The 55,584-nt window shown below is 74.9% G+C and carries 54 protein-coding genes (2 of these 54 running past the window's edge); 25 read left to right on the top strand and 29 right to left on the bottom strand.

What is annotated here, in order from left to right; genetic code table 11:
- The 3 genes in view from ABEA04_RS15955 to ABEA04_RS15945 are tightly spaced (at most 28 nt apart) and all read left to right on the top strand, a layout consistent with a single transcriptional unit that may run on beyond the window.
- Positions 1-304: the 3' portion of a type II toxin-antitoxin system PemK/MazF family toxin gene (locus ABEA04_RS15955; protein ID WP_345460702.1), read on the top strand. 86 nt of this gene lie to the left of the window's left edge; only the last 304 of its 390 coding nucleotides appear in the window; its start codon lies off the left edge, out of view; its stop codon occupies positions 302-304.
- A 28-nt stretch (positions 305-332) separates the two neighbouring features.
- Positions 333-1,076 (top strand): SDR family oxidoreductase, encoded by a 744-nt coding sequence (locus tag ABEA04_RS15950; RefSeq protein WP_345460699.1) that lies wholly within the window; start codon positions 333-335, stop codon positions 1,074-1,076.
- Positions 1,052-1,834 (top strand): alpha/beta hydrolase, encoded by a 783-nt coding sequence (locus ABEA04_RS15945; protein WP_345460696.1) that lies wholly within the window; start codon positions 1,052-1,054, stop codon positions 1,832-1,834. The genes ABEA04_RS15950 and ABEA04_RS15945 overlap by 25 nt, the downstream gene beginning before the upstream one ends.
- Positions 1,835-1,861: 27 nt before the next feature.
- Here the strand turns inward: ABEA04_RS15945 and ABEA04_RS15940 are convergent, their stop codons facing one another.
- Positions 1,862-2,596, bottom strand: coding sequence for an LLM class flavin-dependent oxidoreductase (locus ABEA04_RS15940; RefSeq protein ID WP_345460693.1), 735 nt, complete (start codon positions 2,594-2,596; stop codon positions 1,862-1,864).
- A gap of 92 nt (positions 2,597-2,688) precedes the next feature.
- On the opposite strand from ABEA04_RS15940, the gene ABEA04_RS15935 reads away from it, so the two are divergent.
- Together ABEA04_RS15935 and ABEA04_RS15930 are read left to right on the top strand one after the other, a co-directional pair.
- The gene (locus ABEA04_RS15935) at positions 2,689-3,597 is read left to right on the top strand and encodes an arginase family protein (RefSeq protein WP_345460690.1); all 909 of its coding nucleotides are present in this window, start codon (positions 2,689-2,691) and stop codon (positions 3,595-3,597) included.
- A gap of 324 nt (positions 3,598-3,921) precedes the next feature.
- A complete protein-coding gene (locus ABEA04_RS15930) occupies positions 3,922-5,079 on the top strand; it encodes an AMIN-like domain-containing (lipo)protein (RefSeq protein WP_345460687.1) in 1,158 nt (385 codons plus the stop codon).
- Between the two features lie 6 nt (positions 5,080-5,085).
- On the opposite strand, the gene ABEA04_RS15925 is transcribed toward ABEA04_RS15930, so the two are convergent.
- The 7 genes from ABEA04_RS15925 to ABEA04_RS15895 all read right to left on the bottom strand — a co-directional run bounded on the left by ABEA04_RS15925 (position 5,086) and on the right by ABEA04_RS15895 (position 14,161).
- Positions 5,086-6,297, bottom strand: a complete 1,212-nt coding sequence (locus tag ABEA04_RS15925; protein ID WP_345460684.1) for a cytochrome P450 — start codon at positions 6,295-6,297, stop codon at positions 5,086-5,088.
- A 49-nt stretch (positions 6,298-6,346) separates the two neighbouring features.
- Positions 6,347-7,042, bottom strand: coding sequence for a hypothetical protein (locus tag ABEA04_RS15920; RefSeq protein WP_345460682.1), 696 nt, complete (start codon positions 7,040-7,042; stop codon positions 6,347-6,349).
- A gap of 237 nt (positions 7,043-7,279) precedes the next feature.
- Positions 7,280-7,792, bottom strand: a complete 513-nt coding sequence (locus tag ABEA04_RS15915) for a hypothetical protein (RefSeq protein ID WP_345460680.1) — start codon at positions 7,790-7,792, stop codon at positions 7,280-7,282.
- Positions 7,793-7,890: 98 nt separating this feature from the next.
- The gene (locus ABEA04_RS15910) at positions 7,891-9,375 is read right to left on the bottom strand and encodes a hypothetical protein (protein ID WP_345460677.1); all 1,485 of its coding nucleotides are present in this window, start codon (positions 9,373-9,375) and stop codon (positions 7,891-7,893) included.
- Between the two features lie 47 nt (positions 9,376-9,422).
- Positions 9,423-10,094 (bottom strand): hypothetical protein, encoded by a 672-nt coding sequence (locus ABEA04_RS15905; RefSeq protein ID WP_345460674.1) that lies wholly within the window; start codon positions 10,092-10,094, stop codon positions 9,423-9,425.
- A gap of 685 nt (positions 10,095-10,779) precedes the next feature.
- A complete protein-coding gene (locus ABEA04_RS15900; protein WP_345460671.1) occupies positions 10,780-13,989 on the bottom strand; it encodes an ATP-binding protein in 3,210 nt (1,069 codons plus the stop codon).
- A gap of 10 nt (positions 13,990-13,999) precedes the next feature.
- Complete coding sequence (locus ABEA04_RS15895; RefSeq protein WP_345460668.1) at positions 14,000-14,161, bottom strand: hypothetical protein; 162 nt, start codon at positions 14,159-14,161, stop codon at positions 14,000-14,002.
- A 194-nt stretch (positions 14,162-14,355) separates the two neighbouring features.
- On the opposite strand from ABEA04_RS15895, the gene ABEA04_RS15890 reads away from it, so the two are divergent.
- Positions 14,356-15,654: a TolB-like translocation protein gene (locus ABEA04_RS15890; protein WP_345460665.1), complete on the top strand. Its 1,299-nt coding sequence runs from the start codon at positions 14,356-14,358 to the stop codon at positions 15,652-15,654.
- Position 15,655: 1 nt separating this feature from the next.
- Here the strand turns inward: ABEA04_RS15890 and ABEA04_RS15885 are convergent, their stop codons facing one another.
- Complete coding sequence (locus ABEA04_RS15885; protein WP_345460662.1) at positions 15,656-16,024, bottom strand: metallopeptidase family protein; 369 nt, start codon at positions 16,022-16,024, stop codon at positions 15,656-15,658.
- Positions 16,025-16,059: 35 nt separating this feature from the next.
- On the opposite strand from ABEA04_RS15885, the gene ABEA04_RS15880 reads away from it, so the two are divergent.
- Positions 16,060-16,797 (top strand): response regulator transcription factor, encoded by a 738-nt coding sequence (locus tag ABEA04_RS15880; RefSeq protein ID WP_345460659.1) that lies wholly within the window; start codon positions 16,060-16,062, stop codon positions 16,795-16,797.
- Between the two features lie 171 nt (positions 16,798-16,968).
- On the opposite strand, the gene ABEA04_RS15875 is transcribed toward ABEA04_RS15880, so the two are convergent.
- From ABEA04_RS15875 to ABEA04_RS15855, 5 genes are all read right to left on the bottom strand, one after another.
- Positions 16,969-17,340 carry a hypothetical protein gene (locus ABEA04_RS15875; RefSeq protein WP_345460656.1) on the bottom strand — a complete coding sequence of 124 codons (372 nt, stop codon included), beginning with the start codon at positions 17,338-17,340 and terminating at the stop codon, positions 16,969-16,971.
- Between the two features lie 244 nt (positions 17,341-17,584).
- A complete protein-coding gene (locus tag ABEA04_RS15870) occupies positions 17,585-20,596 on the bottom strand; it encodes a bifunctional [glutamine synthetase] adenylyltransferase/[glutamine synthetase]-adenylyl-L-tyrosine phosphorylase (protein ID WP_345460653.1) in 3,012 nt (1,003 codons plus the stop codon).
- Positions 20,593-21,312: a type 1 glutamine amidotransferase gene (locus tag ABEA04_RS15865; RefSeq protein ID WP_345460650.1), complete on the bottom strand. Its 720-nt coding sequence runs from the start codon at positions 21,310-21,312 to the stop codon at positions 20,593-20,595. The genes ABEA04_RS15870 and ABEA04_RS15865 overlap by 4 nt, the downstream gene beginning before the upstream one ends.
- 10 nt (positions 21,313-21,322) lie before the next feature.
- On the bottom strand, positions 21,323-22,660 hold the full coding sequence (locus tag ABEA04_RS15860) for a glutamine synthetase family protein (protein ID WP_345460647.1): 1,338 nt from the start codon (positions 22,658-22,660) through the stop codon (positions 21,323-21,325).
- A 101-nt stretch (positions 22,661-22,761) separates the two neighbouring features.
- Entirely contained in the window at positions 22,762-23,217 is a 456-nt protein-coding gene (locus ABEA04_RS15855) for a hypothetical protein (protein WP_345460644.1), read from the bottom strand.
- 113 nt (positions 23,218-23,330) lie between these two features.
- On the opposite strand from ABEA04_RS15855, the gene ABEA04_RS15850 reads away from it, so the two are divergent.
- Positions 23,331-24,017, top strand: a complete 687-nt coding sequence (locus tag ABEA04_RS15850) for a response regulator transcription factor (RefSeq protein WP_345460641.1) — start codon at positions 23,331-23,333, stop codon at positions 24,015-24,017.
- A 28-nt stretch (positions 24,018-24,045) separates the two neighbouring features.
- A complete protein-coding gene (locus ABEA04_RS15845; protein ID WP_345460638.1) occupies positions 24,046-25,356 on the top strand; it encodes a sensor histidine kinase in 1,311 nt (436 codons plus the stop codon).
- A 676-nt stretch (positions 25,357-26,032) separates the two neighbouring features.
- On the opposite strand, the gene ABEA04_RS15840 is transcribed toward ABEA04_RS15845, so the two are convergent.
- The 3 genes from ABEA04_RS15840 to ABEA04_RS15830 form a co-directional block, all read right to left on the bottom strand.
- Complete coding sequence (locus ABEA04_RS15840) at positions 26,033-26,416, bottom strand: hypothetical protein (protein WP_345460635.1); 384 nt, start codon at positions 26,414-26,416, stop codon at positions 26,033-26,035.
- Between the two features lie 55 nt (positions 26,417-26,471).
- A complete protein-coding gene (locus ABEA04_RS15835) occupies positions 26,472-26,861 on the bottom strand; it encodes a hypothetical protein (RefSeq protein WP_345460632.1) in 390 nt (129 codons plus the stop codon).
- A 185-nt stretch (positions 26,862-27,046) separates the two neighbouring features.
- The gene (locus tag ABEA04_RS15830; RefSeq protein WP_345460629.1) at positions 27,047-27,685 is read right to left on the bottom strand and encodes a hypothetical protein; all 639 of its coding nucleotides are present in this window, start codon (positions 27,683-27,685) and stop codon (positions 27,047-27,049) included.
- Positions 27,686-28,211: 526 nt separating this feature from the next.
- Between ABEA04_RS15830 and ABEA04_RS15825 the strand changes: the two genes are divergently transcribed.
- The gene (locus tag ABEA04_RS15825) at positions 28,212-29,006 is read left to right on the top strand and encodes an aldo/keto reductase (protein ID WP_345460626.1); all 795 of its coding nucleotides are present in this window, start codon (positions 28,212-28,214) and stop codon (positions 29,004-29,006) included.
- A gap of 6 nt (positions 29,007-29,012) precedes the next feature.
- On the opposite strand, the gene ABEA04_RS15820 is transcribed toward ABEA04_RS15825, so the two are convergent.
- The 3 genes from ABEA04_RS15820 to ABEA04_RS15810 form a co-directional block, all read right to left on the bottom strand.
- Positions 29,013-31,049, bottom strand: coding sequence for an NAD(+) synthase (locus ABEA04_RS15820; RefSeq protein ID WP_345460624.1), 2,037 nt, complete (start codon positions 31,047-31,049; stop codon positions 29,013-29,015).
- Between the two features lie 252 nt (positions 31,050-31,301).
- On the bottom strand, positions 31,302-33,527 hold the full coding sequence (locus tag ABEA04_RS15815) for a hypothetical protein (protein ID WP_345460622.1): 2,226 nt from the start codon (positions 33,525-33,527) through the stop codon (positions 31,302-31,304).
- Positions 33,524-34,027: a SigE family RNA polymerase sigma factor gene (locus ABEA04_RS15810; protein WP_345460620.1), complete on the bottom strand. Its 504-nt coding sequence runs from the start codon at positions 34,025-34,027 to the stop codon at positions 33,524-33,526. Before ABEA04_RS15810 ends, ABEA04_RS15815 begins: the two co-directional genes overlap by 4 nt.
- 126 nt (positions 34,028-34,153) lie before the next feature.
- Here ABEA04_RS15810 and ABEA04_RS15805 point away from each other — a divergent pair, with 126 nt between their 5' ends.
- The 3 genes from ABEA04_RS15805 to ABEA04_RS15795 all read left to right on the top strand — a co-directional run bounded on the left by ABEA04_RS15805 (position 34,154) and on the right by ABEA04_RS15795 (position 36,036).
- Positions 34,154-34,630: a VOC family protein gene (locus ABEA04_RS15805; protein WP_345460617.1), complete on the top strand. Its 477-nt coding sequence runs from the start codon at positions 34,154-34,156 to the stop codon at positions 34,628-34,630.
- Between the two features lie 71 nt (positions 34,631-34,701).
- Positions 34,702-35,115, top strand: a complete 414-nt coding sequence (locus ABEA04_RS15800) for a VOC family protein (RefSeq protein ID WP_345460614.1) — start codon at positions 34,702-34,704, stop codon at positions 35,113-35,115.
- A 12-nt stretch (positions 35,116-35,127) separates the two neighbouring features.
- The gene (locus ABEA04_RS15795) at positions 35,128-36,036 is read left to right on the top strand and encodes a phosphotransferase family protein (protein ID WP_345460612.1); all 909 of its coding nucleotides are present in this window, start codon (positions 35,128-35,130) and stop codon (positions 36,034-36,036) included.
- Here ABEA04_RS15795 and ABEA04_RS15790 read toward each other — a convergent pair.
- The gene (locus tag ABEA04_RS15790) at positions 36,012-36,728 is read right to left on the bottom strand and encodes a methyltransferase domain-containing protein (protein ID WP_345460609.1); all 717 of its coding nucleotides are present in this window, start codon (positions 36,726-36,728) and stop codon (positions 36,012-36,014) included. The genes ABEA04_RS15795 and ABEA04_RS15790 overlap by 25 nt on opposite strands.
- Before the next feature lie 89 nt (positions 36,729-36,817).
- On the opposite strand from ABEA04_RS15790, the gene panB reads away from it, so the two are divergent.
- Positions 36,818-37,696 (top strand): 3-methyl-2-oxobutanoate hydroxymethyltransferase, encoded by an 879-nt coding sequence (panB, locus tag ABEA04_RS15785; RefSeq protein ID WP_345460606.1) that lies wholly within the window; start codon positions 36,818-36,820, stop codon positions 37,694-37,696.
- 306 nt (positions 37,697-38,002) lie between these two features.
- Here the strand turns inward: panB and ABEA04_RS15780 are convergent, their stop codons facing one another.
- Positions 38,003-38,449: a GreA/GreB family elongation factor gene (locus ABEA04_RS15780; protein WP_345460603.1), complete on the bottom strand. Its 447-nt coding sequence runs from the start codon at positions 38,447-38,449 to the stop codon at positions 38,003-38,005.
- 147 nt (positions 38,450-38,596) lie between these two features.
- Here ABEA04_RS15780 and ABEA04_RS15775 point away from each other — a divergent pair, with 147 nt between their 5' ends.
- From ABEA04_RS15775 to ABEA04_RS15750, 6 genes are all read left to right on the top strand, one after another.
- A complete protein-coding gene (locus ABEA04_RS15775) occupies positions 38,597-40,138 on the top strand; it encodes a S10 family peptidase (protein ID WP_345460600.1) in 1,542 nt (513 codons plus the stop codon).
- A gap of 98 nt (positions 40,139-40,236) precedes the next feature.
- Positions 40,237-41,181, top strand: a complete 945-nt coding sequence (locus ABEA04_RS15770; protein WP_345460597.1) for an ABC transporter ATP-binding protein — start codon at positions 40,237-40,239, stop codon at positions 41,179-41,181.
- Entirely contained in the window at positions 41,178-41,984 is an 807-nt protein-coding gene (locus ABEA04_RS15765) for an ABC transporter permease (RefSeq protein WP_345460594.1), read from the top strand. Before ABEA04_RS15770 ends, ABEA04_RS15765 begins: the two co-directional genes overlap by 4 nt.
- A 21-nt stretch (positions 41,985-42,005) precedes the next feature.
- Entirely contained in the window at positions 42,006-43,187 is a 1,182-nt protein-coding gene (locus ABEA04_RS15760; protein ID WP_345460591.1) for a sensor histidine kinase, read from the top strand.
- Entirely contained in the window at positions 43,184-43,798 is a 615-nt protein-coding gene (locus ABEA04_RS15755) for a response regulator (protein ID WP_345460588.1), read from the top strand. Before ABEA04_RS15760 ends, ABEA04_RS15755 begins: the two co-directional genes overlap by 4 nt.
- 54 nt (positions 43,799-43,852) lie before the next feature.
- A complete protein-coding gene (locus ABEA04_RS15750; protein ID WP_345460585.1) occupies positions 43,853-45,064 on the top strand; it encodes a PQQ-dependent sugar dehydrogenase in 1,212 nt (403 codons plus the stop codon).
- A 395-nt stretch (positions 45,065-45,459) separates the two neighbouring features.
- Here ABEA04_RS15750 and ABEA04_RS15745 read toward each other — a convergent pair whose 3' ends face one another.
- Both ABEA04_RS15745 and ABEA04_RS15740 read right to left on the bottom strand, forming a co-directional pair.
- Positions 45,460-45,753, bottom strand: coding sequence for a hypothetical protein (locus ABEA04_RS15745; RefSeq protein ID WP_345460582.1), 294 nt, complete (start codon positions 45,751-45,753; stop codon positions 45,460-45,462).
- A gap of 9 nt (positions 45,754-45,762) precedes the next feature.
- Positions 45,763-45,954: a hypothetical protein gene (locus ABEA04_RS15740; protein WP_345460579.1), complete on the bottom strand. Its 192-nt coding sequence runs from the start codon at positions 45,952-45,954 to the stop codon at positions 45,763-45,765.
- 77 nt (positions 45,955-46,031) lie between these two features.
- On the opposite strand from ABEA04_RS15740, the gene ABEA04_RS15735 reads away from it, so the two are divergent.
- From ABEA04_RS15735 to ABEA04_RS15725, 3 genes are read left to right on the top strand one after another with little or no spacing between them, the layout of a single operon-like run.
- Positions 46,032-47,684, top strand: a complete 1,653-nt coding sequence (locus ABEA04_RS15735) for a circularly permuted type 2 ATP-grasp protein (RefSeq protein WP_345460576.1) — start codon at positions 46,032-46,034, stop codon at positions 47,682-47,684.
- Positions 47,678-48,625 (top strand): alpha-E domain-containing protein, encoded by a 948-nt coding sequence (locus ABEA04_RS15730; protein WP_345460573.1) that lies wholly within the window; start codon positions 47,678-47,680, stop codon positions 48,623-48,625. The genes ABEA04_RS15735 and ABEA04_RS15730 overlap by 7 nt, the downstream gene beginning before the upstream one ends.
- Complete coding sequence (locus ABEA04_RS15725) at positions 48,622-49,467, top strand: transglutaminase family protein (protein WP_345460570.1); 846 nt, start codon at positions 48,622-48,624, stop codon at positions 49,465-49,467. Before ABEA04_RS15730 ends, ABEA04_RS15725 begins: the two co-directional genes overlap by 4 nt.
- A 334-nt stretch (positions 49,468-49,801) precedes the next feature.
- Here the strand turns inward: ABEA04_RS15725 and ABEA04_RS15720 are convergent, their stop codons facing one another.
- The 3 genes from ABEA04_RS15720 to ABEA04_RS15710 are packed head-to-tail and all read right to left on the bottom strand — an operon-like array spanning position 49,802 to position 53,770.
- Complete coding sequence (locus tag ABEA04_RS15720; RefSeq protein ID WP_345460567.1) at positions 49,802-52,066, bottom strand: [protein-PII] uridylyltransferase; 2,265 nt, start codon at positions 52,064-52,066, stop codon at positions 49,802-49,804.
- 31 nt (positions 52,067-52,097) lie between these two features.
- Positions 52,098-52,436 (bottom strand): P-II family nitrogen regulator, encoded by a 339-nt coding sequence (locus ABEA04_RS15715; protein WP_345460564.1) that lies wholly within the window; start codon positions 52,434-52,436, stop codon positions 52,098-52,100.
- On the bottom strand, positions 52,433-53,770 hold the full coding sequence (locus ABEA04_RS15710) for an ammonium transporter (protein ID WP_345460561.1): 1,338 nt from the start codon (positions 53,768-53,770) through the stop codon (positions 52,433-52,435). The genes ABEA04_RS15715 and ABEA04_RS15710 overlap by 4 nt, the downstream gene beginning before the upstream one ends.
- Positions 53,771-53,991: 221 nt before the next feature.
- Between ABEA04_RS15710 and ABEA04_RS15705 the strand changes: the two genes are divergently transcribed.
- Both ABEA04_RS15705 and ABEA04_RS15700 read left to right on the top strand, forming a co-directional pair.
- Complete coding sequence (locus ABEA04_RS15705; RefSeq protein ID WP_345460558.1) at positions 53,992-54,372, top strand: nuclear transport factor 2 family protein; 381 nt, start codon at positions 53,992-53,994, stop codon at positions 54,370-54,372.
- Positions 54,373-54,404: 32 nt separating this feature from the next.
- Positions 54,405-54,857: an NUDIX domain-containing protein gene (locus ABEA04_RS15700; protein ID WP_345460555.1), complete on the top strand. Its 453-nt coding sequence runs from the start codon at positions 54,405-54,407 to the stop codon at positions 54,855-54,857.
- A gap of 6 nt (positions 54,858-54,863) precedes the next feature.
- On the opposite strand, the gene ABEA04_RS15695 is transcribed toward ABEA04_RS15700, so the two are convergent.
- Both ABEA04_RS15695 and ABEA04_RS15690 read right to left on the bottom strand, forming a co-directional pair.
- Entirely contained in the window at positions 54,864-55,454 is a 591-nt protein-coding gene (locus tag ABEA04_RS15695; protein ID WP_345460552.1) for a hypothetical protein, read from the bottom strand.
- A gap of 10 nt (positions 55,455-55,464) precedes the next feature.
- Positions 55,465-55,584, bottom strand: partial view of a glycosyltransferase gene (locus ABEA04_RS15690; protein WP_345460549.1) — the 3' end only. Its footprint extends 942 nt past the window's final position; 120 of the gene's 1,062 nt are visible here — the last part of the coding sequence; its start codon lies beyond the right edge, outside the window; the stop codon is at positions 55,465-55,467.

Genomic DNA, 55,584 nt, shown 5'->3' with positions numbered 1-55,584 from the left:
CGACCCGAGCCAGGGCAAGGACCGGCCGGTGCTCGTGCTGGCCCGGCAGGACGACGCGCTGCTCACGCTGATGCTGTCGAGCAAGGACCACGTCGGCGCGGGGCACGTCGACGAGCCGCGGCCGGGTCAGGAGTGGTTCGACCTCGGCCCTGGGGCGTGGGACCCCGAGGGCCGGCCGAGCGAGGTGCGCCTCGACCGGGTGATCACGATGGACCCGTCGGCCGTGCGCCGCGAGGGCGCCGCCCTCGACCGGCCGCGCTTCGACGCGGTGGTGGCCGCGGCCCGGCAGGTGCTCGGCTGGTGACGGACCGTTACGGAGAGGGTCGGTGGTCATGAAGATCGCGGTGGCCGGGGGCACGGGTGTGGTCGGGAGGCACGTCGTCCGGGAGGCCGAGCAGCGGGGGCACGAGGTCGTCGTCCTGTCGCGGTCGGCCGGGGCCGACGTGCTCGGTGGCGAGGGGCTGCGCGAGCGCCTCGAGGGGTGCGAGGCGGTGGTCGACGTGCTGAACGTCGCGACGCAGAAGCGGGCCGAGGCCGAGGCCTTCTTCCGCACCACGACCACGCACCTGACCGAGGCCGAGCGGGAGGTCGGGTGCGCGCACCACGTGGTGCTCTCGATCGTCGGCATCGACCGCGTGCCGACGGGCTACTACCGCGGCAAGCTGCTGCAGGAGACGACGGCGACGGCCGGGCCGGTGCCGTCGACGATCCTGCGGGCGGCGCAGTTCCACGAGTTCGCCGAGCAGGCGCTGGGGTTCGTGCGGCTCGGTCCGGTCTCGGTCGTGCCGGCGATGCGCACCCAGCCGATCGCCGCCCGCGAGGTGGCGGCGGCGCTGGTCGAGCTCGCCGAGCAGGGGCCGAGCGGACGCGCGCCCGACCTGGCCGGTCCCGAGGTGCACCGCCTGGCCGACCTCGCCCGGCAGGTGAACGACCACAAGCACCTCGGACGACGCGTGGTCGAGGCCCGGCTGCCGGGCGCGGCCGGCCGCGCGATGCGGTCCGGCGCACTCACGACCGGCGGGCCCGGCCGGGGCCGCCAGACCTTCGCCGCGTGGCTCGCGGCGGAGCCCGCGTGAACCGCGACGCGCTGTTCGGCCGTCCCGCGCCGCGCCACCAGCCGACGCCGCCGGGCGACCCCGCCATGGCCCGGGCGCCCCGCCCGGCCGGGCTCGTGACCGAGGCGGCCGGCGTCCTGCAGGTGGCCCGGCTGCTGCGCGCCGCGCCCTGGCTCGCCCGCGCACCACGGGCGCCGGACGACGCCCCCACCGTCATCGACCTGCCCGGCTGGCTGGCGCCCGAGGCCAGCAACGTGGCGATGCGGGCCTGGCTGCGCCGGCTCGGGTACGACGTCCGCCCGTGGGGCCTGGGCACCAACCGCGGGCGCCCCGAGCGCGACGCGCAGCGGCTCGTCGAGCGCCTCGACGCCGACCCGGACGGCGGCCCCGTGGCCCTGCTCGGCTGGAGCCTCGGCGGGGTCGTGGCCCGCGAGGTCGCCCGCGCGCTGCCCGACCGCGTCACCCAGGTCATCACCTACGGCACGCCCGTCGTCGGCGGCCCGAGCCACACCGTCGTCGCGCGGCTGTGGGGCGCGCAGGAGGGCGACCGCATCGAGCAGCTCGGCCGCGAGCTCGACCGCGAGGACCCCATCCGTGCGCCGATCACCGCGATCTACACCCGTCGCGACGCCATCGTCGACTGGCGCGCCTGCCTCGACACCCGCTCGCCGCGCGTGCGCCACGTCGAGGTGCGCTCGACCCACACCGCCCTCGGCCTCGACCCCGACGTGTGGGTCACCGTCGCCGACGCGCTCGCCGGGCGGCTCGACGAGGTCTGAGCGCAGGTGTGGTCGGCCGGGCGCGGCTCACGGCGCGACGGGCCCGTCCAGGATCCGCCGTCGCGCCTCCTCCGCCGTCAGGCGGGGAGGCAGGTACTCGTGCCACCAGTCCGCGCCCGCGTCGGCGAGCGCGGCGACGTAGCGCCGTTCGCCCGCCAGGTCGCTGCGCCGCTGGCGCCCGCCGACGGCGATCACGAACGACTCGCGAGCGGCGTCCTCCCGCAGCGCCGCGACGTCGTCCGGGGTGAGGTCCTCCCAGTCCGGCGGCGGCACCCGGTAGAGGCACGCACCGTCCCAGCGCAGCGCCCGGGCTCGTGGCCGTCGCTTCGTGACGGCGCCGCCGACCCAGATCGGCACGCTCGGGGCCGCCTCCCGGATCGTGGCCAGGGCCGCCTCGGTGAGGTCGCTCCGCGAGACGGCCTCGGTCAGCGCCGGGTCGCCGAGGGGGTCACCCGAGCCGACCCCGAGGACGACCCGGCCGCCGGAGAGCGCGGCGACCGTGCGCGCCTGGAGCGCGAGCGTCGGTGGGTGGCGCGCCGGCAGCGGGGTCACCAGCGTGCCGAGGACGACGCGCGTCGTGGCCTGGGCGACCAGCGCGAGCGTCGCCCAGACGTCGTAGGTGGGCAGCCCGCCCGGGAAGGCGAGGTAGTCCTCGCAGAAGACACCGTCCCAGCCGTGCGCCTCGGCCAGCGCGGCCAGCTCGGCGATCTGGTCGGGTCGGCCCCACGCGCCGGCCGGCGTGATGTCCAGTCCGTACCTCATGCGAGCACCCTGCTCGCCGCCGCCGACACTCCGCCGCAGGAGCACGCTCAGCGGGCGTCCGCGATGTCGGTGGGCTCGGGTTGACTGTTCGCATGGCGAACACTCGACGGGTCTCCGTGCTCGGCGTCCCCGACAGCGCCGGCGCCTACTGCGTCGGCGTCGAGCGCGCACCGGCCGCGCTGCGGGCGGCCGGGCTGGTCGCGCGGCTCGAGGCGGCGGGCGTCGAGGTGCACGACGCCGGCGACCTCACCGAGCGGCGGTGGCGGCCCGACCGCGTGCGCCCGCGGGTGCAGAACCTCGACGACGAGGTCGCGGCGGTGCGCGAGACCGCGGACGCCGTCGCGGACCGCCTCGGGCCGGACGCACGGGTGCTCGTGCTGGGCGGCAGCTGCGTCGTCGCGCTCGGGCTGTGCGGCGCGTTCGTGCGGCGGGGCGAGCGGCCGCGGCTGGTCTACCTCGACCGCCACCTCGACCTGAACACGCCCGAGAGCACCGAGGAGGGGTCGCTGAGCTGGATGGGCATGGCCCACGCGCTCGGCGTCGACGGCGCCGCGCCCGAGCTGGTCGGCGCGTTCGGCGACTCTCCCCTGCTGCGGCCCGAGGACGTCGTCCACCTCGGTGTCGAGCTCGAGCAGACCACCGCGTTCGAGCGGGAGCAGGTCGAGGCGCTCGGCGTCGCGGTCGTGCCGCAGCAGCGGCTGGTCGACGCCCCCGCGGACGCCGCCACCGAGGCGCTCGGCCACCTCGGCGCGGGGCCGTTCACGGTGCACGTCGACGTCGACGTCCTCGACTTCATGGACGCGCCGCTCGCCGAGAACGTCAACGGCCGCAACCGCGGCCCCACGGTCGAGCAGCTGGGCCTCGCGCTGGCCGCGCTGCTGCGGCGTCCCGACTGCCGGGGCCTCTCGATCGGCCAGCTCGACCCGGCGCACGCCGAGTCCGACCCCGACGCGCTGAGCCGGTTCGTCGACGTCGTGGTCGCCGCTCTGACGACGTCGTGAGGTGCCCTTCGACGAGCTCAGGGTCCGCGGGCGGGCCCGGGCGTCGAGGGCCGGCGGTCTCGACGACGCTCGTTCGTCGCTGCTCGACCACCGGAGTCGCAACCCCAACGATGGTCGAGGTGCGAGGCCGGTCACGGGCGAGCCTCCTCGCACCTCGACCATCGTCGGGGCGTCCCGTGCTGGCGCGGTCGTGGAGCCCTTCGACGGGCTCAGGGTCCGTGGGGCCGCCGGGGCGCCGAGGGCCGACGTGTCAACCGACGGCGGCGGTCAGGCGTCCTCCCCTGTGTGACCCCCCTGCTGACCTCGACGACGAGAGGCCGACCGATGCGCCGCACCACCTCCACGATCCTCGCCGCCCTCACCTCCCTCGCCCTGCTCGCGGGCTGCGGCTCCGACGGCGGCACCACCGAGGCGGACGACGCCGACCCCGGCTCGGGTCGCACGCGCGACGTCGCGCCCGCGGCGTCCGACGAGCCCGCCGGTGACCCGGCCACCCCGGCCGCCTCGGCCACCTCGTCGGCCGCCCCCGACCAGTCCGGTGACACGCCCACCGAGGCGCCCGCCGTCGGCACGAGCCGCCAGGAGGGGAAGGCCTCGCAGGGCGCGAACCTGGTGCTCACCGACGTGCGCGCCGCCGAGAACGCGGGCTACGACCGCATCGTCATGGAGTTCAGCGGCACCGGCACGCCCGGCTGGGGCGTCGAGTACGTCGACGAGCCGGTGCAGGAGGGCAGCGGCAAGGCCATCGACCTCGACGGCGAGTCCTACCTGCAGGTCGTCGCCGACAGCACCACCTGGCCCGCACCCGACTACTACGACGGCCCGACCCGCATCGACCCCGAGGGCGACGGCAACGTCGACGAGGTCTACGTCGGCGGCACCTTCGAGGGCTACACCGCGCTCTACGCCGGCGTCGAGGGCGACCGCGCGCCCTTCCGGGTCTTCACCCTCACCTCACCGACGCGGCTCGTCGTGGACGTCGCCCGCAGCGACGACGACGGCGCCCCCGCCGAGCCCGCCACTCCCGCCGCCGACCTGCCGCCGTTCCCGGCCGGCACGCGGCGCCAGTCGGCCGATCCCGCGCCGCGCACGCAGCTGCTGCCGGTCGACGTCCGGGTCGCCGAGAACGACGGCTTCGACCGCGTCGTCGTCGAGTTCACCGGCCGCGGCCGGCCCGGGTGGACCGTCGACTACCGCCCGCGGGCCGTGCAGGAGGGCAGCGGCCGCGTCGTGAGGCTCCAGGGCGACACGGTGCTGCAGGTCTTCACCTCCTACACCACGTTCCTCCCGGAGTCGCGGTACTACGACGGCCCCCGCCGGCTGCGTCCGGCCGGCGACGGCAACGTCGAGGAGGTCTTCTTCGGCGGCACGTTCGAGGGCTACACCCAGCTGTTCGCCGGTCTCGACGACCGCACGCCGTTCCGGGTCTTCACGCTCAGCAACCCGACGCGCCTCGTCGTCGACGTGCAGCACGACGACTGAGCCGCCTCAGCCCGCCGCCCGGGGCGTGAAGCGGATCGGGAACCGCACGGCCCCGGTGTTGCCCGAGACGGGCAGCCACTCGCCGGGGCCGTCGGGCTCGGCGGCCGGCAGCCACTGCGCCAGCAGCGGCAGCGCCACGGCCATGTCGGTGCGGGCGACGAAGTGCCCGAGGCAGTGGTGGACGCCGGCGCCGAACCCGTGGTGCGGGGGGCGCTCCTCGGTGATGTCGAAGGCGGGGTCGGGCATGGCGTGGGGGTCGGTGCCGGCGCTGTGCGAGAGCACCTGCACGATGCCACCGCGGGGCACGTGCAGACCGAACAGGTCGACGTCCTCGACGGCCTCGCGGGTGATCCAGGTGACGGTGGGGTTGACCCGCATCACCTCCTCGACGGCGTTGCCGCCCAGCTCGGGTCGCTGCGCCAGCAGACGCCACTGGTCGGGGTGGCGCAGCAGCGTCTGCACGGCGAGGGCGAGCTGGTTGCGGGTGGTCTCCATGCCGGCGAAGGCGAGGAAGACGAGGGCGACGCCGAGCTCGTCCCGTGAGAGCCGGTCACCCTCGGTGGTGGCGCGCACGAGGTCGCTGACGAGGTCGTCGCGCGGGTGCGCGGTGCGGTCGGCGACCACCTCGTCGACGTAGCCGAGCAGCCCGTCGAGCGCCGCCTCGATGCGCGGCACCTGGTTGCCGACGTCGATGGAGAACGAGGCGCCGAGGTCGTCGGCCCAGTGGGCGACCTGGCGCCAGTGGTCCTCGGGCAGGCCGAGGAGGACGCAGATGATGCGGGCGGCGTACGGCTCGGCGAACTCCGAGACCAGCTCGACGGTGCCACGCGCGGCGAACGCCTCGACCAGCTCGAGCGCGAGGGCCTGGAACCGCGGTCGCATCGCCTCGATGGTGCGCTTGCGGAACGCCGGCACCAGCAGCCGCCGGATGCGGGCGTGGTCGTCGCCCTCGAGGCTGAGCAGGGTCTCGGCCCACCAGTCGTGGAACAGGCCGGAGTGGATGCCGTTCTGCTCCGGCCACCGCGCGTTGCCCTGCCGGAACCGCCGGTCGCGCAGCAGCGCCCCCGCCTCGGCGTGGCGCAGGACCGCCCAGCCCCAGTTCGTCTCGACGTACCAGTCGCGCTCGCGCGCGCGGTGCACCGGCGGCGAGGTGACGTCGAACCCCGGGTCGGAGAGGTCGAAGGACGGCGGCGCGTCGACACCCGTCACGTGGCTCACGCGGCCCAGCCTGGCACGGCGCGGTCGGCGAGGCCGGCGGGGCCGGCGGTCAGGTCGAGGGCACGGCGACGACGGTGATCGCGGCCCGGGTCCAGTCGACGTCGCCGTCGACCTCGGTGCAGCGCAGCTGGACGGTGTGCGTCGCGGCGGCGCTGTCGACGACGAAGGCACTGGTGGTGAGGGTGCCGGTGTAGTAGCCGTCGGCGCTGTAGAGCACCCGTGGCCCACCCGCGGCGGCGCGGCTCTCGCCGACGTGGACGTCGGTGCTGGGGATGACGTTGCCGTCGACCACGATCTGGCAGTAGCCACCGGTCGCGGCCGTCGAGTCGGAACCGGCGCCGGGTCCGATGGTGTCGTCGAACGCCGCGGTGCCCCAGCCCGACCGGGCCTGGATGGTGAGCGTGCTCAGTGCCTTGAGCTTGATCTGCAGCGACGCGCACACCTCGCCGTTCTCGTCGTCGTCGCTGCACGTCGCGCCGTAGCCGGTCGTGCCGAACTGCTGCACGGCCGGGCCGGGCCGGGCACCCGGGCTCAGGTCGGCCAGGCCGATGCTGCCGTCGCGGACGTCGACCCCGCTCACGGCTCCGGTCGCCAGCTCGCTGGCGCCGACGGCGTTCGGGGCGATCTGGAACGCCTTGACGCTGTCCTTCGGCAGCTGGGCGGCGGCGTAGGACGCACCACCGCCGACGGCGAGACCGAGGGCCAGCAGGGCCGCGCCCGGCTGGCGGAGGAGGCGGTGCGGCACGGCAGGTCCTTCGTTCGAGGCGGCGGGGCAGACCCCCGTTCGCGACGAGCATGGGCCTCGCCGGGCCCGCCGCCCATGGCCCGAACGGGCCATGTCTGGCCCCGGCGTCCGACCACGACCGGTTCAGGACCGCGCCAAGGGGTACCGCAGAGGTACACGGCGCCGCGGTGGATCCCCGTGCCGGCGTGCAGGCTCGGCGGGCTCGAGACACGTGGCCCGCCGAGCCGCCGGTGTCGCTCAGGCGTCGGTGCGACCCGGGGTGGCGCCGTGCGCCGGGTCGGTGACCGGCTCGGACACCGGCCGCGTGGCCGGGTCGGCCGGGGTGGCCGGGGTGGCCGGGGTGCCGGCCGCCGTCCCGTCGGCCGAGCCGCCCTTCATGTCGGGTCCGGTGACGGGGTGGTAGTCGTCGGCGGTGTGGTCGACCCGCGGGTCGAGGGCGTCGGCCTCGCGCACCAGGTCCTCCTGCTCGGCACGCTCGCGCTGGGCCTCCTGGCGGCGGGCCTCGGCCTCCTGCTCGGCACGCTGCGCCGCAGCCCGGGCCTGCTCGGCCCGGGCCTCGGCCTGGGCGGCCTGCTGCTCGGTGCGGTCGGCGCTGACCTGCTGCTCGGCGGCGCGGCCGCGCAGCTGGTCGGACTCGGCCAGCCGCTGCTCGTTCGCGCGCCGGTCGCGCTTGCGCTGCAGGACGACCACGAGGGCGACGAGGGCCAGCACGACGACGACTGCGACGACGATCCAGATGACGGTGCTCATCGCTCCACCCGACCGCCTCGGCCCGGACGGGTCTACACCCCGGGGGACCGGTGGCGGTCCCCCGGGGTGCTCGGGGGGAGGGTGGCGGGGCGGGCGGGTCAGCGCACCCGCACCACCACGGCGCGGCTCGCCGAGCGACGGACGTCGGCGGCACCCAGGTAGGTCGCCCGCAGCACGTGCCGGCCGGCGGCCAGCCTCGGCAGGGCCAGGGTGAACGTCGTCCGGCCGGCGTGCGCGGCGCGGCGGGGCACGACCACGGTGGCGATCGTGCGGGTGCCGTCGGTGACGACGACCTTCCCGCGCGGGGCGCGGCCGGCGACGATCTGCACCCGGGCGCTCCCTCGGCCGGCGCGTAAGGCCGTGACCCTCGACAGCGTCGTGGTCGAGCGGACCGGGGCCGCGGCGACCACGTAGCGGACCTCGGCCCGGGTCAGCCAGCCGGCGGCGTCGGTGGCCTGCACCACCAGCATGTGCCGGCCCGGGGTCAGGTCGAGCTGCGGCAGTCCGCCGCGGTGCGCGTCGCCGTCCCGCAGCGCCGCGCACGAGACGACGCCCGAGACGGCGTCGTCGCAGGTGAAGGTCGGCACCGGCCGCGAGGTCGTCGTCAGGCGCTGGCCCGGGCGCGGGTAGGCGACGTCGACGACGGGACGCGTGGTGTCGACGTCGACCTGCATCGACCCGACGCCGCTGGCGTTGCCCGCGCGGTCGGCCGCCGCCCACCTGAGCACGTGGCGTCCCTCGCCGACCAGCACGTCGCGCCGGTCGGTCTGCTGCGAGCTGACCACGCCGTCGAGGTCGAGGTCGGTGTGGTGCACGCCGGTGCGGGTCTCGTGGTCGACCAGGGGGTCCTCCGCGGTGACGCGGACGCCGACGGGCGTCGTCCACCACGCGCCCTGGCGCTGGCCGCTGCTGACGGTGGCCTCCAGGGTCGGGGCGGTGACGTCGTCCGCGACGACGTCGTAGGCGTACTGCCGGGTGGCGGTGTTGCCGGCGACGTCGGTGGCGGTCACGGTGAGCACGTGGCGGCCGCGGGTGGCGGTGTCGAGCAGTGCGGGCGAGCCGCCGCGGCCGCTCAGGCACGACCGGGCGCCGGAGAGCACGTCGGTGCAGTCGAAGCCGACCAGCTGGTGGCCGCCGACGGACAGGGTGACGGGGTCGGTGCGGTCGAAGGCGACCGCCGGGTCGGTGGCGTCGACCTGCACGGTGACACTGCCCTCGCGGTGGCCGCCGCCCGACCCGTTGACGCTGTAGGTGAGCTGCGAGATGCCCTCGGCGGTCACCTCGATCCGGGCGCCGGACTCGTCGACGGCGCCGGAGGCGACCACCTGGCCGCCGTGGCGCAGGGTCCAGCCCGACGGCGCGAGCTCGTCGAGGGTGGTGACCGAGATGCCGACCTCGACGCTGTCGGCAAACCAGCCGTCGGTGGCGTCGGGCACGGTGACGGTCACCTGCGGCGTGGGGCCGACGGGGCCGTCGTCCCCCGGTCCGCCGACCGTCTCGGCGGCGGCGTGGGGCAGGGCGAGCGCCGGCACCGCCAGCGCGGTGAGGACGCCGGCGGCGAGCCGGCGGGTGAGGGTGCTCATGGGTCTCACGCTGGTGGGTGCGGGTCGGGGGTGGTGGAGCAGGCGCCTCACCGGCGCGGGCCGGTGACGAGGCGGTGGGCGGCGACGAACAGGGGCGCCCAGCACGCGAGGCCGACGGGGACGGCGATCGCGGCGGGCAGGCCCACGGCGCCGATCGCGAAGGCGGCCAGGGGCAGCGGGGCGAGCCACCAGCTGATGACGCGGGCGCGGGCCAGGCCGATGAACGTCAGCGGGATCAGCAGCAGCACGACCTGCCCGGAGAACAGCCAGACGGCGACCGAGACGCCGAGGTCGTCCTGGACCGCGACCGTCTCCTCGACGCCGATCCGGCTGCCGAGGTCGGCGACGAAGAAGTCGACCATCAGCAGGCCGGAGATCTGGATGGCGGCCGCGGCGCCGGCGACGGCGGCGACCGTGGTGAGCCCCCGGCCGCGGCGTCCACGCACCAGGCCGATCACGGCCAGCAGGCCGAAGGCGAAGAAGAACCAGGAGTAGTGGAGCAGGTTGGCCGACAGGGCGGCCTGCGTCGGGTGGTCGGCCAGCGAGGCGACGTAGCCGGCCGAGGTCAGGTCGTCCTGGTGGGGTGCGGTGGCCAGGCCGGCGGTGAAGACGATCGGCGCCAGGGCCAGGCACACGCCGCCGAGGCGGGGCAGCAGCCGGCTGGGCGCGTCGTCCGGTGTGGTCGTGGGGGTCAGCGGGTCGGTGGTCAGGGTGGTCATCGGTGGGTCCTTCTCGTCGGGGTGGGTTCGTGACGAGGAGGAAGCTAGGAAGACCGCCTTGCCCCGACCTGACGCCCGACCGGGTCAGCGCGACGCAAGCCCGCACAAGGGCCGGCCTCGGAGGGCCGGTGGTTTCGACGACGCTCGTTCCTCGCTGCTCAACCACCGGAGTCGGCGTCCACCCGGTGGTCGAGCAGGCCGAGCGTCTGCGCGAGGCCGTCGTCGAGACCCCGGAAAGTCAACGCGAACGTTCGCGCGGACGGCCGTGCCCTTTTACAAGCTCAGGGTCCGTCTGGCTGGGCTGGCCTCGGAGGGCCGGTGGTTTCGACGACGCTCAACCACCGGAGTCGGGGTCCACCGGTGGTCGAGCAGGCCGAGCGTCTGCGCGAGGCCGTTGTCGAGACCCCGGAAGGTCGACGCGAACGTTCGCGCGGACGGCCGTGCCCTTCGACAAGCTCAGGGTCCGTCTGGCTGGGCTGGCCTCGGAGGGCCGGTGGTCTCGACGACGCTCAACCACCGGAGTCGGCGTCCACCCGGTGGTCGAGCAGGCCGAGCCCCTGCGCGAGGCCGTCGTCGAGACCTCGGATGGTCCACACCAACGTCCGCGCGGGACGGTCGGGTCCTTCGACGGGCTCAGGGTCCGTGCGGGGAGGTCGGCGTCGGACGGCCGGTGGTCGCGTGCGGGTCAGGCGAAGGCGTGGGTGCCCTGCTCGACCGCGACGCGGTGGGCGGTCTCGCGCTCGGCGGCGACGGCGGCGGGGTCGGTGCCGCGGGCCTCGAACAGGTCGGCACGGAGGGTGTGGAGGCGGGCGGCGAAGAGACGGTTGCCGGTGGCGTCCTGGGCGGCGGAGGCGGCGTCGAGGTCGGCCTCGGCGCCGTCGAGGTCGCCGGCGACCAGACGCACCTGCGCCCGCAGCCCGTGCATCGCCGGCCGGTGCGCGTGGGAGGGGAAGACGGCGAGGGCGGACAGGGCGGCGTCCAGGTCGGCCATCGCCGAGCCGGGCTCGAGCCGCTCGCGGGCCCACGCCTCGAAGAGGTCGATGACCATCAGCGCCTCGACGAAGCGGTGCCGCTCGGCCAGCACCCGCGCGGCGCGGAGCCGCGCGAGGGCCTCGACCGGCTCGTCGGCCAGCGCGTGGCCGATGCTCGCGTTGGTGTCGCAGTAGGCGACCGAGGTGACCGACACGTGGGGCAGGTGGCGGTCGAGCTCGTCGAGGCTCGCGGTGGCCGCCGCGCGGTCGCCGGCGAGCCGCTCGACCACGCTGCGATAGACGAGCGTGGCGCACTGCGGCTCGAGCGGGAAGACCCCGGACGGCGCGCCCCGCATGGCCTGCCCGCCCAGCGCAGTGATCTCGGCGAACGCCGCGGCCGACTCCGCCAGCCGTCCACGGTGCAGCAGCCCCTGGGCGCGCGCCAGGTGGGCGGCGACCCGCATCAGGTCGTCGTCGGCGGCCTCGGCGGCGCCGGCCATCTCCTCGACCAGGTTCGCGACGCCGTCGAGGTCGTCGAACCAGATCAGCCGCGCGAACTGCGCCTGGTGGACGGCGAGCAGCTCGCGCGCCCCGCCGTGGCGCCGGATGAGCTCGACGACGCGCTCGTGCTGGCCGGCCGCGCCGGGAGCACCGGGCCCGTAGGTGGCGGTGTACAGCGACCACAGCCGCACCCGCACCGTCAGCTCGCGCCCCGCCCCCCGGTCCCCCGGCAGGCGGGCGGTCAGCTCGAGCGCGCGCAGCAGCAGCGACTCGGCCTCGGGGAAGTTGGTGCGCAGCAGCGCGACCCGCGCCGCGTCGAGGTTCAGCTCGACGGCCCGCACCAGCTCGTCCTCGCTGCCGGAGGCGGCCAGATGGAAGGCGAGCCGCTCGGCCTGCTCCGGCGTGACGTTCTCGCCGCGTGCCTCCAGGGCCTGTGCGACGCGGGTGTGCAGCCGGCGCAGCCGTGCGGGACCGGTGACGTCGAGCAGCGTCTGCTGGGTGAGCGCGTGCACGAAGCGGTGACGTCCGATGCGGCCCGGCTCGGAGACCACGATGCCGAGCTCGGTGGCGCGGTCGACGGCCTCGTCGACGTCGTCCTCGTCGAGCCCGCAGGCCGCCTCGAGCAGCGCGAGGTCGAAGGTGCGGCCCACCACGGCGGCGACGCGCAGCACGGTGCGGTCGGTCTCGGGCAGCCGGTCGAGGCGACGTGCGATGACGTCGCGGATGCTGTCGGGCACGACGTCGTCCAGCGGTGCTGCGTCGTCGCCGTGGTGGGCGACGTCGGTGACCAGCAGCCGCACCAGCTCGCCGACGAAGAACGGGTTGCCGCCGGTGCGCTCGGCCAGCGCGGACGACGTCGCGTGGTCGGGCAGGCTGCCGGTGCGGTCGGCGACGTAGGCGGCCACCGCCTCGGGCTCGAGGCCGCCGAGGTCGACCCGCTCACCGCGGCCCGAGCGGGCGAGCGAGGTGAGCAGCTCGCTGCCGGTGCGCACCGCCTCGTCGGTGGGCGAGCGCACCGTGAGCACCAGCGCCAGCCGGGCGCTGCGCACATGGCCGACGACGTACTCGGCGAGCTCGCGGCTGCCGGGGTCGGCCCAGTGCATGTCCTCGAGCAGCATCACGACCGTCTGCCCGTCGGCCACCGCCTCGAGGAACGCCGCGACCGCGGCGTAGAGCACGAGCTGGGCCCCGTCGGACGGCGTCACGGGGGGCGGGGCGGACGGCGTCCGGTCGGCCAGCGCGGGCACCAGCGCGGCGACCCCCGCGCCGCGACCGCCCAGCGCGCGGTCGAGGGCTCCGGGGTCGACGCGGCCGAGCTGGTCGACCAGCGACTCCAGGGCCTGCAGCCACGGCCACAGCACCGGCGCGCCCTCGTGCTGCCAGCAGCGGCCCCACGCCACCAGCGCGCCGCGGCGTGCGGCGAGCCCGGCGGCCTCCTCGAGCAGCCGGCTCTTGCCGATCCCCGCCTCCCCCACCACCGCGACGGGCGTGGCGGTGCCGGCGGCGGCGCGGTCGACGGCCTCGGCGAGGCGGGCGAGCTCACGCTCGCGCCCGACCAGCCGGGGGCCGGTCGGGGCGGCGGAGTCGACGTCGGCGCGCACGGGCGGGGCCGGCGCGGCGTCGGCGACCGTGAGCCCGCCGGCGGGCGCCGCGGGTGGGTCGAGGGCGGCGTCCTGACGCAGGATCGCCTCGTGCAGCGCCCGCAGGTCGGGGCCGGGGTCGATGCCGAGCTCGTCGGCCATGAGCTCGCGGACGACGGCGTAGTGGCGCAGTGCCTCTGCCTGCCGGCCGCTGCGGTAGAGCGCGAGCAGGTAGGCGCGCTGCAGGCCCTCGCGCAGCGGGTGCTCGGCGACGAGCGCCCCGGCCTCGCCGACCAGTGACTCGTGGCGTCCCAGGGACAGGTCGACCTGCGCGGCCAGCTCGAGCGCGTCGAGGCGGAGGCCCGCGAGCCGGTCGGCCTCGCGGCGGGCGAACTCGGCGGCGACGTCGGCGTAGGCGTCGCCGCGCCACAGCGCGAGGGTGCCGCGCACGAGGGTGCGTGCGCGGGCGGGGTCGTCGGCGGCCAGGGCGCGGGCCTCGCGCACGTCCTCGACGAAGCGCTGCGCGTCGAGCGAGCGGCGCGGGACGTCGAGCGCGTAGCCGGGCGCGCGGGTCACCAGCACCGACGGCACCTCGGCGCCGTCCGGGCCGAAGGTGCGCAGGCTGGCCCGCAGCCGCGAGACGTAGGCGTGCACGGTGGGCGCCGGGTTGGCCGGGGGCTCGCCGTCCCAGATGCGGTCGGCGATCAGGTCGAGGCCGACGACGTGGCCGGGCTCGAGCGCCAGCGCCGCCAGCAGCGTCCGCCGGCGGGCCGGGCCGAGCTCGGCCGGCCGGCCGTCGACCAGGACGCGCAGCGGTCCGAGGACCTCGACCTCCGGCTCCACGTGCGCCCCCTCAGTCCGCGACGACGGGCTCGGGCGGGGCGACCGGCTCGGCGGGCGCTGCGGGCACGGTCTGGGAGGTGCCGAGCGCGATGGCCAGGCGCTCGGCCGGGGTCGGGCGGTCGGTGGGCGGGACGGTGGGCGGGACGGTGGGCGGGACGTGCTCGCTGGTCATCGTGGTCTCTCCGGGGGGATCGGGTGGTGGGAGCCCACACCGTCGCAGCCCGACCTTGCGCATTCCTTGACCGCGCCCGGACGACGCCGTCCCAGCTCGGGCAGCGGCGCGTCAGGACGCCGCAAGGGCGCGTTCCTAGCGTCCGGCCCGACACCCGGTCGGCCCCCGACCATCCCGCTCATCGAGGAGACATCATGCTCGTCCGTTCCCGTGCCGGCACCGCGTTCGCCGGACTCACCCTCGCCGCCGCCGCGCTCGCCGGCCCGCTGCCGGGCGCCGTCCACGCCGCCGACGCCGCCGACGCCGCCGAGGCCGCCACCGCGCCGTCCCCCGCCGCGGCGGCCCCGGCCGCGGCGTCGCCGTCCGGCAGCGTCGTCTTCGTCCGCAACTACAACGTGTGGATCGCGCGCGCCGACGGCACGGTCCAGCGCCCGCTCACCTCCGACGGCAGCTTCGGCAACCAGTGGCTCTCGCCGTCGCAGGCCGACGACGGCACCGTCGTCGCCGCGCACGACGAGCGGATCGTGGTGATGAACCCCGCCGGCCGCGTGCTGCGCCGGCTCGACCCGCCCGCTCTCACGAGCTCGGTCGGCGAGCGCCTCGACGGCACCCCCACCGACGTCGCCATCTCGCCCGACGGGTCGCTGGTCGCCTACACCTTCGCGCTGTTCAGCTGCCCGCCCGCCGCCGACTGCGACACGCGCTCGGTGACCGCCTACACCCGCGTCGACGAGGTCACCGACCCTGCCCGCTTCGGGACGACGTTCGGCGACGCCCCCGGCTGGATCGGCGACCACCGCACCGTGCAGGGCGGCGGGCAGATCCCCGTCGTCCGGCTGCACGACCTCGGCACCACCGGCGGCTTCGAGTGGTTCCGCGACAGTCAGATTAGCTCGCCCGGACGCGAGCTGACCGAGCCGGCCGTCTCGCGCGACGGGCAGTTCGTCGCCTCGATCCGCGGGTGGGGCGACCACACCAGCGTGCTGTGGTCGCGCGTGAACGGCTCGGCCTCCACCGGCCGGCCCGGCGTGCCGACGCCGGTCGCCGAGACCAACGAGGAGCCGCTGTCGGGTCCCGCGTTCTCGGCCGACGGTGCCGTGCTCGCCTGGACCACCGCGGCCGGCATCACCTACAAGCCCGAGCCCGGTGACTGGCGGGTGCAGCCGGTGCTGACCATCGATCGCGGCTCGCAGCCGTCGTTCTCGGCGGCGCGGTACTCGGTGCCGGCGCCGCAGGTCGTGACGCGCCCGAGCATCAGCGGCACCGCGAAGGCCGGCCGCACCCTCACCGCCCGGCCCGGCAGCTGGACGCCGGGGACGACGTCCCTCGCCTACACCTGGCTGCGCGACGGCAGGCCCGTCGCCGGCGCGCGGGCGAGGACCTACCGCGTCGGGTCCCGCGACGCCGGCCACCGGATCTCGGTGCGTGTCACCGCGAAGGGCGCCGGCGGCACCACCACGGTCACGTCCACCGCGGTGCGCGTCGGCCGGTAGGTCAGTACCAGCCGTGGGCCCGCAGCTGCGCCTCGCTGAGCCCGAAGGCGTGCCCGACCTCGTGCCCGAGCACCTTCATCACGCGGTCGGGCACGTCGTCGACGGTGGCGCAGTCGCTGAGGATCGCGCGGCGGTACAACGTGATGGTGTCGGGCAGGCTGCCGGGCACCCGGTCGCCGGTGCGGGTGCGGGGCACGCCGCGGTAGAGACCGAACAGGCGGCGTCCCGGCACCCGCTCCGACGGCAGCGGCTGCTCGCGCACCAGGACGGCCACGTTCTTGATGAGCTCGATCGCCTCGTCGGGCAACCGGTCGAGGGCCTGCTGCACGATCTCGTCGAACTCGTCGGGGGGCACGAGGTCGGCACGCACCCCACCAGTGTGCCGGGTCTGGCAGACTCCGCCCCGTGTCACAGGGGACGCCGCCGCCCGCCACGCCGGAGCGACGCGCCGTCGTCGTCGAGGACGACGAGGACATCCGCTCGCTCATCGAGTTCACGCTCAGCACCCAGGGCTTCGACGTCCGCTCGGTCGAGACCGGGCTGGACGGCGTCGAGGCCGTGCGCCGCTTCGACCCCGACCTGGTCACGCTCGACATCGGGCTGCCGGGCATCGACGGCATCGAGGCGTGCCGCCGCATCCGCGAGATCACCGACGCCTACGTCGTCATGATCACCGCCCGCGACGACGAGATCGACCGGCTGCTCGGACTCGAGACCGGCGCCGACGACTTCCTCTCCAAGCCCTTCAGCGTGCGCGAGCTGAAGGCGCGCGTGAACGCGCTGTTCCGCCGTCCGCGCCACACCTCGGACGGCGCCGCGCCGGCCGCGCCCGCCGTCCCCGACCACGAGGTGCTCGAGCACGGGCAGCTGCGCGTCGACGTCGACGGCCGCCGCGCCTTCCGCGGCGCCGACGAGCTGGTGCTCACCCGCACCGAGTTCGACCTGCTCACCGAGCTGATGCGCACCCCCGCCCGGGTCTGGACCCGCGAGGCGCTGCTGCGCTCGGTGTGGGGCACCGAGTGGGCCGCCGACACCCACCTCGTCGAGGTGCACATCGGCAACCTGCGTCGCAAGCTCGGCGACTCCTCCGGCCCCGACAAGCTCATCCGCACCGTCCGGGGCGTCGGCTACCGGATGGAATGAGCCGTGGCTCCGCGAGGGACGAGTGCCTCGCGCATGGTCGGGTTTCCGTGCACGTCCCGGGGTCTCGAGGCTCGTCGCCAGGGCTCCTCGCACCTCGACCACCGTGGGGCCGCCCTGTGCCCTCCGACAGGCTCAGGGTCCGTGGGTCGGGTCGGCGGCGACGTCCCTGCGTCAGACGGCGGCGGTGGGGCGGGGGGTGACGGTGGCGAGCCAGGCGCCGATGGCGGCGTCGGCGCGCTCGGCGGCGGGGGCGAGCAGGTCGACGCGGGCGTGGGCGCGGCGCAGGTCGCCGGCGCGCAGGTCGGCCTCGATGGTGGCGGCGAGGTCGGCGAGCTCGAGGGCCCCGGTCATGGTCGAGGAGACCTTCAGGCTCAGCACCGTGTCGAGGGCGTCCTCGGCGTCGAAGGTCATCACGGCCACGACGGTGCGCGAGACGCGGGTGGGCAGCATCCGGCGGTAGGTGCGGGCCAGGTCGAGCACGAACGAGCTGCCGGAGTCGTCGTCGACCAGGTGCTGCAGCGTCGTGGCGTCGAAGACGGTCATCGCGGAGTCCTTCTGGATCGGGGGTGGACCCATGGTGCTGCCGCGCCGATCAAGGCGACCACACCGAGAACCTCAAGAAACCCGCAAACCCGCGCCCCCAGGACCGATCACGGGGCGAGTCGGTGCCCGAAAAAGGCATGGGCGCGGACCGTGATCTCTGGGGGGCTCGACCACGGTCCGCGCTTGACACCGATTATGACACATCTTTACGCCGACGACCGAACGGGCGGAGATTTCACCCGTCTCACCAGAACACCCGGTCGACGACGTCACGGGCCAGCCGCGTGGTGCGCAGGTAGTCGTTGACCATCTCGTCGGTGCCACCCGGCGCGTAGCCCAGGATCGAGGCCACGGCGGCCCGTTCGCGGGTGTCGCGCGGCAGCTGGTCGGAGGCCTTGCCCCGCGCGAGGACGACGGCGTTGCGCACCCGGCTGACGGTGCGCCAGCCGTGGGCGAGCCGCTCGGCGTCGTCCGGCTCGAGCAGGCCGGCGTCGCGCGCGGCCTGCAGCGCGGTGAGGGTGCGCGGCGTGCGCAGCGTGGGCACCTCGTGGGCGTGGCGCAGCTGCAGCAGCTGCACGGTCCACTCGATGTCGGCCAGGCCGCCGCGGCCGAGCTTGAGGTGCAGCTGCGGGTCGGCACCGCGCGGCATCCGCTCGCGGTCGACGCGGGCCTTGATGCGCCGCACCTCGAGCACGTCGTCGTCCGACAGGCCCCGCTCGGGGTAGCGCAGCGGGTCGATGAGCGCCTCGAACGCCGCGCGGACCTCGGGGTCGCCGACCACGGCGTCGGCCCGCAGCAGCGCCTGGGCCTCCCAGACCTCCGACCACCGCGCGTAGTAGGCGGCGTAGGAGTCGAGGGTGCGCACGAGCGGTCCCTGCTTGCCCTCGGGGCGCAGGTCGGCGTCGATCACCAGCGCGGGGTCGGCCCCGGGCAGCGCCAGCACCCGGCGCACCTCGTTGACCACCGCGGTGGCGTAGGTCGAGGCCACGTGGGCGTCGGCTCCCTCGACCGGCCGGTGCACGAACAGGACGTCGGCGTCGCTGCCGTAGGAGAGCTCGAAGCCGCCGTAGCGGCCCATGGCCACGATCGCGATGCGGGTGGGCGCCTCGTCGAGACCGCGCTGCGCGCGCACGGAGCGGCCGGCGGCGTCGAGGGTCACCTCGAGGGTGGCGTCGGTGATGCGCGACAGCCCGGCGCCGACGTCGGCGACGTCGGTGAGGCCGACCAGGTCGCCGGCCGCCACCCGGAACAGCTCGCGACGGCGGACGGCGCGCGCGGCCCGCACGGCCAGGTCGAGGTCGTCGTGCCGCGAGGCCGCCGCCCCCATCGCCTCGGTGATCGCCTCGGCCGACAGCGGCGCGAGGTCGGCCCCGAGGATGCGCACGCCCTCGGGCTCCCGCTCGAGCAGCCCGGTGAGGTAGCGCGACGACGACAGCAGCTGCGCCAGCCGCTCGGCCACCTGCCCCTCGTCACGCAGGGTGCGCAGGTACCACGGCGTCGAGCCGAGGCTCTCGCTGATGCGACGGAAGCCGAACAGCCCGGCGTCCGGGTCGGCGCCCTCGGCGAACCAGCCGAGCATCGCCGGCAGCAGGGCGCGCTGCAGCGTGGAGGTGCGCGAGACGCCGGAGGTGAGCGCCTCGAGGTTGCGCAGCGCCGCCTGTGGGTCGGCGTAGCCGAGCGCCGCGAGCCGGTCGCCGGCCGCCTCGGAGGTCAGCCGCACCTCGCCGCCGTGCACCCGGGCGACCGCCCCGAGCAGCGGTCGGTAGAAGAGCTTCTCGTGCAGCCGGCGCACCTCGCGACGGTGGTGCTCCCAGGTCTTCTCGAGCGAGGTGGCGGCGTCCTGACGGAACCCCAGCGCGCGGCCCAGCCGGCGCAGCGAGGCCTCGTCGTCGGGCACCACGTGCGTGCGCCGCAGCCGGTGCAGCTGCAGCCGGTGCTCGAGGGTGCGCAGGAAGGCGTAGGCCTCGTGCAGCGCGTCGCCGTCGTCGCGGCCGACGTAGCCGAGCCGGGTGAGGTCGGCCAGCGCGCTGAGGGTGGCCGAGGAACGGATCTGCTCGTCGACGCGACCGTGCACCAGCTGCAGCAGCTGGACGGCGAACTCGACGTCGCGCAGGCCGCCCGAGCCGAGCTTGAGCTGGCGCCCGGCCTCGCGGGCCGGGATGTGCTCGACGACCCGCCGGCGCATGGCCCGCACGCCGTCGACGAAGCCGGTGCGCTGGGAGACCGACCAGACCATCGGGCCGACCAGCGCGACGTACTCGCGACCGAGGTCGAGGTCGCCCGCGACCGGTCGCGCCTTGAGCAGCGCCTGGAACTCCCACGGCTCGGCCCAGCGCTCGTAGTAGCCGCCGTGGCCGGCGAGCGTGCGACTGAGGGGGCCGCGCGTGCCCTCGGGCCGCAGAGCGGCGTCGACCGGCCAGATCGTGCCCTCGCCGGTGTGGTCGGAGCACGCGCGCATCAGGTGGCGGGCCAGGGCGGTCGCCGTCCTCAGCGCGGCCTGCTCGCCGGTGGCCTCGGGGTCGGTCGGCTCGTGCACGAAGATGACGTCGACGTCGGAGACGTAGTTGAGCTCGTGCCCGCCGCACTTGCCCATGGCGACGACCGCGAGCCGCACCGAGGCGGCCTCCTCCCCCACCCGCTGCCGGGCCACGGCGAGCGCGGCCTCGAGGGTGCCGGCGGCGAGGTCGGACAGCTCGGCGGCGACGTCGTCGACCCCGAGCTCGTGGGCGAGGTCGCGCGCGGCGAGCCGCAGCAGCACCCGGCGGTACTCCACGCGCAACGCGTCGACCGCCTCGGCGTCGGGCCTGGTCGCGACGGGGACGTCGTCCCCCGGCCCGGGCTCGGCGCCCACGGCCCGCAGCAGCCCGGCCCGCACCGCGAAGGCGGCCGGGCGGGTGCAGCCGAGGGTGGGGTCGGTGAGCTCGCGCCAGTGGCCGGGGTGGCGCGCGAGGTGGTCGGCCAGCGCCTCGCTCGCCCCGAGGACGGCGCACAGCCGCATCGCGGTGCCCTCGTCGTCGACCAGCGCGTCGAGCAGCGCGTCGCGCCCGCCGTCGGTGGCGGCGTCGTCGCACGCCTCCGCCAGGCGCACCAGCGCGGCCAGCGCGGCGTCGGGGTCGGCGGTGCGGCCGAGGATGGCGACGAGCGGCTCGACCGGGCGGGTGGGGGTCTCGAGCGCGGTCAGGTGGGCGCGGGCGGCGTCGGCGTCCTCGAAGCCGTGCCGCAGCAGGGCCGCCTTGCTCGAGGTCGGCCGGCTCACGCGCCCGCCTCGCGGGCGAACGCGGCGGCCAGCCGGTGCCCGTCGCGGTCGAGCCCGTCGCGGGCGGCGTCGACGGCGGCGAGCACCTCCGCCTGGTCGAGGCCGCGCTCGAGGTGGCGCTCGGCGTCCTTGCGGGCCCAGTCGTCGAGGATCGCCGCGTCGGCCTCGGGGTGCCACTGCAGGCCCCACACCCGGTCGGCCCAGCGCGCCGCCTGCAGCTCGCCGGTGGCGGCCCGGGCCAGCTCGACGGCGCCGGGCGGCGGCTCGAGGACGACGTCCTGGTTCCAGAACACGGCGGGTCCGGTGACCTCGGCGAGCAGCGGGTCGGTGGCGGCGGCCTCGGTGCGGCCGACGTCGCGCAGGCCGACCTGCTGGCCACGCGGGTTGCGGCCGACGGTGCCGCCGAGCGCGAGCGCGGCGAGCTGGTGGCCCAGGCACACCCCGAGCACCGGGACGCCGCGCTCGGCGGCGTCCACGACCAGCGCACGGGTGGGGGCGAGCCACGGGACGTCGTCGTCGAAGGCGTCCATCGACCCGCCCATCACCAGCAGGCCGTCGTGGCCGTCGAGGCCGGGCAGCGGGTCGCCGTCGTAGGGCCGCACGACGTCGAGCGTGCAGCCGGCCTCGGCCAGCCAGGCGCCGAGCGGGCCCGGCGGGCAGGTGGCCTGGTGCTCGACGACGAGCAGGCGCGGCCCGGTCACGTCGTCCGCCGTCACGGCCACCGCCTCAGATCACCGGCAGCATCTGGTCGCGCTCGAAGGCCGACACCTGCCCGCGGTAGGCGTCCCACTCGGCGCGCTTGTTGCGCAGGAAGAAGTCGAAGACCGTCTCGCCGAGGGTCTCGGCCAGCAGCTCGGACCGCTCGGCGATCGTGATGGCGGCGTCGAGGTTCTTCGGCAGCGGGTCGATGCCGAGGCTCTGCCGCTCGCGCTCGGAGAGCGTCCACACGTCGTCCTCGGCCTCGCGCGGCAGCTCGTAGGACTCGGTGATGCCCTTCATGCCGGCGGCGAGGATGACGGCGAAGGCGAGGTAGGGGTTGCAGGCGGCGTCGACGGTGCGCAGCTCGACGCGCGTCGAGGCGTGCTTGAGCGGCTTGTACATCGGCACCCGCACCATCGCCGAGCGGTTGTTGTGGCCCCAGCAGACGTAGGACGGCGCCTCGCCGCCGAACATCAGCCGCTTGTAGGAGTTGACCCACTGGTTGGTGACCACGCTGATCTCGGGCGCGTGCCGCAGGACGCCGGCGATGAAGCGGCGTCCGGTCTGGCTGAGCTGGTACTCGGCGCCGGCCTCGTAGAAGGCGTTCTGGTCGCCCTCGAACAGCGAGACGTGGGTGTGCATGCCCGAGCCGGGGTGGGTGGTGAACGGCTTGGGCATGAAGGTCGCCCAGATGCCCTGGCTCAGCGCCACCTCCCGGATGACGGTGCGGAAGGTCATGATGTTGTCGGCGGTGCTCAGCGCGTCGGCGTAGCGCAGGTCGATCTCCTGCTGGCCCGGGCCGCCCTCGTGGTGGCTGAACTCCACCGAGATGCCCATCGACTCGAGCATCGTGATCGCGACGCGGCGGAAGTCGGCGCCCATCGACTGCGCGGTGTGGTCGAAGTAGCCGCTGCGGTCGACCGGCACCGGCTCGACGCCCGCCTGCGGGGTGTCCTTGAACAGGTAGAACTCGATCTCGGGGTGGGTGTAGAAGGTGAAGCCCTGCTCGGCCGCCTTGCTCAACGTGCGCTTGAGCACGAACCGCGGGTCGGCGTACGACGGCGAGCCGTCGGGCATCACGATGTCGCAGAACATCCGCGCCGTGGCGGGGTCCTCCGAGCGCCACGGCAGCAGCTGGAACGTCGACGGGTCGGGCTTGGCCAGCATGTCGGCCTCGTAGACCCGGGCGAAGCCCTCGATGGCCGAGCCGTCGAACCCGATGCCCTCCTCGAAGGCCCCCTCGAGCTCGGCCGGCGCCACCGCCACCGACTTCAAGAAGCCCAGCACGTCGGTGAACCACAGCCGCACGAAGCGCACGTCGCGCTCCTCGAGCGCCCGCAGCACGAAGTCCTCCTGCTTGCCCATGGCGTCAGCGTAGGGGCAGCGGTGGTGCCGACCCGTGGGGCGTCATGCGTCGTGGTTGCTCCCGCTGCCGGCTCGTACGACGCCCGGCCCGGTCGGGTGGGTCAGTCGTCCTCGTCGGGCAGCGTCTTGACCTCGCGGTCGCTGATGGTGGCCTCGCCGTCGTTGCAGTAGACCTCCAGCTCGATCGAGCGGTTGCCCGACGCGAACAGGACGTCGATGTCGTCGTCCGGACCCTGCTCGTAGGGCAGCGCACGCCAGCCGGGGGCGGGGTCGACGGCGTCGCCGTACGCCACCGCGCCCTGGCAGCTGACGGTGAACGAGCCGTACTCGCCCTCGAAGACCCGGCTGGTGCGCTCGGCGTCCGGGTCGGGCGTCACGAAGCCCTCCTGGTCGGCCAGCGCCGCCTCGACCGCCTGGGCCTGGCCGGTGAGCGGACCGCGGTCGCGCACGCTCGCGCCGACGCCGGTGACCGCGAAGAGGCCGACGGCGACCGCGACGACGGCGGCGCCCAGCCAGGCGGCGAGGTAGCCGAGGGTGCGCGGGGTCGGACGGACCACGCCCCGATCATGGCCGACCCCGTCCCATCGCGAGCCCAAGCGGCGGTTAAGGCGCGGCTAAGACGGCCCGCGGCGCCACCGGACGCGGGGGCCCGGGCGCTAGGTTCGGCGTCGTGGTGCAGCTGCTCATCATCGAGGACGACGCCCGCATCCGGCCGCTGCTGATGCGCTCGCTCGACGAGCGCGGCTACGCCGTGGCCTCGGCGTCCACCGGCATGCAGGGCCTGCAGCTGGCGGTCGACTCCAAGCCCGACCTCGTCATCCTCGACCTCGGCCTGCCCGACGTCGACGGCACGCAGGTGCTCTCGATGCTGCGGGCGGTCAGCGACGTGCCGGTGATCGTGGCCAGCGCGCGCGACGACGACCCGTCGCTGGTCGGCTGCCTCGACGCCGGCGCCGACGACTACGTCGTCAAGCCCTACACGACCACCCAGCTCGAGGCGCGCATCCGGGCGGTCATGCGCCGCACCGGCGGCGGGGGCGCGCGCACCCGGCAGAACGTAGTGGTCGGCGACCTCGAGATCGACGTGCCCGGACGCCGCGCGACCCTCGCCGGCGCGCCGCTCGACCTCAGCCCGCGCGAGTTCGACCTGCTGCGCCACCTCGCCGAGCGGCCGGGCGAGGTGGTCACCAAGCGCGAGCTGCTGGTGGAGGTGTGGCAGCAGCCGTGGGGCGGGTCGGACAAGACCGTCGACGTGCACCTGTCGTGGCTGCGCCGCAAGCTCGGCGAGACCGCCGCCGAGCCGCGCTACCTGCACACGGTGCGCGGCGTCGGCGTCCGCCTCGGCGAGCCGGGCTGAGCGGTCGACGGAATGACGGGCGGCTGAGGTGCGCCGACAGCTCACGCTCACCGTGGCGGCGGCGCTGACGATGGTGCTGCTCGCGATGGTGATCCCGATGGCGGTGCTGCTGCGCAGCTACGTGCTCGAGGACCGCCTCGCCCGCGCCGCCCTCGAGGTGCAGGCCACCGAGACCGTGGTCTCCTCCGGCGACGTCGGCACCATCTCGGTCTACGTCGAGCGGGTCAACGCCGCCGACGACAACGTCACCACCGTGCTGATGCCCGACGGCGCCGTCCTCGGCCCAGCGCCCGGCGAGGAGGAGCGGGCCCGCATCGTGCAGGCCCGCAACACCGGGACGGCGCGCGTCGACGACGTCGACGGCGGCACCGTCATCCTGGTGCCGGTCTCGCTCGGCCGCAGCTCGGCGGGGCCGGAGCAGACGCCGGTGGTGCGGATCTTCGTGCCCACGCCGGGGCTCGAGCCCGAGCTGGTGCGCAGCTGGGCGATCCTCGTGGCGCTCGGGCTGGTGCTGCTCGCCGGCGCACTGTTCCTGGCCGACCGGCTGGGCCGCTCGTTCACCGGCCCGATCCGCAGCCTGGCCGGCTACGCGCAGGGCCTGGGCACCGGCCCCCGCGCCGAGCCCCCGCCGGTCGAGGGCCCCAAGGAGGTGCGCGAGCTCGGCGTCGCGCTGCACCGTCTCGTCGACCGGGTCGAGGTGCTGCTGGAGCGCGAGCGGGCCGGCATCGCCGACGTCTCGCACCGGCTGCGGACGCCGATGACGGCGCTCCGGCTGCGCATCGACGCGCTCTCCGGCCGGCTCGACGACCCCAGCGAGCGCGACCGGCTCGCCGCCGACCTCGACGAGCTGCAGGCGACGGTCGACGCGGTCGTCCGCGAGGCGCGGCGCTCGGAGCGCGAGGGGCTCGTGGGCGTCGTGGACGGCGTCACCACGCTCGTCGAGCGGGTGGAGTTCTGGCGCCCGCTCGCCGACGACCAGGGCCGGCCGTTCGAGGTCGGGTCCGAGGTCACGGGGCCGGTCGCGGTGCGCGCCGGCGAGGGCGACCTCGTCGCGCTGGTCGACGTGCTGCTCGACAACGTCTTCAGCCACACCCCCGACGACGCCGCCGTCGCCGTCCGGCTCTCCGCCGCCGACGACGGGCTGGTGCTCGTCGTGGACGACGCCGGCCCCGGCCTGCCCGAGGGGCACGTCGTCGCCCGGGGGCGGTCGGGCTCGGGCTCCACCGGCCTCGGCCTGTCGATCGTGGCCCGCACCGCCACCGAGTCCGGCGGCCGCCTCGACCTCACCCGCTCCCCCCTCGGCGGCACCCGCGTCGCCGTCACCCTCGGCGGCGCCTGAGGCGTCCTGGTGCGCGCGTTCGCGTGCACCGTGCGACCGATCCGGTGGTCGAGCAGCGAGGAACGAGCGTCGTCGAGACCACCGGCCCTCCACGCACGACCGACCCACGGACCCTGAGCCTGTCGAAGGGCTGGCTCCGGTGGTCGAGCAGCGAGCCCCGGCGAGCGTCGTCGAGACCACCGGACGTCCACGGGAACGTTCGCGTCGACCTCCCGGGGTCTCGACGACGGCCTCGCGCAGACGCTCGGCCTGCTCGACCACCGGACGGCTCCGGTGGTCGAGCAGCGAGGAACGAGCGTCGTCGAGACCACCGGACCACCACGCGAACGTTCGCGCGGGGTTCCCTTCGACAAGCTCAGGGCCCGTGGGGCCGGGTTCGCGTCGACCTCCCGGGGTCTCGACGACGGCCTCGCGCAGACGCTCGGCCTGCTCGACCACCGGCCCTCCAGGCAGACCCGACCCACGGACCCTGAGCCTGTCGAAGGGCTGACGCCGGTGGTCGAGCAGCGAGGAACGAGCGTCGTCGAGACCACCGGCCCACCACGCCGACGTCCGCGCGGGGTTCCCTCCGACGAGCTCAGGGTCCGTGGGGCCGGCCTCGCCCGACGACGGGTGGGAACGCAGCGCGGCCACCGTCCGGGTGGACGGCGGCCGCGGTGGGTCGAGCGGGTGCGGGTCAGGCGACGACGCTGGCGCCGCACTTCGCGGCGCCGTTGAGGCGGTTGGCGGTGAAGGCGAAGGTGTCGGTGCCGCGGGTGTCGCGGCGCACGCGGTCGACGTCCAGGTCGCCCTCGCGGTCGGCCTTGCGGACGACGTTGGCGATGACCTTGCCGTCCTGCTTCAGCACGACGCGCCACGAGCTGCCGGGGGCGACGCGGTCGAGGTCGGCCGAGATCTCGTAGACGCCGTCCTCGCGGTCGACGGAGAGCTCGTAGACCCCGCCGCCGCAGCGGCCCTGCTTCTCGCGGTCGAAGCCGTCGGCCTGGGCCGGCGCGGCGGCCAGCAGGGCGGTGGGGACGGCGATGGCCGTGACGGCGGTGGTGGCGATGATGCGCTTCATGGTGGGTGCTCCTGAGTGGTGGGTGGTGCTGGTGGGTGGATGAGTGGTGCGGGGGTCAGCGGGTGAGGGTGGCCGTGCAGGTCTCGCCCTCGGCGGGGGTGACGGTGACGGTGAAGTCGTCGGCGCCGTCCCGGTCGACGGCGGCGTCGAGGTCGAGCTCGCCGTCCTCGTCGGTGGTGCGCTCGCCGGCGAGCACCTGGGTGCCGCCCTGCTCGACCAGCACCTGCCAGACCTCGCCGGGCCCGGTCGACTGCAGCTCGTAGCTGAGCTCGAGCCCGCCGTCGTCGGGCTCGACGCTGATCTCGTAGGCGGTGCCGGCGCAGGTGCCCCGGTCGGTGGTCTCGCCGTCGTCGGCGAACGCCGCCCAGGCGCCGACGCCGACACCCGCCACGACGACGGCGCCGACGACACCGGCGGCTCCGATCGACCAGGCCTTCTTCTTCATGCTGGTGCTCCGTCCTGTGCTGCTGCTGGTCTCGGTGACGGGACGAGCATCCGACGGCGCGCGCTAACCCCGAACCAGCCGGCGGCTAAGGCGCCGTTAAGACGCGAAGAAGCCGGAGGGCCCGGGTCGCGTGACCCGGGCCCTCCGGCCGGTGGTGGAGCGGTGACTGTGCGTGGTGCGGTGGCTCAGCCCTGGCAGGGCGGCACGTCCTGCGCGCCGCCGACGCCGCCGAAGATCCGCGTCATCGGGGCGGGCCGCTGCGTACGGGTGGCGAAGGCGAGGGTGCCGTCGGTGCGGCCCCCGACACCCTCGACGCGCACCTTGCGCACCGTGAGCGGCACGGTGCTGCGCACCTGCGACGGGTCGCTGGCCAGGCACAGCGACCCCTTCCTCTTCGTGCGGGCCTCGGCAACGGTGACGCGGTCGCCGGTCTTCTCGCCGCCGTAGCGGAAGACCACCTGCGAGACGTAGCCGAGCCGCTTCTCCCACGGCGAGCTGATGGCGGCGCTGACGCCGTCGACCCAGCGCTGCGGCACGGTGAAGGTGACGCGGTGGTCGGGACCGACCTGCTTGCTGCGCGAGCTCCAGCTGCGCTGCCCGTCGTAGGCGGCGAGGGTGATGCCGCAGCGGTCGCAGCCGTCGACGGCGAAGGTGATCTTCTGCGACTCCGGGACGCCGTAGGTCGCGGTGCCGGTAGCGGCACCGGTGACGACGGTGGTGCCGGACGCCGAGGGCTCGACCGCGCCGGCTGGGGCACCGACGGCGGGCAGCAGGGTCAGGCCGGCCAGGGCCGCCGCGGCGGCGAGACGGGTGAGAGAGCGCATGGTGGTGGAACCTTTCCGAGGCAGGGCGGTCGGTGCTGTCGGAAGGTGTGACCGCACCCGGGCGCGGAAAGTTGTCGGCCGTCGCGCTGGTTCGCCCGGTCGAGGGGTCGCCTGAACCGAGCGATCGCACGGTTTATGCAGCCCAGGCCACCCCGCGGCGTCCTGAACCGAGCGATCGCACGGTTCGTGCAGCCCAGGCCACCCCCGCGCCGTCCTCAACCGAGCGATCGCACGGTTCACGCAGCCCAGGCCACCCAGCGGCGTCCTGACCCGAGCGATCGCACGGTTCACGCAGCCCAGGCCACCCCGCGCCGTCCTCAACCGAGCGATCGCACGGTTCACGCAGCCCAGGCCACCCAGCGGCGTCCTGACCCGAGCGATCGCACGGGTCATGCAGCCCAGGCCACCCAGCGGCGTCCTGACCCGAGCGATCGCACGGTTCGTGCGGCCCGGCCGACGTCCCGGCCGCGCCCGACCACCCCGGCAGGTCAGCAGCGGGGCGTACGGGCGTGCCTAGGCTCGAGGCATGGCCGAGACCCCCGACGTCCCCACCGAGACCGCCGCCCTGCCGAACGGCGGCGCGATGCCGCTGCTCGGCTTCGGCACCTGGCAGCTGCGCGGGGACGACGCCGTGCGCGCCACCGGCGCGGCGCTCGAGGCCGGCTACCGCCACCTCGACACCGCCACGATGTACCGCAACGAGGCCGAGGTGGGCCGGGCGCTGGCCGAGAGCGGCGTCGCGCGCGAGGAGGTCTTCGTGACCACCAAGTGCCCGCCCGACCGCGCCGACCGCGCCCTCGACACGCTGCGCGCGAGCCTGGAGCAGCTGCGCACCGACCACGTCGACCTGTGGCTGGTGCACTGGCCGGTCGGCGGCGCGGGCCGCGACGTCGAGCTGTGGCAGCGCTTCGTCGAGGCGCAGCAGGAGGGCCTGGCCCGCGAGGTCGGCGTCAGCAACTACGACCCGGCGCTCATCGACGAGGTCACCGACGCCACCGGCGTCCGCCCTGCGGTGAACCAGGTCGAGTGGAGCCCGCTGCTCTTCGACGCCGGCACCGTCGCCGCCCACCGCGAGCGCGACGTCGTCCTCGAGGGGTACAGCACGCTCAAGGGCGGCACGCTCGAGCACCCGACCGTCGTCGGCATCGCCGAGCGCCTCGGCCGCACGCCCGCGCAGGTGCTGGTGCGCTGGCACGTGCAGCACGGCATCGTCGTCATCCCGAAGTCGGCGAACCCCGACCGCATCCGAGCCAACGCCGACGTCGGCGGCTTCGAGCTGAGTGCGGACGACGTCGCCGCGCTCGACGCTCTCGGCGGCTAGCAGGTATCAGTCGGGCACCCGCGCCAGCTCGGCCAGCCAGGCCGTCGGTGCGGCGTCCGACGGCATGCGCCAGTCGCCACGCGGCGACATGGTGCCGCCGGCCGCGACCTTCGGTCCGTTGGGCAGCGCGGAGCGCTTGAACTGGCTGGCGAAGAACCGCCGGCAGAACACCTCGAGCCAGTGCTTGACGGTGGCGAGGTCGTAGGCGGCGCGCCGCTCCTCTGGGTAGCCGGGCGGCCACTCGCCGGCGGCTGCGTCGCGCCAGGCGTGCCAGGCCAGGAAGGCGATCTTCGAGGGCCGGTGGCCGCGGCGCAGCACGTGGTAGAGCGTGAAGTCCTGCAGCGGGTAGGGACCGACCGTGTCCTCGGTGGCCTGCGGCTTCACGCCCTCCTGCTCGGGGATCAGCTCGGGCGTGATCTCTTGGGTGACGATCTCCTCGAGCAGCCCGGCGGTCTCGGCGTCGAACTGGCCCGACTCGGCCACCCAGCGGATCAGGTGCTGCACCAGCGTCTTCGGCACCCCGGCGTTGACGTTGTAGTGCGACATCTGGTCGCCGACGCCGTAGGTGCACCAGCCGAGCGCCAGCTCGGACAGGTCACCGGTGCCGACGACGATGCCGCCGCGGTGGTTGGCCAGCCGGAACAGGTAGTCGTAGCGCAGGCCGGCCTGCACGTTCTCGAAGGTGACGTCGTAGACCGGCTGCCCGTCGGCGTAGGGGTGGTCGAGGTCGGCGAGCATCTGCTCGGCCGCGGGCCGGATGTCGAGCTCCTCGAACGTCACGCCCAGGGACGCCGACAGCCGGGTCGCGTAGGAGCGCGTCGTCTCGCCGGTGGCGAACCCCGGCATCGTGAAGGCGTGGATGTCGGAGCGCGGCCGGCCCAGCCGGTCCATCGCCTTCGCGGCCACGATCAGCGCGTGGGTCGAGTCGAGGCCGCCACTCACCCCGATGACCGCCTTGGGCTGGCCGATCGCGGTCAGCCGCTGCTCGAGCCCGGAGACCTGGATGTTGTAGGCCTCGAAGCAGTCGAGCGCGAGCCGCTCGGCGTCGTCCGGCACGAAGGGGAAGCGGTCGACCTTGCGACGCAGGCCGACGTCACCGGACGGCGGCCGCAGCTCGAGCGGCACGGTGCGGAACGCCCGCACCCGCTCGTCGTGGGTGCGGCGGTTGTCGTCGAAGGTGCCCTGGCGCAGGCGCTCCTGGCGGATGCGGTCGAGGTCGACGTCCACCACGGTGCGCTGCGCCTCGGCCGGGAACCGATCGGTCTCGCCGAGCAGGTCGCCGCACTCGTAGACCATCGTCTGGCCGTCCCACGACAGGTCGGTCGTCGACTCGCCCTGACCGGCGGCGCTGAAGACGTAGGCGGCCGAGCACCGGGCGCTGGCGCCGCGCACGAGCAACCGGCGGTCCTCGGCGCGGGCGACGGTGATGGGGCTGCCCGAGAGGTTGGCGAGCACGGTGGCGCCGGCCAGCGCGGCCTCGGCGCTCGGCGGCACCGGCACCCACATGTCCTCGCACACCTCGACGAACAGCCGCAGCCCGGGCACGTCGGTGGCCTCGAAGAGCAGGTCGGGACCGAACGGCACGGTCGCGCCGTTCAGGTCGATGGTCGAGCCGCGGCGATCGTCGCCGGGCGCGAACCAGCGGCGCTCGTAGAACTCGCGGTAGGTCGGCAGGTACGACTTCGGCGCCACGCCGAGCACCCGCCCGCGGTGGACGACGACCGCGCAGTTGAGCACCCGCGTGCCGTGCACGAGCGGCGCGCCGACGACGGCGATCGGCGTCAGCTCGGCGCTGGCCGTGACGATGGTGCGGACGGCGTCCAGCACCGCCTCGAGCAGCGTGTCCTGCAGGTGCAGGTCGTCGACGGAGTAGCCGGTGAGCGACAGCTCGGGGAAGACCGCGACGGCGACCCCGTCGTCGTGGCAGGCCCGCAGCTGCTCGACGTGCCGCGCGGCGTTGGTGGCCGGGTCGGCGATCGCGACCGGCAGCGTGCAGGCCGCCACCCGCGCGAAGCCGTGGGCGTACGCGGAGTAGAAGTCCACGGTCCGAGTCTAGGGACGGCGTCGGGCCAGCTGTCGGGGCGTCACGAGGTCTCGAGGCTCGGCCGTGGCCGGCCTCGCACCTCGACCATCGTGAAGTCGGCCCCGGACGATGGTCGAGGTGCGAGGAGCCCTGGCGACGAGCCTCGAGACCGCTGGCCCGTCGAGGCCAGGGCGACCACACGGACCGTGAGCTCGTCGAAGGGCCCTTCGACCGGCTCAGGATCCGTGGGTCGGTTCGCGTGGTCGGGAGACTCAGTCCGCACCGAGGGCGTCGAGGGCGAGGGCGAGGCGGGGCTGGTCGGTGGGGAACGAGGCGACCCGGTGCACCTCGCCGGTCCCGACCGCCCACGTCACCAGCCACGTCGTGCCCGGCGACCCGGCGGGCCGCACCTCGGCCAGCACCGTGTCGGGGTCGGTGAAGCCGAGCGGGGTGAGGTTGGCGTTGTCGGAGTAGAACGAGGCCCGTGACGGCACGGGCAGGAAGCCGCGCACGGTGAGCCCGTCGAGGTCGAGCGCCAGCAGGCCGTCGGTGTCGGTGACGTCGGGCTGGCCGCCGTAGTAGCCGCCGTCGGCGCGCACGGTGACCAGCGAGGCGCCGTCGGACGCCGGGCGCTGCGTGCTCTCCAGCGCCGACAGGTCGCCGAGCACGGTGGCCGTCCCGTCGCGCCACCGCTCCAGCACATTGACCTCGGTGTCGGAGTAGCGGTCGGCCAGCACGTCGCCGCCGGCCGGCACCACCTCGTCGATCACGTCGAACGGCAGCCGCACGGCGTCCCCGCCGGCGACGTCGATCTCCCAGAACCGGTTCCACTCCCCCAGCAGCAGCCGGTCGGTGCCGACGAAGTCGAGGTCGGTGTAGAAGTCGCCCGCCCCCGAGAAGGCCCGCGGCAGCGGCAGCGTCGTCCACCCGTCGTCCGTCGAGACGGCGAGCACGTCGCCGTCCACCACCGCGAACCGCGACCCGTCGGGCGCGATCGCCACCGTGGCGTCGTCGCCGACGCCGTCGGGCAGCTCGGCCCCGACGTACCAGCCGGCCGGGCCGAGCACGCTCACCGCCCCGTCGGCCACCGCGACCGCCCGCGCCGCACCACGCTCGGCGGCGCCGACGCCGACGGAGAGGTCGCGCGGCAGGCCGAGCGTGTCGTCCCAGGGCAGGCTCTCGACGTCGTCGGGGTCCCACGCCGTCTGGACGTCGGCGGGCTCGACCGGGTCGGCGACCGGCGGCTCGGGGTCGGGCGGCGGCGGCGCCGCGACCTCGCGCAGCAGCCCGGCCGCGAAGGCGTCGCCCGAGGAGAGCGAGGAGACCAGCGAGACCTCGCCGGTGCCGGGGTCGAAGGCGACGACGTCGAAGCCGGCGTAGTCGCCGGTGCCGAGCCGCGCCACCCGCAGCAGCACGGTGTCGTCCTCGGCCAGCCCGAGCACCGACAGCCCGCCGTTGCTGTAGGCGGCTCCACGGTCACGAACCGGCAGCAGGGCCCACGGCGTCAGGGTGCGACGGTCGGCCACCACCGCGAAGGGGCGCCCGTCGTACGACGTGCCGGCCACGGTGCCGTCGTCGTCCGCCGCGAGATACGACAGCCGTCCCGTCCGCTCCATCGACACCTCCCGCGGCTCACCGCCGGCCCAGTCGGTCAAGACGTTGGGCGTCGTCCACTGTGCGCTGGTCATCACCGCGCCGTCGGAGTCGACCGCCGACGACAGCCCACCGAGGTCGAAGGGGGCCCGCTCGGCCGTGCCGGTGTCGGCGTCGACGACGAAGGAGCGGTCGAAGCCGACGGTGGTCAGCGTCTCGTCGTCGAGCCAGAGCCAATTGGGCGCCTCGAGCACGCCGACCGCCGCCGGGTCGGGCGGCGGGACCGTGCGGTCCTCGCCGGTGGTCAGGTCGACCACCGAGGCGTCGTAGGCCACGTAGTCCCACACCACGAGTGACGTGCCGCTCGGGCTGAGGGCCGCGGACGGCGTCTCCTGCGACACCGCCTGCGTGCGCCACCGGCCGTCGGTGCCGAGCAACCGCACCAACCCCGCGTCGCGGTCCACGCTCGCCACCACCGCCGCCGGCATCGGGTCCTGCGCCACGCTCGGCGCGGACGCCGGCGGGTCGACGACGCGCGGCAGCGCCGGCGCGAGGTCGTCGGGAGCCGGGGGCAGGTCGGGCGCGGTGCGAGGGTCGAAGGTCGGCCAGGTCGCTGGCCCGGTGCGCCCGTCGTCCGGTGACGGCGTGCCCGACGGCGTCCCGGTCGGCGTCGGCGTCCCCTGCGGCGGCGGGGCCGGGTCGGCGACGAGCGACCCGCCGAGTGTCGTGGCCACCACGCCGACGACCGCGGCCGAGGCGACGAACGCTGCGGCAGCACCCCGCCGACGCACCCGGCGGCGGTGGGCCTCCCGCAGCGCGGTGCCCGCCAGGTGCGGACGCTCGATGGCGTCGGTGGCGTGCGCGAGCAGGTCGTGCAGGTCGTGCGGGTCGGGGCGGTCGTTCATCGGGTCCTCCCGATCAGGTCGAGCAGCTCGGGCGCGCCGGTGCGCAGCCGCGCCAGCGCGGCGGCGTTCTGGCTCTTGACGGTGCCGACGCTCACGCCCAGCGCGTCGGCGGTCTCGCGCTCGGAGAGGTCGTCGAAGTGGCGCAGCACGACGACCGCCCGCTGGGACGACGTCAGCCGGGCCAGCGCCCGGCGGACCACCAGCGCGGCGTCCGGGTCGGTGCTCACGGCTCCGCCGGCGGCGTCGGCCCTCCCGACGTCGTCCGAGACCGACTCGCGTCGCCGCTTGCGCCACCAGCTGACGTTGTCGCGCACGATGATCGTGCGGGCGTACGCCGTGGGGTTGCCCTCGCGCAGCCGCGGCCACCGCAGCGCGACCTTGGTGAGCGCCTCCTGCACCAGGTCCTGGGCGCGGTGCAGGTCGCCGGTGAGCAGGTAGGCCGAGCGCAGCAGGGCGCGCTCGCACCCGCCCGCCCACTCGGTGAACTCCCGCTCGTCCACGCCGCCCCGCTCCCGTCGTCCGTCGTCGTGCCCTCACCCGCTCAACGCCGCTGGGACGATGGCAGGTTGGCACGACTTCGTCGGGCCCAGCGATGAGTTCGCGAGGTAGCGCCGGTCGATGAGGCCATGACCACGATCAGCCCGTGCCTGTGGTTCGACGACCGGCTCGAGGAGGCGGCGGTGTTCTACACCGCGATCTTCCCCGACGCGCGCGTCGGCCACCTCGCGCGCCGCCCGGACGACGGCACGGTGCTGGCGGGCGACTTCACCATCGCCGGCGTCCGGTTCCGCGGCATCAACGGCGGACCGGAGCACGCCCGGTTCACCCCCGCGGTCTCGTTCAGCATCGACTGTCGCGACCAGAGCGAGGTCGACTACTACTGGCACTCCCTCGCCGACGGCGGAGAGGAGCTGGTGTGCGGCTGGGTCAAGGACCGCTTCGGGCTCTCGTGGCAGATCGTGCCCACCCGGTTCTACGAGCTGCTCGCCGACCCCGACCCGGCGCGCGCCGCCGCGGCCACCGAGGCGATGCTCGGCATGCGCCGCCTCGTGGTCGCCGACCTCGAGGCCGCCGCCGACGCCGCGGCCCCCGCCGTCCCCTGACCTGCACCATCACGCACCACCACGCGCCCACCACGCACCAGCCACGCACCACCGACAGCAAGGAGCACGCCATGGCCACCCGCCTCAACCCCTACCTGCAGCGCAAGGACGGCGACGCCCGCGAGGTGATCGAGTTCTACGCCTCCGTCTTCGGCGGCGAGCCGAACGTCATGAGCTTCGCCGACGTCGGCGGCATGGGGATGCCGGAGGACCAACAGCACCTGGTCATGCACTCCGACCTCATGGTCAGCGACGGCGTCGCGATCATGGTCGCCGACGTGCCGCCCGGCATGACCCACGACCAGGGCAACCTGCACATCTCGCTCTCCGGCGACGACGAGGCCACCCTGCGCGGCTGGTTCGAGGCGCTCGCCGACGGCGGCAGCATCGACGTCCCGCTCGAGCAGGCGCCCTGGGGCGACCACTTCGGCCAGGTCAAGGACCGGTACGGCTACAACTGGCTGGTCAACATCGCCGGCTCCTGACACGCTCGCGGCGTGCACGAGCGGCCGGACGGCGTCCTCGACGCCGACATTCTCGTTGCCGTGCAGGCCGGGTGGCCCGAGGCCGTCGACGGGGTCGACGCCGTGGAGCACCTGCCCGTCGGGTTCGGGGCGCACCACTGGCGCGCCTCGGCCGACGGCGAGCCGCGGCTGTTCGTCACCCTCGACGTCGTCGGCGTCGCCGGAGCCCGTCACGCCGACGCCGGCTCGCTGCACGACGCCTACGCCACGGCGGCCGAGCTGGCGAGGTCCGTCGACGCCGTGCACGCCGGTCTGGCGCCGTGGGTCGTGCCGTGCGGGTCCGGCCCGCTCAGCGTCACGCCGTGGCTGGACGCCGTCCGCCCGGCCGCCCTCGACGAGCCGGCCACCGCGGCCGTGCTCGACGCGCTGCACCGCGCGACGCCGCCGGCGACCACGCCCCGGTGGCGGACCGTCGTCCCGCCCGGCCTCGCCGACGACCTCGCGTCACGGGTGCGGCGGCCCTGGACGGCCGGTCCCCACGGCGAGCGGGTCCGCACCGCCCTGGTCGAGCGGCTCGACGACGTGCACCGCTGGGTCGCGCGCCACCACCACCTGGCGTCGGTGGCGCCCCAGCGGCCTTGGGTGGTGACCCACGGCGAGCCCGGGCTGCACAACCAGCTCGTCACGGCCGACGGCCGGCTGCTGCTGGTCGACTGGGAGTCGGTCCGGCTGGCCCCCGCCGAGCGCGACCTGCGCACCCTCGACCGCGGCGACCCGGAGATGCTCGAGCTGTTCGACCTCGAGTGGCGCCTGGAGGAGGTGGGTCAGTACGCCGCCTGGTTCGAGGGTCCGCACGCCGACACCGCCGACGCACGCACGGCCGTCGAGGGACTGATGGAGGAGCTGGAGCGGCCCGGCTACCCGAGGTCGGGTCGCTCGTAGGTCACCAGCCACCGCTCGCCGTCGGCGACCTCGGCCGTCGCGGTGAGCACGACGCCGCCGGTCTCGACCAGCAGCAGGTCTGACTCGGTGAGCGGGTAGGGCGGCAGCTCGGGCGCCGGGAGGCCGGTGTCGCGGAAGGCCACCAGCACCAGCGTGCCGCCGGGGGCGAGCAGCGACGCGATCGCCGCGGCCGCCTGCGCGCGCGGCGGGTTCGGCAGCGCCTGCAGCGTGAAGATCTCGACGACGAGGTCGAAGCGGCCGACGAGACCTGGGTCGAGGTCGAGCAGGTCGGCCACGCGATACTCGACCGTCGAGCCAGCGTGGCGCGCCTTCGCCTGCTCGATGGCGGTGGGCGCGACGTCGAAGCCGACCGTCTCGAACCCGTGCGCGGCCAGGTGCTCGGCGTCGGCGCCGAGCCCGCAGCCCACCACGACCGCGCGGCGTCCGCGCCCGTCGCCGCCGTGCCGCGCCAGCCACGCCTCGAACCACGGCGCGAACTGCGCCTGGGGCTCGTCGCGCTCCCACGGCATGCCGACCTCGCCGGCGGCGCCCTCGGCGTAGAGGCGGTCGAACCAGGCGGTCGGGTCGCCGGAGGCGAGCGCCTCGGTCGACAGGACGTCGGCACGCAGGTCCCAGTCGCGGGGCTGCGGAGCCGCGGCGGGATCGGGCGCGGGGGGTGTGTGCTGGGCCACAGTGACCACCGTAGGGCGAATCCCTAGCCTTGACGACGCCCGTGGACTCCCGGCCGGGAGCCGCGAGGCGTGAGGATCGGAGAGCAGCCATGAGCGAGAGCACGAGCACGCCCGAGGAGACCCCGCCCTACGGCGCAGGGGGAGCGAGCGGGACGTCCACCTCGTCCGCGCCGCGCAAGCGGGTGCGCACCCACTACCTGCGCGAGATGAAGCAGCGCGGCGAGAAGATCTCGATGCTCACCGTCTACGACATGCACACCGCGGCGGTCTTCGACGAGGCCGGCATCGACGTGCTGTTCATCGGCGACTCCGCCGCCAACAACGTGCTGGGCTACGAGACCACCATCCCCGTCACGGTCGACGAGCTGCTGCCGCTGGTGCGCGCCGTGGCCCGCACCGCCCGGCGCGGGCTGGTGCTGGCCGACCTGCCGTTCGGCAGCTACCAGGCCTCGCCCGAGCAGGCGTTCCACACCGCGGTGCGGTTCATGAAGGAGGGCGGCGCGCACGCCGTCAAGCTCGAGGGCGGGGCCGAGGTGGCGCCGCAGGTCGACAAGCTCGCCACCAACGGCATCCCGGTCATGGCCCACATCGGCTTCACGCCGCAGAGCGAGCACGCCCTCGGCGGCTACCGGGTGCAGGGCCGCGGCGACGCCGCCGACCGGCTGGTGCACGCCGCCGAGGCCATGCAGGACGCCGGTGCCTTCGCGATCGTGATGGAGATGGTGCCCGGCGACGTCGCCGCGCAGATCACCGAGCGGCTCGAGATCCCCACCATCGGCATCGGCGCCGGCGTCGGCTGCGACGGGCAGGTGCTGGTGTGGCAGGACGCCTTCGGCCTGCGCACCGGCAAGATGGCGCGCTTCGTCAAGCAGTACGCCGACCTGCACGGCGTCCTGCTCGACGCCGCCCGCACCTTCGACGCCGAGGTGAAGAGCGGGGCCTTCCCCGGCCCCGAGCACACCTTCTGAGACGGGCGGCGGACCGCGAGGAACGAGCGGTCCGTCGGTCCCGGCCAGGTCGAGCGAGCCCCGCGACCGAGGGACGAGGTCGCGACGGGCGTGTCGAGACCACGCAAGGCCCGCGGGAACGTCCCCGTGGAGGGCCGGTGGTTTCGACGACGCTCGTTCCTCGCTGCTCAACCACCGGGACCCGAGCACACCGTCTGACACCCGGACGTGCCACGGACCCTGAGCTCGTCGAAAGCCCCTTCGACGGGTTCAGGGTCCGTGGCCACCCGCGGGTGGGCGGCGGGTGGGTCTCGGTGCGAGTGCGGGTCAGGCGGTGGAGACGACGGTGGCCTCGAGCGTGACGCCCTTGCGCGGCGAGTAGCTGACGGTCTCGCCGACCTTGGCGCCGACGATGGCCTGGCCGAGGGGGCTGTGGGGGGTGATGGTCTCGAGCCCGGCGGCGGCCTGCTCGACCGAGCCGATCACGAACGACTCGGGGCCGTCACCGAGGTCGACGACGACCACGTCGCCGACCGAGACGACGCCGTCGACGTGGGTGCCCTCGGCCGCCTCGGCGATCTCGAGCTCGAGGGCGGCGATGCGCTCGTCGAGCAGCTGCAGCCGGATGCTGGCCTCGACGTTCGTCGCGCGGTCGACGACGTCGCCGACCGCCTCCGCGACGGTCTCGGCCTGGGCCTGGTCGCGCTCGGCGCGCAGGGCGGTGAGGCGGTCCTCGAGGACGGTGCGTCGCTCGTCGGAGGTGGTGATCGTCATGAGGAATTTCCTTCGTGCGTTGGCCGTGGGAACGGCGGCCGGTGAGCCCTCTGCAGTCGGGGTATGACCCGTCTGCCGGGGCCTAACCCTCGCAGCGCGAATTCCATGCCCGCTTCACCCCGTTCCTGAGACGTTAGGGTGAATTTCGTGAGCTCGGACCCCCTCGCGACCACCCCTTCGGCGACCACCCCCACCCCGGCGGCGGCAGGTACGGAGACCCGGCCCGCCGAGCCCACCGACGACCTCGTCACCACGCGCCACTCCCTCCGCCTCGGACGCCGCACCCTCCCCTACGAGGCGACCACCGGCCGCGTCGTCCTGCGCGAGGAGGTCTACGAGGACGGCGTCTTCACCGGCCACGTCGCCAAGGCCGAGGTCTCGATCACCTCCTACGTCGCACTCACCGGCGACGGGGACGGCGGTGAGGGGGACGGCGGGGCGCCCGACCCCGCCCGGCCCGTCACCTTCGCCTTCAACGGCGGCCCCGGCAGCTCGAGCGTGTGGCTGCACCTCGGCCTGCTCGGCCCGCGCCGCGTCGTCATGGGCGACGCCGGCGACCTGCTGCCCCCGCCGTACGCCCTGGTCGACAACGCCGAGAGCCTGCTCGCGGTCAGCGACCTCGTGCTCATCGACCCGGTCTCCACGGGCTACTCCCGCGCGGTCAAGGGCACCAAGGCCGCGCCGTTCCACGGCTACCAGGGCGACATCGAGTCGATCGCCGAGCTCGTCCGCCTGTGGACGACGCGCCACCGCCGCTGGCTCTCCCCCACCTTCGTGCTGGGCGAGTCCTACGGCACCCTGCGCGGCGCCGCGCTGGTCGAGCGGCTGCAGTCGCGCTACGGCATGGCCGTCAACGGGCTGGTGCTCATCTCGAGCGTGCTCGACCTGTCGTCGATCGACTTCGAGAACCAGCGCAACGACCGCGCCCACGCGCTCTACCTGCCCACCTACGCCGCCATCGCGCAGTACCACGGCCGGCTGGGCCGCACCTCGCTGCGCAAGGCCGTGCGCGACGCCGAGGAGTACGCCGCGCGCGACTACCCGTGGGTGCTCTCGCGCGGCGACCGCCTCACCGCGAAGGAGCGCGCGACCGCCGTCCGCCGATTGGCCGAGCTGACCGGCCTCACCGAGGCCTACGTAGACCGGGCCGACCTGCGCATCGAGCACTGGCGCTTCTTCGGCGAGCTGCTGCGCGACCAGCGCCTCACCGCCGGACGCATCGACGGGCGCTTCACCGGCCCGGCGGCGTCCGCCATCGCCGAGCACATGGACGCCGACCCCTCGATGGACGCGATCGGACGGCCCTACTCGGCGGCGTTCAACCACTACGTGCGCCACGAGCTGCGCTACGAGAACGACCTGCCCTACGAGCAGATCAGTCGCCGGGTGCACCCCTGGTCGTTCAAGGACTTCGAGGGCCGCCCGATCGACGTCTCGCCCGAGCTGGAGCGGGCGATGCGCGCCAACCCCCACCTGTTGGTGCACGTCGCCCAGGGCTACTTCGACGGCGCCACGCCCCACTACGCCGCCGAGGACGTCATCGCGCACCTGCGGCTGACCCCCGAGCTGCGCGCCAACATCGAGCTGGCCTACTACGAGGCCGGCCACATGATGTACGTCCACGAGCCGTCGCGGGTGCAGCAGGGTCGCGACCTCGCCGACTTCGTGCGCCGCGCCTCGGGCGGCTGAGGCACACCCGACACCCCTGACCACCCCTGACAATCGTCACGGTCAGGTCGTGACGATCGGGCCAGGGGCGGACGCCGTCCCGGTCGCAGGGTGGGGCCATGACCACCACCCAGACCCTCTCGGACGGGGCCGCCGCGACGTCACCGGACGCCGTCACCGCCGTCTGCCTCCGCGGCGTCACCAAGCGCTTCGGTGACGTCGAGGCCGTCGCCGGCATCGACCTCGACCTGCACCAGGGCGAGATCGTCGCCGTCCTCGGCCCCAACGGCGCCGGCAAGACCACCACCATCGACATGGTGCTCGGCCTGTCGCGCCCGACCACCGGCTCGGTCGAGGTGCTCGGGCTCGAGCCCCGCGCCGCCGTCGCCCGTGGCCTCGTCGCGGCCGTCATGCAGAGCGGCGGCCTGGTCAAGGACATGACCGTGCGCGAGACCGTCGCCTACACCGCCAGCCTGTTCGCCGACACCCGCCCCGTCGACGACGTGCTCGCCGACGCCGGCATCTCCGAGCTCGCCGGCCGCAAGGTCGGCGCCTGCTCCGGCGGCGAGCAGCAGCGGCTGCGGTTCGCCATGGCGCTGCTGCCCGACCCGGCCCTGCTGCTGCTCGACGAGCCGACCACCGGCATGGACGTCGAGGGCCGCCGCCGCTTCTGGGCCACGCTCCGCGCCGACGCCGCCCGCGGCCGCACCGTCGTCTTCGCGACGCACTACCTCGAGGAGGCCGACCAGTACGCCGACCGCATCGTGCTGGTGCGCAAGGGCCGGGTCGTCGCCGACGGCACCGGCGCCGAGATCAAGGCCCTCGCCTCCGGCCGCACCGTGCGCGCCACCCTCCCCGGGGCCGGCGACCACGCCGCCGCCATCGGGGCGCTCCCCGGCGTCGAGGGCGTCGACGTGCGGGGCGAGACGGTCGTCGTCCACACCAAGGACAGCGACGCCGTCGCCCGCCACCTGCTCGACCACACCCCCGCCCACGACCTGGAGATCACCGCCCAGGGCCTCGAGGAGGCCTTCTTGAGCCTGACCGGAGAGGACGCCCGATGAGCGCCACCGCCAGCACCGCGACCACCGCCCGCCACGACGTCACCGCCCGGCGCGTGCCGCCGCTCGGCGGCTTCAACCGCACCCTGCTCGCCATCGAGCTGCGCCGGATGCTGCGCAACAAGCGCACCATCTTCTTCGCGCTGTTCTTCCCCGCCATCCTGTTCTTCGTCTTCGGCTCGGGCAGCGACGGCGCCGAGGCCGTCGGCGACGGCAACGTCTCGGCCTACATCCTGATCTCGATGGCGCTGTACGGCGGCGCGCTCATCTCGGCCGCCGCCGGCGCGAACGTCGCGGTCGAGCGGGCCCTCGGCTGGTCGCGCCAGCTGCGGCTCACGCCGCTCAAGCCGGCCGCCTACATCGCGGTCAAGGCGATCGTGGCGCTGGTGATGGGTGCCTTCGCGGTGACGATCGTCAACGTCGTCGGAGCCGTGCAGGGCAAGGCCGAGATGCCGTTGGCGACCTGGATCGAGTGCGGGCTGGTGACCCTGCTCTGCACCGTCACCTTCGCCGCGCTCGGCATCTTCGCCGGCTACCTGCTGCCCAGCGAGAACGTGATGCAGGTGCTCGGCCCCGGCCTCGCGGTGCTGTCGTTCCTCGGCGGACTGTTCATCCCCCTCGACCAGTACAGCGACGTCGTGCGGCACATCGCCTACTTCACGCCCATGTACGGCGTCTCCGAGGTCGCCCGCTCGCCGCTGACCCACGAGCTGCCGTGGTTCGCCGTGGTCAACGCCGTGGTCTGGCTGGGCCTGTTCGTGGCCGGCGCCGCGTGGCGCATGAGCCGCGACACCGCGCGCGTGTGAGCCTCGCCTAGGTTGAGCGGCGTGAGCGGCGTGGGCGTCCCGAGCCGGTCGCGGCCGTCGCGGCCGTCGCGGCCGTCGCGGATGGCGGCGGCCGGCCCGCCCGCCCCCGTCGGCCGCCTCGGCCCGTTCTTCGCCGTCGTCTGGCTCTTCTTCCTCCTCGACCCGCTCTCGGAGGGCTGGAGCCGCCGCGACACCGTCGCCGGCTGGGTCGGCGTCGCGGCCACCGTGGTCTTCGCGGTCGTCTACATGTGGCTGTGGCTGCGCTCTCGGGCCGACCGGGCCCGGATGATCGAGGCACCGCCGCTGCGCTGGTCGATCGGCTACGTGGGGGCGCTCGTCGTCCTCGGCGGCGTGATGGTCGCCTCGCTCGGCGAGACCGGCCTCACCTCGGTCGTCTACATCGGCGTCGGGCTCGTGATGGTCTTCCCGCCCCGCGTGGCCTGGCCGCTGGTGGTGGCGCTGGTGGTGGTGACGATCGGGCTCAGCGCCGTCGAGGGCTGGGGCAGCCAGGTCGGCACCGCCTTCGGGCTGCTCGCCGCCTCCGTCGCGGTCTTCGGGCTGCGCACGGTCATGAGCCGCAACATCGAGCTGGTCGACGCCTACCGCCGCAACGAGAACCTCGTCGTCGAGAACGAGCGCACCCGCTTCGCCCGCGACCTGCACGACATCCTCGGCCACTCCCTCACCGTCATCACGGTCAAGGCCGAGCTGGCCGGCCGGCTCATGGACGTCGACCCCGAGCGCGCCCGGGCCGAGGTGGCCGACCTCGAGCGGCTGAGCCGTGACGCGCTGGCCGACGTGCGCCGCGCCGTCGACGGCTACCGCGAGATCACGCTGCCCGGTGAGCTGTCACGCGCCCGGTTGGCGCTCGAGGCGGGCGGCATCGTGGCCCGGGTGCCGAACACCACCGACGACGTGCCCGGCGAGCTGCGCGAGCTGTTCGCCTGGACCGTGCGCGAGGGCGTCACCAACGTGCTGCGCCACTCGCGGGCCGGCACCTGCGAGATCCTGCTCGGCCCCACCTCGGCCGAGGTGCGCGACGACGGCGTCGGCTGCGGCGACGGCCCGGGGCCCGGCGCCGGGGCGGGGCCCGGCGCCGGGGCGGGGCTGACCGGGCTGCGCGAACGGGCGGTGGCCGCCGGGGCCACCGTCGTCACCCGCGACCTCTCCCCCGGGTTCTCGGTCGCCGTGGTCGCGCGGTGAGCGCGCCGATCCGGTTGCTGCTGGCCGACGACCAGGCGCTCGTGCGGGGGGCGCTCTCGGCGCTGCTGCAGCTCGAGCCCGACCTCGAGGTCGTGGCCGAGGCCGGGTCGGGCACCGAGGCGGTCGGGCTGGCCGGCGTCCACCGGCCCGACGTCGCGCTGCTCGACGTCGAGATGCCCGGCCTCGACGGCATCGAGGCGACGGCGCGGGTGCGGGAGGTCTCGCCCGCCACCCGGGTGCTGATCGTGACGACGTTCGGCCGGCCCGGCTTCCTGCGGCGCGCGCTGCAGGCCGGTGCGGTGGGCTTCGTGGTCAAGGACACCCCCGCCGCGCAGCTGGCCGACGCCGTCCGCCGGGTGCACGCCGGGCTGCGGGTGGTCGACCCGACGCTCGCCGCCGACTCGCTGACCGCCGGGGAGTCGCCGCTGACCGCGCGCGAGACCGACGTGCTGCGGGCCGCCCGCGACGGCGCCTCCATCGCCGTCGTCGCGCGGCGGGTCTCGCTGTCGGAGGGCACCGTGCGCAACCACCTCTCCGCCGCCATCGGCAAGACCGGCGCGGCCAACCGCGGCGAGGCGGTCGTCATCGCCGACGGCAACGGCTGGCTTTAGGACCAGCAGGACGGACGATGCGCGGAGCCGGTGCTCGCGGCTAGATTCACGCGCATGAGGCGCACGCTCGTCACGTCCGCACTGCTCGCCCTGCTCGTCCCGCTGCTCGCGGAGGTGCCGGCGCCGTCCGGTGCCGTCGTCGCGGCGCCGGGCTCGTCGGCCACGGCTCCGGCCGCGCCGGCCGCGCCGGCCGCGCCGGCCGCTCGGGCGAAGGTCCCGGCGCTGCGCGTGTCGACGCGCGTGCAGGGGCTGAACCACCCGTGGGACGCCGTCCAGCTGCCCAGCGGGTCGCTGCTGCTCACCGAGCGCGACCCGGCCCGACTGACGCTCGCCAGGCCGGGCGGGGGCAAGCAGACCGTCGGCTTCCCCAGCGACCGCATCTGGACGTCGGGCGAGACCGGCCTCATGGGGCTCGAGGTCGACCCCGGGTTCGCCTCGAACCGCCGCATCTACACGTGCAGCGGGTGGATCAAGCGGCCCGGGCAGCACGACATCCGGGTCAACGCCTGGCGACTGGCGCCGGGCGGCGGGCGGGTGACGCTGATCAACACCCTCGTCGCCGGGCTGCCCACCACCAGCGGCCGCCACGGCGGCTGCCGGCTGCTCGTCACGCGGGGCGGCGCCCTGGTCGTCGGCACCGGCGACGCCGCCGTGGGCAGCAACCCGCGCGACAAGCGCTCGCTGGGCGGCAAGACGCTGCGGGTCAACCGGTTCACCGGCGCCGCCTGGCCGAGCAACCCGTTCATCCGCTCCGAGAACGCCGCCACCCGCAAGCTGCTGACCTACGGCCACCGTAACGTGCAGGGCCTCGCCCAGCGCTCCGACGGCACGCTGTGGTCGGTCGAGCACGGCTCCTACCGCGACGACGAGGTCAACCGGCTCGTCGCCGGCGGCGACTACGGCTGGAACCCGGTGCCCGGCTACGACGAGTCGGTGCCGATGACCGACTTCTCGCTGCCCGGCAAGCAGTACGGCGCCCGCTGGCGCTCCGGCGACCCGACGGTCGCGACGTCCGGTGCGACGTTCGTCTACGGCAAGCGGTGGGGTGCGCTCAACGGCGCGCTCGCCGTCGCGGTGCTCAAGGACGAGCGGCTGCTGTTCATGCGCTTCGGCGCCCGGGGGTTCAACCCCAGGGTCTCCGCCCCCGCCGCCCTCCGCGGCCGCTACGGCCGCCTGCGCACCGCCGTCCAGGTCAACGGCGGCCTCCTCGTCCTCACCGACGGCGACGGCGGCACCGGCCGGGCCCTCCTCGTCCGCCCGCAGTAGGCCGGCGTCCGCGGCCCGGCGCGGCGGTGAGCTGGTGACCGTTCCGGACGCCGATTCGGTAACTCACGCACCGCTCCCCCGACCCAGCCCGGGGCGGCGGTGACCTGGTGACCGTTCCGGACACCGATTCGGTAACTCACGCACCGCTCCCCCGACCCAGCCCGGGGCGGCGGTGACCTGATTACCGTTCCCGACCCGGAATCGGTAACTGACGCACCGCTCCCCCGACCCAGCCCGGGACGGCGGTGACCTGATTACCGTTCCCGACCCGGAATCGGTAACTCACGCACCGCTCCCCCGACGCGGCCCGGGACGGCGGTGACCTGATTACCGTTCCGGACGCCGATTCGGTAACTGACGCACCGCTCCCCCGACCCGACCGGACGAAGAGCGGCCTACGCCGACCACCCCCACCACCGCGCGCCGGCGACCAGCACCACGAACCACACCGCGACGAGCGACACCGCGGCGACGGTGATGCGGCGCGGGTGGGTGGTGAACCAGCGGCAGCACGCCACGAAGACCACCAGCCACAGCACCAGCAGCAGCACGACGGCCCACCAGGGCGCGACGAGGCCGCTGACGGCGTACAGGAAGAAGGCGGCGGCCATGAGGATCATGCCGCCGAACGGCCAGAAGTCGGTGCGCCGTGGCGGCCGGGCCACCCGGCGCCGGCGCGGCCACGCCATCGGGGAGGGTCAGTCCTCGCGCTTGTCGTTCCAGCGCGGGTCGTTATCCCAGGCCTCGCTCTTCTCCTGCGCGGTCTCGAGCGCACGGGCCGCCTCGGCCTCGGTCGGGTAGGGCCCGAGGCGGTCGCGGTTGGCGCAGCCGTCGCTTCCCTCGACCCGGTGGTGCTTGGTGCAGTACCAGTACTCCTGCTCGTCGGCCATGGTCCGAAGTTACCCCCGTCCCGCCCCACCCGGACGACGCGCGCCGACCGGGCCGCCGAACACTAGGGTCTGCGGGCATGAGCGCGATGTTCGAGGGCTACGCGGGCACCGGACCGGCGTACGACGAGATGTTCGACGGCCGGGCGCTCCGGCCGCCCTACCAGCGGCTGCGCACCTCGCTGCAGGCGCTGACCCAGCCCGAGCTGGTCAGCCGGGTCGAGGCGCTGCAGGCGGGCTACCTCGACCAGGGCGTCACCTTCGACATCGGCGGCGAGGAGCGGGCGTTCCCCCTCGACATCCTGCCGCGGGTCATCGAGCAGGCGACCTGGGCGAGCATCGACGCCGGCGTGCAGCAGCGGGTGCGGGCGCTCGAGCTGTTCCTGACCGACATCTACGACGCCGGCCAGGTCTTCGACGACGGCGTCATCCCGCGCCGGGTCATCACCACCTCGAGCCACTACCACCGCGCCGCCGCCGGCGTGCGGCCCCCGAACGGCGTCCGGGTGCACGTCTCGGGCATCGACCTGGTGCGTGACAACGCCGGCGAGTTCCGGGTGCTCGAGGACAACGTGCGCGTGCCGTCGGGGGTCAGCTACGTGATGACCAACCGGCGCGCCATCAGCTCGGCGCTGCCCGAGACGATCGCGGCCCACCGCATCCGTCCGGTCGCGGCCTACCCGCAGCGGCTGCTCGCCGCGCTGCGGGCCGCGGCCCCGGCCGGCGTCGCCGACCCGACGGTCGTCGTCCTGACCCCGGGCGTCTACAACGGCGCCTACTTCGAGCACGCGCTGCTGGCGCGCACGATGGGCGTCGAGCTCGTCGAGGGCCGCGACCTCGAGTGCCGCCGCGGCCGGCTGATGATGCGCACCACGCGCGGGCTGGCCCCGGTGCACGTCGTCTACCGCCGCGTCGACGACGAGTTCCTCGACCCGGTGCACTTCCGCGCCGACTCGATGCTCGGCTGCCCCGGCCTCATCGACGCCTGCCGCGCCGGCAACGTCACGCTGGCCAACGCGGTGGGCAACGGCGTCGCCGACGACAAGCTGGTCTACACCTACCTGCCCGACATCATCCGGTACTACCTGTCCGAGGAGCCGCTGCTGCGCAACGTCGACACCTGGCGCGTCGGCGACGCCGAGGCGCGCGAGGAGGTGCTCGACCGCCTCGACGAGCTGGTGCTCAAGCCGGTCGACGGGTCGGGCGGAAAGGGCATCGTCATCGGCCCGCGCGCCTCCCGCGCCGAGCTCGACGAGCTGCGCACCAAGGTGCTCGCCGACCCGCGCTCGTGGATCGCGCAGCCGGTCGTGCAGCTGTCCACCGTGCCGACCTTCGTGGACGGCGCGCTCGGCGCCCGCCACGTCGACCTGCGGCCGTTCGCCGTCCACGACGGCAGCCGGGTCTGGGTGCTGCCCGGCGGCCTGACCCGCGTCGCGCTCGCCGAGGGCGAGCTGATCGTCAACTCCTCGCGCGGTGGCGGCTCGAAGGACACCTGGGTGCTCGCCGGGCCGCGCACCGACCGGGCGGACGACATCCCGCCGGCCGACCGATCCGACCGAGCCGGCCGAGCAGGCGCTGCCGAGCCGGCACGCCGTCCGGAGCCGCCCGAGCCACCGCCCGCGACCCGCGAGACGCCGGGCCCGGTGCTGGCCGACCTCGCCGAGCGGGAGCAGCAGCAACAGCAACAGCAACAGCAGCAACAACCGACGCGGACGGAGGGCGCCCCGTGCTGAGCCGGATCGCGGAGTCGATGTTCTGGATCGGCCGCTACGTCGAGCGGGCCGAGGACACCGCGCGGATCCTCGACGTGCAGACCTCGCTGCTGCTCGAGGACGCCACCCTCGACGAGGACGACACCTGTCACGGCCTGCTGTCGATCATGGGCGTGGACGACGCCCCCGACCACGTCGACCTCGCCTTCGTGCTGGGTGCGCTGGCCTACGACACGACCTCGCCGACCTCGATCGCCGCCGCCGTCGGCGCCGCCCGCGAGAGCGCGCGCCGGGCCCGCGAGACGCTGTCGGTGCCGCTGTGGGAGGTCATCAACACCACCTACCGCGACATCGTCTCGGGCCGCTTCGCCCAACGCCGTGCCCCCGGCATCTTCCAGTGGGTGCGCGAGCGGTCGGCGCTGATCAACGGCACCGCCGACGCCACCATGACCCGCGACGAGGGCTGGCACTTCCTGGTGCTGGGCCGCTGCATCGAGCGGGCCGACATGACCTCCCGGCTCATCGCCACCGCGGCCGTCACCAGCGGTGGCACCAGCGACCAGTGGACCAGCACGCTGCGCGCCTGCGGCGCCTACGAGGCCTTCCTGCGGGCCTACCGCGGCGTCACCTCCGAGCGGACGGCGGCCGAGTTCCTCCTGCTCGACCGGCTGTTCCCGCGCTCGGTCGTCTTCTCCCTCAACCGGGCCGAGCAGTGCCTGGCCAACCTCGAGTCGCCGGGGACGACGGCCGGCGCCCGCGCCGGGTTCAGCAACGAGGCGCAGCGGCTGCTGGGCCGGGCCCGCACCGAGCTGGAGTACCGCTCGCTGGCCGACGTCGTGGCCGACCTGCCGGCCGAGATGGAGCGGATGCAGCGCACCTGCGCGCTCGCCACGGACGCCGTCACGAGACGGTTCTTCGCCGGCGCCGAGGCGCTGGCCTGGCAGGGGGTGACCTCCGCATGACGATGCAGCTGCGCATCGCGCACACCACGCGGTTCGACTACGACGGCAAGGCCGTCGCCTCCTACAACCAGGCGCGGCTGACGCCGGTGACCACGCCCGAGCAGATCGTGGTGCACCACCGTCTCGAGGTCAGCCCGAAGCCGTGGACCTACGACTACCGCGACTACTTCGGCACTGCCGTCACCGCGTTCGAGGTGCTCGACCCGCACGAGTCGATGGCGGTGACGGCGACGTCGACGGTGCACGTCGACCGGCCGGCCGCTCCCCCGCCGGTGCTCGCGTGGGCCGACCTCGAGACGCCCGCGGTCGCCGACCGCTGGACCGAGTACCTCACCCTGCCCGACGTCGTCGCGCCGCCCGACGAGCTCGCCGAGCACGCCCGTCGGCTCGCGGCCGAGCACGACCACCCCGGTGACGCCGCCCGCGCGCTGTGCCGGCTGGTGCACGACGAGGTCGCCTACACGACCGGCTCGACCGACGTGCACACCACCGCGGCCACCGCGTGGGCCCAGCGCGCCGGCGTCTGCCAGGACATGGCCCACCTCGGCGTCGGCGCGCTGCGCAGCATCGGCGTCCCGGCGCGCTACGTCTCGGGCTACGTGCACCCCGAGACGAGCCCCACCCTCGGCGTCGCGGCCCGCGGCGCCTCGCACGCCTGGCTGGAGTGGTGGGACGACGGCTGGCGCGGCTTCGACCCGAGCCACGCCGAGGAGCCCGGCGACCGCTACGTCACCCTCGCCCACGGCCGCGACTACGGCGACGTCCGCCCGCTCTCGGGCATCTACTCCGGCTCGGCCACCAGCGACATGACGGTCGAGGTCGACCTCACCCTGCTCGCCTGAGCGTTCGCGCGGAGGGCCGGTGGTCTCGAGGCTCGTCGCCAGGGCTCCTCGCACCTCGACCATCGTCGGAGCGCGACCCTCACGGCGGTCGAGGTGCGAGGCCGGGCAGGGGCGGCCGTCACGGCGGTCGAGGTGCGAGGCCGGGCAGGGGCGACCGTCGCGGCGGTCGAGGTGCGAGGCCGGGCAGGGACGACCGTCACGGTGGTCGAGGTGCGAGGCCGGGCAGGGGCGGCCGTCACGGTGGTCGAGGTGCGAGGCCGGCCACGGCCGAGCCTCGAGACCTCCTGCCCTCCACACCTGCGTTCGCGGTGACCCTGCGCGGTCTCGCGGCTGCTCAACCGCCGGCCGTCAGCGCGGCGCGGACGGCGTGCGCGGCGTCGGCGGCGCGGGTCTCCGACAGCGCGCCGGCGGCGGGCTCCTGCAGGTAGAACACGTCGACGGCCTGCGGGCCGAGGGTGTCGACGTGGGCCGAGCGGACGGCGACGTCGAGCCCGGCCAGCGTCGCGCACACGAGGTGGACGACGCCCGGCCGGTCGGCCGCACGCACCTCGAGCACCGTGGCGTGGTCGCTGGCCTCGGGGCGCACGACCACCGACGGCGCCAGGGCGCCGTCCGACCGTCCGCGCGGGGCCAGCCGGCGGGTCACGTCGACCCGCCCGCCCACCACCGCGTCGAAGCGCTCGCGCAGCACGGCGGGGTCGGCGGCCTCGGCCGTGACCTCCCACACCGAGATCCCGAGCTGGTGGGGAGGCTCGCCCTGCGACCACGCGCGGGCGGCGCGCACCGGCATCCGCTGCAGCGCCAGCACCGCCGAGACGTCGGCGAGCAGCCCGACACGGTCGCGGGCCACGGCCGTCACGCGCGTGCCGTCGGCGAGCGGCTCCACGCTCACCGACACCTCGTCGTCGCCGATCCCGGCGGGCAGCACCACCTCGCCGGCCAGGTCGCGCGCCGGCGGCGGGGCGGCCGCCCCGGTGTCGAGGACGACGCGGGCGCGCCGCACCAGGTCGCTCACCAGGCCGGCCCGCCACGTCGTCCACGCCTGGGGTGCGGTGGCCTTGGCGTCGGCCTCGGTGAGGGCGCGCAGCAGGTCGAGCGCCTCGGTGCTGCCCACGCGCGAGGTCACCGCCTCGACGGTGGCGGGGTCGTCGGGGTCGCGGGTCGTGGCCACCTCGGGCAGCAGCAGGTGGTGGCGCACGAGCAGCCCCACGAGGTCGACGGCCTCGGCGTCGAACCCGATGCGCTCGGCGACGGTCCGGGCGATCGGCTCGCCGGCCACGCTGTGCTCGGTCAGCCCGCCCTTGCCGATGTCGTGCAGCAGCGCCGCCACCACGAGCACGTCGGGCCGCCCGACCGAGCGGATCAGCCCCGACGCCTCGACGCAGGTCTCGACGACGTGCCGGTCGACGGTGAAGCGGTGGATCACCGAGGCGTGCGGCAGCATCCGGATCCGCTCCCACTCGGGCAGCACGCCCCCGAGCGCGCCGGTCTCCTCCAGCGTCTCCCACACCGCGAGCAGCCCGCGCCCGGAGGCCAGCAGCCGCACCAGCAGCCGCCGCGCCTCCTCGGGCCACGGCTCGGGCAGCGGGGCCGCCTCACGCGCCAGCCGGGCCGCGGTCGCCGGGGCCAGGTCGACGCCGCGCTCGGCGGCGGCGGTGGCGGCGCGCAGCAGCAGCGCCGGGTCGGTGGCCGGGTCGGCGTGCCGGTTCAGCACCACCTCGCCCGCGGCCAGCGAGACCCCGGGCGCGAGGCGCTCGAGGCGTGGCCGCCGGGCGCCCGGCGAGCGGGGGCGGGTGAGGACGCCGTCCACACGACGCCACGCCAGTCGCGAGAGGTGCGTCAGGCGGCGTCCGGCCTCGCGCACGTGTCGCTGGGCGGCCCGGTCGTCGGGCAGCCCGAGCGCCTCGGCCAGGGGCTCCCACGCCTCGGGCACGATCCGGTCGGTGGCCCGGCCGGCGAGGTCGTGGACGACGTCGCGCACGTCGAGCAGCACGCGTCGTCCGGTCTCGAGGTCGGTGGTCGGGACGTCGACCAGCCAGGTCGCCACCAGCGCCCGCAGCGTCGTGGCATCGCGCAGGCCGCCCTCGGCCTCCTTGACGTCGGGCACCGACAGGTGCGCCAGCTCGCCGATCGTGCGGTGCCGGGTGTCGGTGGCCTGCTTGATGGCGGGCAGCCGCTCGCGGGCGCCGCGCCGCCACTCGGCGAGCATCGTGGTGCGCAGCCGCAGGGTCAGGTTCGGGTCGCCCGCGACGTGGCGGGCGTCGAGCAGGCCCGCCGCGACCCGGTGGTCGGCCTCGGCGGCGTCGACCATGCCCGCCAGGGAGCGCACCGAGTGGTCGAGCCGCACGCCGGCGTCCCACATCGGGTACCAGAGCGTGGCGGCCGCCTCGTCGACCTCGACGTGGTCCTCGTGGACGAGCACCACGTCGAGGTCGGAGCAGGGGGCCAGCTCACCGCGGCCGTAGCCGCCGACCGCGACCAGGGCGACCCCGGCCTCGGCCCCGCCGCCCGGCGCGCCGGGCCCGAAGGCCGCGGCGTACGCCGTGCGGCAGAGCCGGTCGGCGGCCTCGGTGCGCTCGGCACGTTCGGCCGCGGTCACCGGCTCCCCTGCTCCTCTCGGTCCGGAGAGATCAGAGCGCTTCGCCGTCGCGGTCGCCGGTGCGCACCCGCACGACGCTCTCGACGGAGCTGACCCACACCTTGCCGTCGCCGATGCGGCCGGTCTGCGCGGTCTTCACCACGATGCCCACCACGTCGTCGGCGTCGGCGTCGTCGACCACGATCTCGATGCGGATCTTCGGCACGAGCGCGATGTCGTACTCCGCGCCGCGGTAGACCTCGGTGTGGCCCTTCTGCCGGCCGTAGCCGCTGACCTCGCTGACGGTCATGCCGGTGACGCCGAAGGTCTCGAGGGCCTCGCGGACGTCCTCCCACTTGTGCGGCTTGATCACCGCGGTCACGAGCTTCATGCGGAGGCTCCTTCCTTGTCGCTGCTGGAACCGGTGCCGGGGGCGACCGGCGGCGCGGTGCTCTTGGCCAGCACCCCGGTGCTCGGGGCGCCGGCGAAGCTGGCGGTGTGCAGGTCGTAGGCCGACTCGCCGTGCTGCGCCAGGTCGATGCCGCCGACCTCGTCGTCCTCGTCGATGCGCAGACCCATGGTGAACTTGATGGCGAGCGCGATGACCGTGGTCAGGATGCCCGAGTACAGGATCGCCACGAGCGCGCCGAGCGCCTGGTCGCCGAGCGAGCCGAGCCCGCCGCCGTACAGCAGGCCGTCGACGCCGCCCGCGCCCTCCGCGGTGGAGAAGACGCCGATCAGCACCGTGCCGACGATGCCGCCGACGAGGTGGACGCCGACGACGTCGAGCGAGTCGTCGAGGCCGAACTTGAACTTCAGGCCGACGGCCCAGGCGCAGACGGCACCGGCGATAGCGCCGATGGCGATCGCGCCCTCGATGTCGACCGCACCGGCAGCCGGGGTGATGGCGACCAGGCCGGCCACGATGCCCGAGGCGGCGCCCAGCGAGGTGGCCTTGCCGTGCAGGATGCGCTCGATGATCAGCCAGCCGAGGATGGCGGCCATCGTGGCGAGCGTGGTGTTGGCGAAGGTGCGGCCGGTCTCGGCGAAGAACTGCTCGTCGCTGTAGACGCCGTCGGCGAAGACGATCGAGCCGACGTTGAAGCCGTACCAGCCGAGCCACAGCATGCCCGCACCGAGCATGGTGAGGGTCAGGTTGTGCGGGCGCATCTTGTCCTTGGGCCAGCCGACCCGCTTGCCGAGCACGAGCGCGAGCACGAGGGCCGCGACGCCGGCGTTGATGTGGACGGCGGTGCCGCCCGCGTAGTCCTGGGCGCCGATGCGGCCGCAGATGAGCGAGTCGGGCGTGCAGCTGAACACCATGTGGGCCAGCGGGAAGTAGACCAGGATCGACCAGACGGGCACGAAGACCACCCAGGCCGAGAACTTCATCCGGTCGGCCACCGCGCCGCTGATGAGCGCGGCGGTGATGATCGCGAACGTCATCTGGAACATGACGCCGATGTAGCTGTCGGTGGTGACGCCGTCGAGGAAGAACAGCGCGAACGGGTCGGCGAAGAAGGTGCCGTCGCCGCTCCAGCCCATCGACCAGCCGATGGCGACGTAGGCGATGCCGACGAGCGCCACCGCGACGAACGACATCATGATCATGTTGAGCACCGACTTCGACCGCGACATGCCGCCGTAGAAGAGGGCGAGTGCGGGCACGGTCATCATCAAGACGAACGCCGTGGCGATGAGCATGAAGGCGTAGTAGCCGTCCACAGAACCTCCAGTGGGTCCCAGCGAGAGTGTGTGGGCCTCGGCGACGCGCCGACTCCGTCGTCGGGCGTGGCGTTCGGCCGCGTTGTCGAGGACTCTCCGGGTCGGAGGTTTCGTCACCGGCGGCGCCGTGTTGCGCGGGTGCAACGAGATCGGCCCCGGTGTTACGAACGCGTTTCGCCCGGTGGACCGGCACACCCGTGCGTACGTGGCACGGTGGGCGCATGAGCGACGAGGACGAGGTGGTCGCGGCGGCCGACGAGCGGGCCGCCGCGCTCGGCGACGGTGACGCCGAGGCGTTGACCGCGCTGCTGCACGCGGGGTTCCGGTGGCTCTCCCACCGCGGTGAGGCCCTCGACCGCGACGAGTACGTGCGCCGCAACACCGGCGGCGCCACGGCCTGGGTCTCCCAGCGTCTCGACGGCGCCCGGGTCACGGTCGTCGGCGACACCGCCGTCCTGCACGCCGAGGCGGTCGACGTCGTCCGGGTCGACGGAACCCCCACGACCTTCCGGATGCCGGTCACGCAGGTGTGGGTGCGTGACGCCGGCCTCGACGCCGGGTGGCGGTGCCTCGCCGGTCACGCGGGCCCGCGGCTCGACTGACCCGACGTCGCCGCAGCACCTAGGCTCGGCCGGTGCCGGTCGACCGCTCCGTCATCCGCGTCAAGGCGATGCTGGTCGCGCCGTCCGCCGACGGCACCGCGCACGCGGTGAGCCTCAACCCGCCGACCGCGGAGAACCCCGACGGCTACCACCGGCTGATCGGCGGCGGCGTCGAGCTGGGCGAGACCGCGCTCGAGGCCCTGCGGCGCGAGGTGCACGAAGAGCTCGACGCGACCGTCGACGGCCCCGTGCTCCTGACGACGCTCGAGAGCATCTTCCGCATCGACGGCGTGCTCGGCCACGAGGTCTTCTTCCTCTTCACCGGCCGCCTCGACCCCCGGCCCGCGGCCACCGGCGCCACCCTCACCGAGAGCGACGGCAGCGTCGTCCCCGTCGTGTGGCGCCCCGTGGACGACGCCCGCGAGCCCCTGCCGCTCTACCCCGCGGCGGCCGCGCCGTGGGTGCGGCGGCTCACCGGTCGGTGACGAACCTCAGTCGCGGCACGGCCCCCACAGCCCGGGCGCGTCGGCGGTGACCGCGCGCCCCTCGACGGTGAAGCCGACCGTGGGCACCTCGTCGTCGCCGCGTGGCACCAGGTCGAACGACGTCGGCGAGGTCCAGCGGACGTCGTAGGCGCCGGCCGTGACGGTGGTGCACCGGGCCGGGTAGCGGTAGGTCAGCAGCGGGCCCGGTCGGTCGACGACCAGCCTCACGCCGTCCTCGAGGAAGGGGTCGTGCTCGTGCACCGCGACCCGCAGGTCGCCGTCCGGGCTCGCCGACCGGACCAGCGCGTCGTCGGCGAGGCGTCCGCTCACGACCAGCCACACGACCGGCAGGCACAGCACGGCGGTGGCCACCCACCGCACGGTGCCGGGCCACGCCCGCGGCCAGAGCGTCAGGGCCGCGACGGCCACGACGACCAGCGCCCACCAGACCCTCGGCCCGTCGAGCAGCGTCGCGTGGTGCCCGCGGTCGCCCGGCGCCAGCAGCACGACCGCGGCGAGCGCCACGACGACCGCGACCACCCAGCCGACGGCGGCCCGCACCCCCGAGCGCGCCGGGCGCTCGCGGGTCAGGGTCACGGGCGGCACCTCAGTCGGCCCGGGTGGCACCGGACGGCGCGGCGCCCGCCTCGTGCGCCCGCGCCAGCTCGCGCACCTCGTCGAGCACCTCGATGAAGCCGCGGGCCTCGTCGTCGAGGCGGAAGCGCGG

Origin of the sequence: Nocardioides marinquilinus, from assembly GCF_039543705.1 — a bacterium.
Classification (GTDB): domain Bacteria; phylum Actinomycetota; class Actinomycetes; order Propionibacteriales; family Nocardioidaceae; genus Nocardioides; species Nocardioides marinquilinus.
Note: the sequence above shows the minus strand (reverse complement) of the source record. Positions and strands in the feature narration are given on the sequence as shown.

Excerpts from the sequence above, each read along its gene's own strand:
- ABEA04_RS15780 (WP_345460603.1), bottom strand. The coding sequence starts at position 38,449 with ATGACGATCACCACCTCCGACGAGCGACGCACCGTCCTCGAGGACCGC.
- ABEA04_RS15815 (WP_345460622.1), bottom strand. The coding sequence starts at position 33,527 with ATGAACGACCGCCCCGACCCGCACGACCTGCACGACCTGCTCGCGCAC.
- ABEA04_RS15825 (WP_345460626.1), top strand. The coding sequence starts at position 28,212 with ATGGCCGAGACCCCCGACGTCCCCACCGAGACCGCCGCCCTGCCGAAC.
- ABEA04_RS15805 (WP_345460617.1), top strand. The coding sequence starts at position 34,154 with ATGACCACGATCAGCCCGTGCCTGTGGTTCGACGACCGGCTCGAGGAG.
- ABEA04_RS15840 (WP_345460635.1), bottom strand. The coding sequence starts at position 26,416 with ATGAAGCGCATCATCGCCACCACCGCCGTCACGGCCATCGCCGTCCCC.
- ABEA04_RS15940 (WP_345460693.1), bottom strand. The coding sequence starts at position 2,596 with ATGAGGTACGGACTGGACATCACGCCGGCCGGCGCGTGGGGCCGACCC.
- ABEA04_RS15875 (WP_345460656.1), bottom strand. The coding sequence starts at position 17,340 with ATGACCGTCTTCGACGCCACGACGCTGCAGCACCTGGTCGACGACGAC.
- ABEA04_RS15740 (WP_345460579.1), bottom strand. The coding sequence starts at position 45,954 with ATGGCCGACGAGCAGGAGTACTGGTACTGCACCAAGCACCACCGGGTC.
- ABEA04_RS15910 (WP_345460677.1), bottom strand. The coding sequence starts at position 9,375 with ATGAGCACCCTCACCCGCCGGCTCGCCGCCGGCGTCCTCACCGCGCTG.
- ABEA04_RS15890 (WP_345460665.1), top strand. The coding sequence starts at position 14,356 with ATGCTCGTCCGTTCCCGTGCCGGCACCGCGTTCGCCGGACTCACCCTC.
- ABEA04_RS15800 (WP_345460614.1), top strand. The coding sequence starts at position 34,702 with ATGGCCACCCGCCTCAACCCCTACCTGCAGCGCAAGGACGGCGACGCC.
- ABEA04_RS15745 (WP_345460582.1), bottom strand. The coding sequence starts at position 45,753 with ATGGCGTGGCCGCGCCGGCGCCGGGTGGCCCGGCCGCCACGGCGCACC.
- ABEA04_RS15750 (WP_345460585.1), top strand. The coding sequence starts at position 43,853 with ATGAGGCGCACGCTCGTCACGTCCGCACTGCTCGCCCTGCTCGTCCCG.
- ABEA04_RS15905 (WP_345460674.1), bottom strand. The coding sequence starts at position 10,094 with ATGACCACCCTGACCACCGACCCGCTGACCCCCACGACCACACCGGAC.
- ABEA04_RS15835 (WP_345460632.1), bottom strand. The coding sequence starts at position 26,861 with ATGAAGAAGAAGGCCTGGTCGATCGGAGCCGCCGGTGTCGTCGGCGCC.
- ABEA04_RS15715 (WP_345460564.1), bottom strand. The coding sequence starts at position 52,436 with ATGAAGCTCGTGACCGCGGTGATCAAGCCGCACAAGTGGGAGGACGTC.
- ABEA04_RS15830 (WP_345460629.1), bottom strand. The coding sequence starts at position 27,685 with ATGCGCTCTCTCACCCGTCTCGCCGCCGCGGCGGCCCTGGCCGGCCTG.
- ABEA04_RS15860 (WP_345460647.1), bottom strand. The coding sequence starts at position 22,660 with ATGGGCAAGCAGGAGGACTTCGTGCTGCGGGCGCTCGAGGAGCGCGAC.
- ABEA04_RS15930 (WP_345460687.1), top strand. The coding sequence starts at position 3,922 with ATGCGCCGCACCACCTCCACGATCCTCGCCGCCCTCACCTCCCTCGCC.
- panB (WP_345460606.1), top strand. The coding sequence starts at position 36,818 with ATGAGCGAGAGCACGAGCACGCCCGAGGAGACCCCGCCCTACGGCGCA.
- ABEA04_RS15950 (WP_345460699.1), top strand. The coding sequence starts at position 333 with ATGAAGATCGCGGTGGCCGGGGGCACGGGTGTGGTCGGGAGGCACGTC.
- ABEA04_RS15915 (WP_345460680.1), bottom strand. The coding sequence starts at position 7,792 with ATGAGCACCGTCATCTGGATCGTCGTCGCAGTCGTCGTCGTGCTGGCC.
- ABEA04_RS15770 (WP_345460597.1), top strand. The coding sequence starts at position 40,237 with ATGACCACCACCCAGACCCTCTCGGACGGGGCCGCCGCGACGTCACCG.
- ABEA04_RS15735 (WP_345460576.1), top strand. The coding sequence starts at position 46,032 with ATGAGCGCGATGTTCGAGGGCTACGCGGGCACCGGACCGGCGTACGAC.
- ABEA04_RS15765 (WP_345460594.1), top strand. The coding sequence starts at position 41,178 with ATGAGCGCCACCGCCAGCACCGCGACCACCGCCCGCCACGACGTCACC.
- ABEA04_RS15725 (WP_345460570.1), top strand. The coding sequence starts at position 48,622 with ATGACGATGCAGCTGCGCATCGCGCACACCACGCGGTTCGACTACGAC.
- ABEA04_RS15705 (WP_345460558.1), top strand. The coding sequence starts at position 53,992 with ATGAGCGACGAGGACGAGGTGGTCGCGGCGGCCGACGAGCGGGCCGCC.
- ABEA04_RS15935 (WP_345460690.1), top strand. The coding sequence starts at position 2,689 with ATGGCGAACACTCGACGGGTCTCCGTGCTCGGCGTCCCCGACAGCGCC.
- ABEA04_RS15895 (WP_345460668.1), bottom strand. The coding sequence starts at position 14,161 with ATGACCAGCGAGCACGTCCCGCCCACCGTCCCGCCCACCGTCCCGCCC.